The sequence below is a fragment of the Kiloniella spongiae genome (genome assembly GCF_001026905.1).
In the GTDB taxonomy this organism is placed as follows: domain Bacteria; phylum Pseudomonadota; class Alphaproteobacteria; order Kiloniellales; family Kiloniellaceae; genus Kiloniella; species Kiloniella spongiae.
This window is the reverse complement of the sequence record NZ_LAQL01000019.1, coordinates 1-57,671: the sequence shown is the minus strand read 5'-3', so window position 1 is coordinate 57,671 and position 57,671 is coordinate 1. Positions and strand designations below refer to the sequence as shown.

The following is a 57,671-nucleotide window of genomic DNA, read 5'->3' as shown; positions in this document are numbered from 1 at the left end:
GGTGGCTCATCAAGCGGTTCAGCCTCTGCTGTGGCGGGTGGATTGGTTGACTTTGCTTTGGGCTCAGATACCGGGGGATCTATTCGTATACCGGGCAGTTATTGCGGTTTGTTTGGTCTGCGCCCGACCCATGACCGAATAACCAAAGAAGGCGTTCTTCCCCTCGCAGACAGCTTTGATACGGTTGGGTGGTTTGCTCGTGATGCCTGGTTGCTTAATCTGGTCGGTGAAGTGTTGATGGAAGCCAAGGCCGATCAAGGGGCAATGCCTGAAAAGCTTTTGGTGGCTGTTGATGCTTTTGACATGCTGGATGAAAAGTCACGATCAGCTCTCAAACCACATCTGGAACGGCTGGAGCAGCGTCTGGGAAAAGCAGAATATATTTCCTTAAATCCGGATAATTTCCACGCACTCGGTTTTGATGATAAGGCCTCAAAGGGGTTACAGGGTCTCGCAACTCTTTTCCAGATTGCTCAAGGGCGCGAAGTGATTGATACCCACGGTGCATGGTTTGATCGGGTGAAACCGAAAATGGGGCCGGAAATTCAACAACGGATGGATTGGCGGAAAACCATTACGGATGAACAGGTTGACGATGCCCTTGAGAAAAGGTCGCTGTTCAAGGCGCGCATGAAAGCTCTTATCCCAACAAAGACCGTTGTATGTTTGCCCTCAGCCCCGGGAATTGCCCCACGGATTAATGAAGATCTGGATGTGTTAAATGCTCACAGATCGAAAATTTTATCATTAACGTCCGCTGCGGGCCTGGCTGGCAATCCACAAATTACCATGCCTCTGGCGGCTGTCGATGGCTGCCCGCTTGGCCTTTCGTTGATGGGTGCGCACGGGGCAGATTTGGAGCTTCTGGCATTTGCTGAAAGTTTTTGTTCTGTTGAGGATGAACAGCAAAGTCTTTCTCCGTTTTGAGTTCCCAAGGGCTTAATCTACGGATCTGAGATTTACTGAATGAAAGTGGACTGCAATGTGGTTTCACAAAGCGATGGTCATGCAACGAGTTTGTGTGTTAAGCATAAATCCACAAATCTAACTATTGATTCGGCGTTCTGAAAAGCACCGTCAGCGGATAACTTTCAACATTGCATTCAGCTATATAGTTGCATAGATGCTCCTACGATTTGATTGAAATAATTTCTGAGAATTTAGAAATTTCGAGCATCTTTTGAACTTGTCCCGTTGGCCTACAGAGTTCCAGCTTTTTCCCATTATCTTCACTAGCATCATTGATTAGCAAAAGCATACCAAGGCCAGCAGAATCAATTGATTCCAATCCACTCAAATCAATAGAAAAACCAGAGCAGCCACTTTCCTTTATTTCTTTGATAATTTGTTGGATCTTTGAGTTGTCGGGGAACCCGAAGTCACCGTGAAAAGAAATGGATAGAGTATTGCTATTTTGTGTTGTTGAGTAATCCAATGTTTTAAATCCTATCATCCTATAATGTAATATCGAGTGTTATTGCTAAGCCTGATACAAGATTTGATGTAAAACTTTCCAGACAGATTTTAAGAAACTCGCTCTAAGAAGTTTTCAATTTCTGCTTTAAAAATTTTCATCGTTTCGTCCAGTGATTTAGCTTCCCATACCATTTGAACAGATTGTTTTGAACCACGTGCGGCTGACAACGTAAGGGTTCCTACACTATCAAGCACGAGGTTTGCGTCTGTGCTGACAGTGCTTGCCGTCCGCGCAATTTCCTGAGTGACTGAATTTTGCTCATCAATGGCACTGGCAATTACTGATGTCGTCGAGTTGATGTTATTTATAACTGATCCAATGCGTTCAATTGCAGTAACTGACTCGCCTGTAGCTCCTTGAATATTACTAATCATTGAAGATATCTGCTCTGTGGCCTTTGCCGTCTGAGTGGCCAGATTTTTAACTTCAGACGCGACAACAGCAAATCCTTTCCCGGCGTCCCCTGCACGCGCGGCCTCAATTGTTGCATTCAATGCCAAAAGATTTGTTTGTTCCGCAATAGCAGAAATCATCTCGGAAACTTCACTGATCTTCTGGCTTTCCCGTTCTAGTCCACGAACCATATTTGTTGCCTGATCAACTTCTATAACCGCGCTTTCAACAATAGTTGACGATTGTGCTATTTGTTCGGATATTTGAGAGACAGAGGCTGATAGTTCTTCAGCGGCGGCGGCAGTCGAATCAACGTTTGATGATGTACGCTCCGCTGCTAATGCGACTTCAAACGATCTATTTCCCGTTTTTGTTGTTTCGTTACCTGATGCGGATGCGGCATTATCTATACGCATTGCCACGTCCACAACCAGGTTAACCAACTCCTCAACCTGACTTCGGAAATCTTGAATGAACCCGGACACTTCTTCTGCACGCTCTAGCTTAGAAGCTTCCGCATCAGTTTGCTCTTTCATTAAGCGCTTTGATTCGATCATATTATCTTTAAATATTTGCAGTGTAGAGGCGATATCACCAATTTCATTGGTTTGCTCAGTACCTGTTATTTGGAACTGTAAATTGCCACTGCTCAATTCCAGCATAGCATTTTTAATCCCAACGACAGGTTTAACTATCTGTATTTGGAAAATCCAACCCGTTAATCCTGCCATAATTAAGACAAAACCCAGCATAATCAAAACGATAATTCCATAGAGGCTACTAGACGCTTCAGCATCATTAATTCTGTTATTTGTACGCTGTTCAAGAAGTATATAAAAATCGTCAATTGGTTTGACGATATCGGATTTGAAACGGTGATAATCTTCTGAATGCGTCAGCTTGGCTGCAAGTTGAAGGTTGGGAACTCCAGATACGGTGTACTCTCCGGAAGTATCCTTGAATTTTCCTTTGACAGCATTCATGGCTTCAACTTCAAGTTGAACAAGCCCGTCGGAATTTTCTCCAGCTTTTTTCAGCAGCTCAAATTCCTCCTCAGTAAAACCAGCTTCATGCATTAATGTATTCAAGGGTTTTTGAATGCTGGAGTCAGGCCGAGGCTTCTGCTGATTTAAAGTGTATAGATCCCAATAAATACGATAATAATCTTCTGGTCGGTTGATTTTACCGTTTCGGATATCAAGTATTCTGAAATACTGTTCTTCATACTTTGCTTCCCCTGTGACAGAGTAGGTTCGTGCAAGACGAGTCAAGTCGTCGGAACTCTGCCGCATTTCATCAGCAAGAAGGTAAGAAAGATATTTAGATTCATAACTAGAACTAATTTCTTCTTGTGCTTTTTGGTACAAAAGATAGGCCATCAGCAAAGCCAACACAGCAATCACGTTGCCAAAAAGCAACAGTATCGACGTTTTCCGAATATTAAATGACATCTTTTTTCCTTTATTATTCCACGACAGACACGAATTTGATGTAAAGCAACACCGTTATAATGTTTTGATGCCCTATTTTGATTTACTGCTTCATATTCGTATGGTTGATAATAGTACTTTTTATAATCTTAATAGATGTATAATGAATATTTACTTATCAAATTTTATAACTATAGGATCATGAGTTAGAGGCAAAAATTACTCAGCAGATTCCTAGCTTCATATTAACAAATCGGACGTTGTTGAAAAAATGGGTTTAATCCAACACTAGTACAACATCCGAAAAGGGAATGGATATTCTCAAAAAGCCCAATACACATCTATGTGATATTTGCCACTATAAGAAAGACTTATTACGATGCGATGACTTTGTGCAGATCTACTATATTGGGGTGAGAATTTCGGGTGTGCAATTGATGCCCAATGTAGCTGTTACGGTGAAGCAAGGTTCCTCGTGTGGGAAGAGAGCCAACTCGCCAACCTTGCAGTAAGTAGGTTTGATCCATTCTGAACTCCACCTAGATTTACTTGCGGTTGGTTTTAAGGTCGGCCCTGCTACTATGGGAAAGAATATTACAACCCAAGGCCTAGATTTGTTTGGGCTTCCTGTAAGAATGATTTTGCTTTTAGGTATCAGAGCCGTGATCTGGATAACAGGGCTTCGAAAACCCTGCAAGCAGCTCAATGGCTATCAGCAGGCTTTGACCAAGGCTTTAGGGATGTGATGAAAACAATAATCTTGTGCCAAGGCTGGTGTAATGGCGATGGTCCTAGAAGGAGGTATCATTCAAGTCGGGGGCAGAATTATTATTGAACTATCCCCACTGTCGTATAGGCCATTGGAAAAAGTTTGAGGCTTTCCCTGCGTATTTAGTCGTCGTACTGAATAAGGGAGGTGACAGGCAGGCCACCGAGTTTTTCCCGGCCTTTGAGGAAGTTCAATTCGATAATACAGGCAATTCTTCGCACATCGGCACCAGCCTGTTGCATTAAGGCGACTGCGGCTTCCATTGTACCGCCAGTAGCCAGTAGATCATCAAGCATGACCACACGCTGGCCGGGTTTGATGGCATCTTCCTGAATTTCGATGGTATCAGTGCCGTATTCCAGATCATAGGTAAAGGGTATGGTTTTCCCCGGTAGCTTGCCTTTTTTACGGATCATCATAAAGCCCATGCCCAACCGCATCGCCAGAGGAGCTGCGAGAAGGAACCCACGAGATTCAATACCTGCGAGAACATCTGGCTTTTCCTTTTCAATCACAACAGCCAGTCGCTCTATGGTTTCGTGCCAAGCTTCTGCATGCGCCAGAAGGGTAGAGATGTCATAGAAAAGAATACCGGGTTTGGGATAATCAGGAACTTCCCGGATGTGATCTTTCAAGTTGATGCTCATGGTCTCTATGATCCCTTGTTTATCTGGTCTTGTTTTGGGGTTGGCTGGAAGGCTGTTGTCTTTGCCTTATAAATGACACTGACGTTTATGCAGAACTTGCGCTGGACTTGCAATGATTCTGCAACATGAACTTTTACGTAATGTCATAGAGAAACAGCCAATTTGGCAGAGCAAACCGTTAGTGTCGACGTTATGTCGTTTGCCAACGATGAGACGATCACGAAGTGGTGAGGCCTGTTGTAATGCTCTGAGGCTTATGGTGCTATCAAGTAAGCAGTTGTTGAAAACAAATATTTTGTGAGAACAACATTTGCTTCCTACCTGAAGGGGTCAAATTTTTTCAGGTTCTTTTATCAGTTTTCCTAATTTTCAGCTTTGAGGGCAGGAGTAGTCAAATGATCAGACGTCGTTACGGATTAATCGGATTTATTTTGAAATCATTACCTCTTTTAACGATGGTTTTGTTTGGAAGTGTTGTGTCCTTGGCGCAAGCGGATCAGGGATATCCCTATGAAGGGATGGTGGTTATAAAAACAGAAAAATCTTTCAAAGCCCTTGCCGATGATCTGAAGACCTCGATCAAAACGAATAAGATGGGACTTGTGACCCGTGCGAGTGCTTCCGGTGGTGCAGCCAAAGCAGGGATTACCATTCCGGGGAATTTGGTTGTCGGTGTTTATCGTAACGATTTTGCCCGCCGCATGCTGGCTGCATCCGTCCCAGCAGGAATTGAAGCGCCGATCCGATTTTATCTGACAGAAAGTAGCGATGGCACGTCTGTTTTGACCTACCGTAAACCAACAGCTGTTTTTGCGCCTTATAACTCTGATGACCTTGATGTTATGGCAAAAGAACTTGATGGTATTTTTGAAGCTATTGCTAAGGGCGCAGCACAGTAACCTCAATTTTACAATACAGCACTTTGGATTGAATTTTAGGTTTATGTGGTATCAAATTGATACAATTTTCCTTGAGAGGAAGTGCTATAGCATAAGGTCTGTTATTTGGTACGCGTGATAATTTCCATGTCTTTGGTGCTGACGTGATCTTCTGTTATGGCTTTACCCTTTTGGCATGATCGTTTAGAGAAAGTATCTTTGATAAGCTTTTATACCGAGCTGGCTTCAGGTTAACTGGGCAAGTTCCAGAAGGTCATAAATGAAACGTCGGGTTAAAGATACCTCAACTGAAACTGATGACGATGAGTTCGCTCAAGATCGTTTGTTTTGCGATTTTGCGGGGGGGGCAGTCGGGCATCGTTTGAAATTTGGCGGCGGCAGAGGGCAGGCATTGCCCAAAGCCGCCGGGTTTACAAAAGGGCGGACGCCGACAGTCATCGATGCAACCGCGGGCTTTGGCCGGGATGCTTTTCTTCTAGCATCTTTGGGGGCACAAGTTACGTTAATCGAACGCTCAGCCGAGGTACACGCAATGTTGGAAGAGGGACTGGATCGGGCGCGTGTTGCTGATGAGCAGATTGCTGAAATAATCTCTAGAATGACGCTTCTTTTTGGGGATGCGAAAGAACTTCTTTCCGGCCTGTCGGCTGATGTGATTGTGGTGGATCCGATGCACCCGCCGCGAAAAACCAAAGCATTGGTAAAAAAAGAGATGCGCGTTCTGCGAAGTTATGTCGGCGCAGACCCTGATGCTGAAGGTTTGATGAAAGTTGCCTTGGAAATGGCGAAGAAACGCGTTGTTCTGAAGTGGCCAGCTAAGGGCGACCCTTTGCCCAATATCAGAAAACCATCCCATCAATTGATGGGGAAGTCGACCCGTTACGACGTTTTTATGACGGAATAATTGTTACAAATCTCTCCTGAGTATTTTGAAGTAATTTCCTAAAATTATTTTTATCTGTTATTGTTCGATAATGATGGGATGGCTGTTCTTCTTATTATTTTGTTGCCGAAATGTATTTAGCTTTTTGCAGAGGTGCATTAACTGATGTCGGCTTCATGGCTTTTAAAGCGCATATTTCTCTTTCTGTTTTTTGCTGGGGCACAGATCTTTGTCGGGGGATTCATTGGAGCAGGAGGAATTCATCCAGTCCACGCTCAAAATTCAATAAAAACCCAAAAGAAAAAACTGGTGGTTGCCTCGATTGACTGGTGTCCTCAGCTTTGTCCAAAAGTAAAGCAGGAAGGCTATATTATGGACACTGTGAAGGAGATCTTTGCAGATAGCCCTTACGAGTTGGATGTGGTGACCTACCCTTGGTCGCGATCAATTCATATGGCGCGCACAGGTGAAGTACATGCTTTGTTATCCCCTGCACGTGCCGAAGCGCCAGACCTTCTATATCCAAAAGAAGAAGTAGGTGCTCAGAAAATGTGTTTCTTTGCCGCACGAGGATCTACATGGACTTATCAGGGCGAAGCATCCTTAAAAGGACAGAGGATCGGTATTGCACACGATACATCTATCGAAGGTTTAAATGATTATATTGCAGAAAATAGAGAGGGATTTCATTTTCTGACTTATGGCCCCCGTTACCTACCGCTAAGCTTTCGTATGATTGATAAGGGGCGTTTGAACAGCTTCCTTTTTACTTATAATTCAACAATTTATGCGCTTAAAATCGAAGGTTATGCAGATAAAATTACATCAGCAGGCTGTGTGTCGAAGGCAAATGTCTATATGGCTTTTACGCCTGATTTGACTAAAAGAGCCTTTGTCCTGGAGGCAATGGAATATTTTGATCAGAGAATGAAGAGCTTGGTGCAAACTGGTCGTGTGCCAGAGATAATGAAAGCCTATGGATTACCGGATTGGAACGGGGCACTTCCGTCTGTTTTTTAGAAGTTATTATTTATGTGGTTAAAAATATTTTTAACGCGCGAAAGGTCAATATATCTCGTTATTTAGTTATCTTATTGATATTTATTTATTTATTGTGGATTTTGTGTTTTCAACTTGATGAAATATAATTAAAAAATCCGACATGTTTTATTTTTTTATTAAGCATGAATTAACTGGCTATACCCATAATGTTCTCAGGAAATGTCACCAATCCATGCCGGATTTGTGTCCAACGGGTTTGAAAGAAGCTGGAGAACCATGAGTCTTACGCAACAAGATGTAGCAAAATTATTGGCAAATTCTTCACCAGAGGTGAGGGCAGAGACCACAATCAAAGTTGCTTCGCATTTTGAAGCTAAAGAGTTTACCGACGAAGAAAAAGCGGTAGCGGAAGATATTTTCCGTGCTTTAGTCAAGGATGCTGAGATTGTTGTCAGGGAAGCCTTGGCAAATTCATTAAAAGTTGCTGATGATCTTCCGAAAGATGTTGCTTTGGCAATGGCTGCAGATGTTGAATCTGTTTCTCTGCCTGTGTTGAAGTTTTCTGATGTCTTTACGGATGAAGATCTCATAAACCTTCTAAAGTCGGAAAGTGCTGCGAAACAGGAAGCAATTGCGCTGCGTTCTAATGTATCTGAAGCTGTATCCGATGCTGTCATTGATACTGGTAATGAAAATGCCGTCGCGAAATTGGTGGCAAACGAAGGAGCTATTATTACGGAGCAGGGCTATGGCCGTGTGATGACCGAATATAAAGAAAGTGAGATCGTTACTGGCTCTCTTTCCAGGCGTCCTTCTTTACCGGCATCTGTATCTGAACGTTTAATGAATTCGCTGTCAGATCGCTTGCGGCATTATATCGTTAGTAAACATGAACTTGATTATGATCAGGCTTCTAATCTTATTCTACAAGTCCGTGAGCGAGCGACTGTTTCTCTATTAAAAGAGGGGAATAGTCAGGATGAATTGGTGAAGCTTGTAAAACAACTACACAAAGGCGGAAAATTAACGCCCTCACTGGTTTTAAGAGCTTTGTGTTCGGGTGATATGATGTTCTTTGAGACAGCCATGGCTGAACTGGCTGGTATTAAGTTGAATAACGCCCAAGCACTTATCCATGATGAAGGACAACTTGGCTTGAAATCTCTTTATAACAAAGCGGGAATGCTGATGGCTTATTTCCCATTTGTAAAAGAGGCGATCAAGGTGTACCGGGAAATGGATTACAGCGGCGAGGGGAATGATCGTGAAGTTTTTGCCAGCCGATTGCTGGAGCGGGTTTTGACTGTATTCGAAGTTCCTGATGAGGAACTTAGTCCCAATGAAATTGAATATTTGATCAATAAACTTCAAGGCTATTCTGCCTGATTCATTTCGCGATTGATTTTGATTGATGGTAAAGCGGTCTGTTTTCAGGCCGCTTTATTTTTACACTCTTTTCGATAAGTCGTGAGTTATTTGTGGTTTTAAAACCGTCGAACCCCTTGTAAAACCGTCGGGGAAAGAATAGATCGAAAGAACTTATAAAAACGCGCCCCAAGAAGAGAAAATGCCCGGACCTGATTTAACGATTACCCTTGCTATAATGTTTTCGGGCCTAGTGGTGATTTTGCTCGCGGGGTGGTGGGCCAAGCGGCCAAGAGTTCCGGGGACAATACGTTGGGTGTCACCAACGGCGGTTCAGTTCCTGGCTTTAATCATTATTGTTCTGATGGTGCCGCATCTTGTCGGGCTGCTCGGGGGGCAGGATTTTGTCGCTCATATGTCTGCAAATAGATCGATCGGGCGTTGATACGTTCTGGTGCCGTTGATTGAGCCACCCGTGTTCTGGGTCAAAATCGGACGCTTAATTTTTTGGACTTTGGATAAAGAACAGGCCCCGATGGGGGGATTTACCGGGGCCTGCTCATCAAACAAAAGTTAGGGGATGGAGATCAAGCGACCCTAACCTTGCTTAAAAAGGCTTCCACTTCTTTACCTAACTGGTCTGCATTGTCAGTCATTTGAGTAATCATACCCTCAACAGCTTGCGCCGCAGCATTTGCATTTTCGGCGGTGCTACGTACGCGGTCTACAGTATCTGTAACCTGACCTGTACTGTATGATGCTTCTTGCACGTTCTGTGCAATATCCTGTGTTGCTTGATTCTGGCGCTCCACAGCTTCGGATATAGTACCAGAAATCTCGTCGATTTGGGTAATAATATCTTGAATGCCTTTAATCGCCCCGACAGCAGTACCTGTGGCGGACTGCATGGATGTGATTTGTTCGGAAATTTCCTCGGTTGCTTTTGCTGTTTGTGTGGCAAGGGATTTAACTTCGGACGCCACAACAGCAAAGCCTTTACCTGCTTCACCTGCACGGGCAGCCTCAATCGTTGCGTTAAGGGCTAGCAAGTTGGTCTGTTCAGCAATGTCGGAAATCAAGCCAACGACGTCACCAATTTTACGGGCCGCTTCTGAAAGGCCTTCGACCTCTTCGTTTGTTTTCTTGATCTGGGTAACAGCCTCGGTCGCAACAGAAGAAGACTCGCGTACTCGCGTGTCAATTTCTTCGATAGAGTTGGTTAGCAACTGCGATGCGTTCGTGACAGCGTTCACACTTTTTGATGCCACATGACAGACTTCAACAATGGCGCTCGCTTCGCTGCTGGTTTCGCCGGCAATGGCGGCCATTTCCTGTGCCCCAGCGCAAGATTGAACCGCACCATTTGCCACTTGTTGTGTCAAGGCACCAACAGATTGTTCAAAGTTACTGGCAAGTTCGGAAAGCATCGCCTGTTTTTCTTCATTGGCCAGACGTTGTTGCTCTTCTTGCTCTCCTTGCATTCGTTGGCGCTCAATTGCGTTGGCATGGAAGACTTCCATGGCTGCGGCCATGTCTTTTATTTCATCATTGAACTTTGGCTGAGGAACTTCCGCATCGGTTTTGCCGTGGGCGAGATCCATCATTGCCTGTGTCATTCTGCTCAAGGGCGAAGTAATACTCCGGGTGACGGCGATGGAAATGATGATTGTGATGATCAATACGGTAAGCATAATACCGATGAGAAGTTGGGTACGCTCTAGCAACGCTGCATCAAAATCATCCATATAAACGCCGGTACCAATAATCCAGCCCCAGTTTTTGTATTTTTGGACGTAAGAAAGCTTTTCAACAGGGTTTTCTGATCCAGGTTTGGGCCATAGATAGTCAACATAGCCGCCGCCAGTAGCAGAGGAGTTTACGACTTTGACAAAAGCTGGGAAGATCAGCTTACCATTTTTATCTTCCAGTTTGCTGAGGTCTTTACCTTCCAATGCTGGTTTTATCGGGTGCATGATCATGACAGAGTTACTGTCGTTAACCCAAAGATAATCACCACCTTCGCCATAACGAATACCATTAATAGCGGTAAGTGCTGCTTTCTGTGCCTCTTCTTCGGACATCTCACCGTCTTGGGCACGTTTATAATACCCGTCAGACAAACTGATTGCGGATTCAATAATGTGCTTCAACTCGGTTTGCTTTTGTTTGAACAGGTCACTTCTTAAGCTGCTAAGTGAAACACCGCCAACGATGAGTAGGCCCAATGACGCAAAGATAATCAACGCGATCAATCTGTGCCCAATACGGAATCCTGCATTCTTACTTATTTTCATTTGTCTTCCCGGTTCATATGACGTCAGGAATACAAGAGTATGATGAAAAGATTAAAAATATCTTTTCCAATAGATTTGATATTTTTTACTAAGCTGTATCAGTAGTTTAGATAGTTTGATTGAAGATTCGACTAACCCATAAAAATCAGCCCCGTCCCGATAACAACGATAATCGCGCCGATCCACGCCCCTATGGCCGGACGTTCTTTGGTTCTAAACCACATCATTGGAAGCATGATAACAGGTGTTGTTGCAGATAGGGTTGCGACAATACCGACGTCGCCTTTTGCGAGGGCATAGAGAATCAGTGTCATACCCACGAACATACCGAGAAAGCCTGAGATGACGATATGGGCGATGATCTGGCTATCAAGCTTTGTCTTTAACTTGAAGGCTTGAACCGGCGCAGAGCACAAAATAACGAGACCAAGGGCTGTGATTCCCACACGCATTGCGGAAACGGCAAAGGGATCTGCGCCTGATGCCATTACCGGTTTAGCAATAAGGGAGCCTACAGATTGCCCTAAAGCGGCAATCAACCCAATGCCAACGCCCACAATCAACGGTCCTTTTATGGCTTCCCATTTATGGAGTTGATCACGGCGTTTGCCATAAACAATGGCTAGAATAACCCCCGAAATCACCAGAATAGTTCCTAGCAGTGCTGTTGGCGGTAGAGCTTCATCCAGAAATATCCACCCCAGAAGCGTACTCATGGGAGCATTTGTGGAAAAGAGGATGGCTGTGCGACGGGGGCCCAACCTATTCATTGTTGCAAAAAGAGCCGTGTCTCCAAGCAGGATACCAATAAAGCCTGAAAGCATTATTTCAGCAATTTGATCTTTCTGAATTGTTTCCCAACCGCCAAAAATCGTGACGTAGCTGCCAAGCATGGCAAAGACGATGATCATACGAACACGGTTAAATCCTATGGTTCCAAGGCGCTCTACCGGCATGACCGAAACGATGCTGCCAACGGCCCAGCAGGTTGCAGCAGAAAGCGCCGCAATTTCAACGAGAAACATAGGAAGATCCTGTTACTGAGAAAGTTTTATTATTTTGCTTTTGATTGTAGTCTTCTTGCGACTTTAGTCGGATTGTTAAATCTGGCAAGCCGATAAAAACTATATTTAAAGATTAGTTTTCCTAATCTGGATCATAACTGCTCTATCCGTATAGAGAATTATGCGAATACTACATAGTGCAATACAAGGATGATGTCTGTGAAGGGTATCTGTGAAGATTGCCTTTAATCCGATTGGTTATATGTTGTCTTTCCTGTGCTTTGTTCAGTGTTTTCCTTGGTGCTTTTAGTTTCTTTTTTAGGATCCCAGATCCACCATAGACTGATAATGGCCCACAATCCCGGGATAGGAGCAAGCAAGGTCAACCATTCATCATCAAAGAGGTTTCTGATCAGGGCAAAAATAACGGCAAAGGCAATGACAACCATGATGGTTTTTGTCGTTTTTGATGGTGGGGCAAGGACGCGCTTTTGTTTTATTTTTTGATCTATTTCTTGATCAGAAGATAGTGCAGCATGCGGGTCCAATGTTGCTTTTGCCCAATCGGGTTCGGCTTTGGTTGCCATATCCCCGTTTTTCCAAACGCCGTCGGATGTTTCTTCATCGACTATTTCAGCATCAATGATATGGCTGTTTTGAGAGTTAGGAGCAACCTGATCTTTGTCAGTCTTTTTGTTTCCCAGAGCCTTTGAGAGAATACTATCGAGCCAGTCGCCGAGAATGGTCGCGAGTAGGGCTGTAATACGAACGGCAATCCACACAGCAATTGCAATGGCAAGCATGATGCCGCCAAGTTTTATAATTTCAAAGCCAGCCGGAACCTTCTGATTTTTCAACATGACAATGCCGATGAAAACCAACGGTACGAGTATGGCAAGTAAGATGCTGAGGCGATTGACCGCCTTTGTGGTTTTGAACTTATTCATGCCCTGTAAATACCGAACTCCCCCTTGGTCCAATTCCTTTTGGTCCAAATACCTTTGGCAGCAGCATAAATCATCCTGATTGACAGAGTGTTAACAGATGTTAACCACTCTGTTTAAACTCACTGTCTCTTTGTGTATGTGTGATTTGACTGTCAGGATGATTAACTATTATCACTAAAGGCCAGTCTGAAACCAAATCCGGCAAAGGCTGCGGCTGTTGTTCTGCGGAACCAGCGCATAAAGCGTTCACTTTTTAGGGCGAAGTTACCGATGAAGGCTGCAAAGATCCCGTAACCAATAAAGACAATGAAGGTCATTGCCATAAATGTGAGTCCCAAGGTGAGGGTATCCATCATCCATGTGTTTGATTTTGCGTCAACAAACTGTGGCAAAAATGCGAGAAAGAAGATGGAAAGTTTCGGGTTCAAAACGTTGATCAAAGCACCTGTTGAGACAATTTTTTTTACACTAATGGGGAGGCGATCTTTTTGTTCCAGAGACACTGGACCATTATCTTTGAATGTTTGATACGCAAGATAAAGTAAGTAGGCAACGCCTGCGAATTTTACGACCTGAAATAAAAGGGCACTGGTGTGGAGGATCGCTGCAAGACCAAAAGCGGCAGCAATAAGCGCAGGAACAATGCCGAGCGTACAACCAAAAGCCGCTGCAATACTGGCTGTGCGACCAGCTGCCAAGCCTGTAGCGATTGTGTATAAAACGCCTGTGCCAGGAATTAAAATAATTACGAGAGAGGTCAATAAAAATTCAACGGTCATAAATTTCAACCTTTGGCTAATTTAAACAAACATTCAAAAAACGGTTTGTTAATGATCGGGTATAGCTTTGCAAAGACCTCGATCTTTCGTGAGGAATGCTCAGGGTATAGGCTATGTTTTTGTGTGGCAATAGGAAGCATAATCATAATGACTATGTATTCGGAATGAAAGAAACTTGAGTTGGCGGTAGATGGTCGTTGATATACCGTGCCTAGCTGCCCCTTTAGTTAAAGTTGGGGCAGGATTGAAGTTTTAAATTCTCTATTTTTAAAATTTTCTTTTTTTAAAACTCTCTGGCGATGGAGAATTGTACAGCACCAATGAGTGCTGATTTTTCCGGGCTATCTGGGAAGATATCCAGTTCAGTTATGGCTTTTTCTACATATTCACGGGCTTTTGCCATACTATCTTCGAGCGCGTTGTATTTGTTCATCAAGGCAATTGCGGTGTCTAAATCGTCATCGTTCTGGTCAAGATCCTCAATTACACGCTTCCAGAAAACCTTTTCTTCGCTATCAGCTTTTTCGTAAGCGAGAATGATAGGTAGGGTCATTTTTCCTTCGCGGAAATCATCGCCGACAGTTTTTCCTAAGGCAGCCTGTTTGGCAGAGTAATCAAGAATGTCATCGACAAGCTGAAAGGCGATACCCAGATACTGGCCATAGTTTTCAAGGGCTTGCTCTTCGTTTTCCGGGCGTTCCGCAACTACAGCACCAAGCTGACATGACGCTGCAAAGAGAACGGCAGTCTTACCACTGATAACTTCCAGATAGGCATCGCGATCTGTTTCAAGATCGTTTGTTGTCATTAACTGTTGAACTTCACCTTCGGCAATAATGGCCGAGGCATCTGACAAAATGCGGATCACTTCCAGAGAACTGTCGCGTGACATAAGCTGAAAAGCACGGCTGAAAAGAAAGTCACCGACCAGAACACTCGGTTTGTTACCAAAGATGGCGTTTGCAGTATCCCGTCCGCGGCGCAAGTCACTTTCGTCAACGACATCATCGTGCAAAAGCGTTGCTGTATGTATAAACTCAATACAAGCGGCAAGGCCAAAATGACGATCACCTTGGTAGCCACACAATCGTGCAGAAGCGAGCGTTAATAGCGGGCGCAATCTTTTGCCGCCCGCGGCAATCAAGTGTCCGGCAAGTTGTGGAATTAGAACAACATTGGACTGCATATGTTTCATGATCAGGGCATTCACAGCCTGCAAATCGTCAGACACGAGGTCCATAAGAACGTCCATGCCATTCTTGGGCCCATTTGGGGACCCAAGGTCAGAGGTGACGTCAGGATCTTTTTGATCAGATTTTACATCCGCAGCAATGGCCACGTTCTTCCCCTACTAATTACCAAGGTCCACGATAGCTAAGAGGGGGGTCTATTCTTGATCGTTCTTTCCCGATCATTATTCCCTGACAGCTGTTCCGAGACCGTTATTCCCGATAGGTCGTTCTTATAGGAAGGCGTTGGGGGAGTAAACCGGATAACGGTATTTTTATAAGAGTGTGACCATAAGAAACAGGGAATAGGTAAAAATTCATGCTGTAGGGCTTTTTCAGTGCTGCACGGGTTCTGTTCAATACGAGCAATCAAATGAATCCCTTTGACGTGATTACCCGTATCTGTCCGATTACATTTTTGTTTGGTTACGGGGATCTGACTCTCCATGCTCAGATCTGAAAATGCCTCAGGTTGCTTTTTGATTGATCAATTGAGCGAGATAAGAGTTCTTTTTAAGAAGAAAATCGATCAATCTGTTTTGATAGTCACCTGAGACAGCCTGAATGACTGAGGGACGTTCGGACAGCTTTGCTCTGTATTTCTGGACGCGGACTGTGCTCTGGAAAAAGCTATCGGAAATAAAAAGTTCAAAAGTATCGAAATAACGGAAGATTGGGCCATAAACGGCATCAATGAATTGGAAGTCATCCGAGGCAAAATAATCAGTTTCTCCTAGCTGAGTTTCCAACTGTTCAAACTTACTGGCAATAACGGCGCGTTTTTCCTGAAAGCTTTGGTGGTCTGGCGCGCTGTAAAAGCCTGCGATAGCTGCAAGGATGGTTGAACCGAATTCAATCCAGGATCGATGGCGGGCTTTCTCGAAGGCATTTTTTGGGTGAAGCGATCCTGTGGTTACTTCGTCCAGATATTCACCTATGACGGCAGATTCAAATAGAACGCCCTGCTCTGTTTGCAACAGGGGAACCTTGCCAAGGGGAGAGATTTCTTTGAACCAGTCAGGTTTGTTCGCGAGATCAATGTATGTCCGGTTATGCGGAATTTGTTTTTCGTCCAGTATGATTATTGCTCTTTGCACGTAGGGACATAGGGCAAAGCTCACCAGCTCTATTTTGCCGTTTGCAACTAAGTTCTTGTTACTTGATGTTGTACCATTGGGACGACTTGGCTGTGGTTCTGAGTATGCGGTCTTTGTTTCTGTTCTGTTTGGTGAAAGATCGGTTGTCATCGGTTTGTCCTGTCAATAGCTCGGTACTAATGCAAAGTATCTTGTTAAGTGCCTGTGCAAGGTAATTGTCCTTCTGATTGTTATGATTTAGTCTGTACGTATGTGGGTATCAATTGTCGTAAAATGAAAATAATCTTTGCATGAATGAACAGGGTGAATATTGGCGAGACTTAAGAACTGTGCTGGCCGTTGCCAGGTCTGGTTCCTTGTCTGGTGCTGCGCGGCAGTTGGGCACAAGCCACGCGACTGTCTTTCGACATATAAATCACATCGAAGAAAAACTCGAAGTTAAACTATTTGAACGTAACCGGGATGGTTATGGTCTAACGACGGCGGGTGAGGCAGTAACCAAGCTGGCTGAAAAGTTTGATCAGGACCTGGTGGTGTTGGAACGTCAACTTCTTGGGGAGGAACTTCAGCCTCGTGGTGTGGTTCGGATTACTACAACCGATACACTTCTGATTAACTTTCTGTCTCCGATCTTTGCCGATCTGCAAAAAGCCTATCCCGATATAGAGCTGGAAATAGGTTGTTCTAACGAACTGGTTAATTTGAACAAGCGCGAAGCGGAGATTGCGATCCGCCCAAGTAAAATAAGCCCGGATAATATGGTCGGCAGAAAGATGGCTGATATTCGTGTTGGCATATATGGCAGAGTGCAAGACCATCAATATCTATTGAAAAGCAATCATGAAATTGAAATTTTGGCTGAGCTAAAGAACCTGAATTGGATTGGCCCAGACGAAAGCCTTGCCCATTTACGTTTCTACAAATGGTTTCAGGATAATGGTCTCTATGCACAGGTGAAAACCAGATATAATAGCTTGCTCGCGGTTGCCGATGCGGTGCGTAATGGTGGTGGTGTTGCTATCTTGCCCTGTTTTATGGCGGCAATTGATCCGACATTGTTGGCCCTGAAGGCGCCGCTGGAAGGATTTGATAATGAACTCTGGCTTTTAACGCATCCTGATTTACGCAAGGTTGGGCGCATTCGGGTTTGTATGGATTTTTTAAGCACGGCAATTGGCAAAAAGAGAAACCTTCTCGAAGGTAAGCCAGAAATCGATGCTTAAAGTTAAATTGCTTCATCAGTTTAAGCTGGATTGTTGGCTATGTAAGTTGAGGGCTTTATAATTCGGTAGATTTTCCCGGTAGATTTTCTAAGCGCATTGCATGCGAGCCATGCTTTTTGAAGCACTTTCCCATAATACTTTTGGGGTGTGCGATCTTTCCTTGCCGCTTCCTTGTCGGGGCGATAGTTTTCTGCGTTGAATATGCGTACCAATTTTTCCTGATTTATGTGTTCTGGTAAAACGTGTTCTGGATTTATACGGGCTGACTAGCGTGATCGAAATTTATCGGACCAATGATATTGTCAAACTTTCCTGGCTTCAGGCTTTGTTATCTGATGCGGGAATAGAGTGCGTGGTGCTCGATCAACATGCTTCTATTATAGAAGGATCTATTGGGGCAATCCAACGCAGAGTAATGGTTCTGGAAGAAGATGCATTGCGGGCGCGAAGAGTTCTAAGCGATGCAGGTGAAATAGAGGAAAGTATCTGATGCCGGATCTTCCCAAGAATATTTCCCAGAATCTTCTTGAGAATTTTGCTCTGACAGAAGATGAGTTTATCGGTGGTAAGGTAACGGTCTTTCAGCCTGCCAAGGGATATCGCGCGGGCATTGATGCGGTGCTTCTGGCGGCGACTGTCGCAGTAATGTCTGGTGAGAAAATACTGGATCTGGGAAGTGGTGTTGGAACGGCAGGACTTTGTCTGATGGGCCGTGAACCGCAAGCAAAAGTAACGGGGCTGGAATTACAAGCCGTTTTGTTTCAAATCGCAGAAAAAAACAGACAAGTGAATCGTCTGAAAGACCGATGGTCTTTAGTAAATGGCGACCTTTTGAAATTACCTGATGATTTGCCTTTGGGATCTTTCGATCAGGTTATGTGCAATCCACCCTTTATGCCCAAAGGAACATCACATGGGTCCCCGGATCCGATAAAGCTGCTTGCCAACCACGAAGGCGAAGCCACTTTGCGGGACTGGATGCTGGCAGCTTTGAAATTGGTCAAACATAAGGGCGCTGTTACCATTATTCATCGCGCAGACCGTTTGGATGAAATTCTGTCTGTATTTCGAGAGAAAAAAGCCGGTGCAATAGAAGTTTGCCCACTGTGGCCTTATGAGGGACAACCTGCCAAGCGGGTTATTGTGCGTGCTCGACGGGGAATATCCAAGCCTATGATCATCACTGCGGGGCATAAACTTCATAAAACCGACGGGTCCTATACCGATATTATCGATGGGGCTTTAAGACGGGGACAAGCGCTCCCACTTTAGGAGGAGAAAAGATTTTTTGCTTTTGGATCACCAAGTGGAACTGTTCATGGTTGTGGGATTTCTTTTCAACAGTTACAAGTTTTTGGAACAATTTTAATAAGGCACATTATGAAGCTTAAAAAGCTGTTAGCTAAACTTCCTATCGAATGTTTTCGCAACCCACCTGCAAAGGTTGCTGTGGTCGCGCTTAATGGCGTGATTGGAGCGGCAGGTCCAATGCGATCAGGTCTTACACTTGCGTCAGTTGAAGATCAATTGACCGAAGCTTTTAAGATGGATGATATCAAGGCTGTGGCCTTGTCGATTAATTCGCCAGGTGGATCCCCCGTACAATCTGATTTGATCGGTCGTTTAATCCGGGATCTTGCAGATAAACATGAAGTTAAGGTTTATGCTTTCTGTGAAGATGTTGCTGCTTCTGGTGGATACTGGTTGGCCTGTGCAGCTGATGAAATTTATGCGATGGAATCTTCCGTGATTGGATCCATCGGGGTGATTTCCTCTGGCTTTGGTTTTCCTGAGTTGATCAAAAAACATGGTATCGAACGACGGGTTCGCACTTCTGGTGATCTGAAATCCACACTTGATCCCTTTGAGAAAGAAAATCCGAAAGACGTGAAGCGTCTCAAAGGTATTCTGACTCAAATCCATGAGAACTTTATGGATTGGGTTCGTGGACGCAGAACCGGTAAGCTCAAAGCTGATGAAAAAGAGATTTTTTCCGGCGAGTTCTGGACGGGCGTTACAGCGAAAGAATACGGTTTGATTGATGGCTTGGGATCAATGCACCAGATCATGCGTTTTGAATATGGTGAGAAGGTTAAACTCATCAAAGTCGAAGGCAAACGCAGCTGGCTCAAAGCAAAATTGGGTCTGGGCGGTGGCGATGCTCTTTTAAAAGGTGCCGGACTTGCTGGTTTGGGGGGCGTGAATGCCGCTGATATTGCTGGTGGTATGATGGCTGCTGTCGAAGAGCGTGCTCACTGGGACCGTTACGGCCTTTAAGTTTTAATAGCCTCTGGGATTTTGGCTTGGTTAACGAGAATGGAATCCGGGATAATTTGATCTTGGATTCCCCATGAAGAAAAAGCCGCGATGCGCGGTATGGTTAGGATAGTATGTTCGGAATACCCTCTATAGGTAAGTTGCTGATACTCGGATTGGTTATTGCCGGGGTTTATCTGTTTTTCAAAGCAGCAGGACGACGTGAGCAGTCTCGTCGTAATGGCGGTAAGAAAAACATGGGGCAAAACACCGGACGTACGCCAAGCCAAAGCCAAGAAAATCAAGATGATAACGGATCGCTGGACATGGTTCAGTGTCCGGCTTGCAAGGCCTATATCCCTGCCAAAAGCAAATGCTCTTGCGGTGGTAACGGCTAGAAGCGACAAAAAATATCTCGACTCCGGCATTGTGGCTGTTGATTCCAAATGCTGGTCATTATAAGTTCATTCAAATTTCGCACTGCAGCAAAATGACAAATAACGATATGTCCCAGTCTGACGCAAAAAAGTCCGACGTAACTAATTCTGACGATGTTAAGGTCGGCGTAAATTCCGTTGATCTTAAAAGCCCGGCTCAAGCTTCTGTGAAAGCCAAGGCGAAAACCAAGGTCATAGTTGACCCTGAAAAGTGTGTGCAACGCCTCATTCTCAAACTTCAGGATTATTGGGCCCGCCAGGGGTGCGTTATTCTTCAGCCCTATGATTTGGAAGTCGGGGCAGGGACGTTCCATCCGGCAACAACACTTCGGTCTTTGGGCCCGGATACTTGGCGCGCAGCCTATGTGCAACCCTGTCGTCGTCCGGCTGATGGTCGTTATGGGGATAACCCAAACCGTCTGCAGCACTATTACCAGTTTCAGGTCATCATGAAGCCTTCTCCTGCCAACTCGCAGGAGCTTTATCTGGGGTCGCTGGATGCCATTGGCATTGATTCAACAAAACACGACCTTCGTTTTGTCGAAGATGACTGGGAAAGCCCGACATTGGGGGCCTGGGGACTTGGTTGGGAAGTTTGGTGTGATGGCATGGAAGTCAGCCAGTTTACCTATTTTCAACAGGTTGGTGGCATTGAATGTAATCCGGTTCCTTTGGAACTGACATACGGTCTTGAACGCCTCTTTATGTATGTACAGGGTGTAGAGAACGTCTATGACCTGGATTGGGACGGGGTTCCGGCCGAAGAAGGCGGGAAAACCTATGGTGATGTTTTCCATCAGAACGAAGTAGAATTCTCTACCTTCAATTTTGAAATTGCTTCAACAGACGAATTGTTCCGCCATTTTGAAGATGCCGAAGCTGAATGTGCACGGATCTTGAAGTTCGGTGAAGCCAATGCCGAGAAAAACGGTAAGGCGAAAGGCAATCTCTTGCCTCTGCCTGCCTATGATCAATGTATGAAAGCCAGTCACCTCTTTAACTTGCTTGATGCTCGCGGTGTAATCTCCGTGACGGAACGCCAAGCCTATATTGGCCGTGTACGTGAGTTGGCAAAAGCATGTTGCGAAGCCTGGAATAAAACCCAGCAGGAAGAGGCGTAAAGGTATGTCCGAATTTCTACTTGAACTTCACTCGGAAGAAATCCCGGCGCGTATGCAGGCTAAGGCTGCGGCCGATCTTAAGAAAATTGTCAGTGATCAACTAAAGGCAGCAGGCCTTGTTTATGTTGATGCGCGCTCATTTGTGACTCCACGCCGTTTGGCGCTGGTTATCGACGGTTTGCCTGAAAAACAACCTGATGTAAGTGAAGAGAAAAAAGGCCCAAAAGTCGGCGCGAATGAAAAGGCACTCGAAGGCTTTATGAAGGCCAATAGCCTTGTATCTATTGATCAAGCTGAAGTAAGAAATACGCCCAAGGGTGATTTCTACTTTGTGGTTAATGAAATCAAGGGACGGAATACCACCGAAGTTCTTGCCGAGATTGTTGTGGAAACAATCAAGAGTTTTCCTTGGCCCAAGTCCATGAAATGGTCAAAAAACTCTTTCCGTTGGGTGCGCCCACTGCATTCTATTTTGGCTATCTTCAAAGGCGAAACCCTCAAGGGTTCCTTTGATTTTGGCAACCAGACACTGAACTTTGGTAACAAAACTCGGGGTCACCGCTTTTTGGCGCCGGATTGGTTCGAGGTTAAAAATCTGGATGATTACCTTCACAAGCTTCGCCTTGCCAAGGTTCTTGTGGATGAAAGCGAACGTCGTGATCTGATCGAAACGCAAGCTAAAGAGTTGTGTGTTGCCGAAGGCTTGACCCTAAAAGATGATCAGGGACTTCTGAATGAAGTGACTGGTCTGGTGGAATGGCCTGTTCTGTTGATGGGCCAAATTGCCGACCGCTTTATGTCTGTGCCACATGAAGTGCTATCCACATCTATGAAAGAGCATCAGAAGTATTTTTCTGTTCTTGATGGTGATGGGAAGCTTGCGAACCACTTTGTTTTTGCAGCCAACACCGAAACCGTTGATGGTGGTCAAACGATCATTTCCGGTAATGAGCGCGTTCTGGCATCCCGCCTTTCCGATGCAGAGTTTTTCTGGGATCAGGATAAAAAAGACAAGCTGGAAAGTCGTGTTGATGCGTTGGAAACAATTGTCTTCCAAGCCAAGCTTGGTACGGTTGCCAATAAAATGGGTCGTGTTTCCGTTCTTGCCAGTGATTTGGCCGAGCAAACAGGGTGTAATCCTGTTTATGCACGTCGCGCCGCAGAATTGGCCAAGGCTGATTTAACCACTGGTATGGTTTATGAATTCCCTGAACTACAGGGCATCATGGGCCGTTATTATGCTCTGCATGACGGGGAGAGTCCCCTTGTTGCCGAAGCGATTGCAGACCACTATTCTCCACTTGGACCGTCCGATCGTTGTCCTTCTGCACCAATTTCAGTGGCGGTTGCCCTTGCTGATAAAATTGATACGTTGGTTGGCTTCTTCGGCATTGATGAGTTGCCGACGGGGTCGAAAGATCCTTTTGCCCTGCGTCGTGCTGCACTTAGCATTATTCGTCTGATTACAGAAAACAGCTTGCAGATTAGTTTGCGCCAAGCATTCGCAGCAAGCTTCTCGGCCTACACAGGCCAATTGACGGAATCTGAAGATAAAACCATTGACGGTTTGATGACTTTTATTGCCGATCGTCTAAAGGTCGCATTGAAAGATAAAGGTGTTCGTCACGATCTGATCACAGCCGTTTTCGCCCTTGGGGATGAAGACGATTTGGTTCGTTTACTCGCCCGTGTTGATGCTCTTGCCGGATTGCTGAAAACCGATGACGGGGCCAACTTGTTGGCAGCTTACCGTCGGGCAGCGAACATTGTTCGGATCGAAGAGAAAAAAGATAAAACGGTATTCGATGCGACAGTCGATACCGTGTTGCTGCAACAGCCTGAAGAACAGGCGTTGCAGGAAGCTCTGCAAGGAGCTTCCCAGGAAGCCACAAAGGCACTGGAACGTGAAGATTTCACCGAGGCGATGGCGGCACTTGCCGGACTTCGTCCTCCGATGGACGCGTTTTTTGATAAGGTAACGGTGAACGATGATGATCCGGCTTTACGAAAAAACCGTCTGTGCTTGTTATCTCGGATTGGTGTGATCCTGGGGCAGGTTGCAGACTTCTCACGAATAGAAGGATAGATGAGAAAATGACCAAATGGGTCTACAGTTTCGGTAATGGCAAGGCTGACGGCAAAGCCGACATGAAGGAACTACTCGGCGGCAAGGGGGCTAACCTTGCCGAGATGTCATCGCTGGGGCTTCCGGTCCCGCCCGGTTTTACCATCTCCACCGAAGTCTGTACGGCCTATTATGATAATGATCGAAACTATCCGGATGATCTTGCTGGTCAGGTTGATGAAGCCCTTGGCCAAATAGAAGATATTGTCGGTGTTAAGTTTGGAGACAACGCGAACCCTCTGCTTGTCTCCGTTCGTTCCGGCGCACGCGCTTCCATGCCGGGCATGATGGACACGGTCCTCAACCTTGGCCTTAACGATATTACTGTCGAAGGTCTTGCCAAGGTATCAGGTGACGAGCGTTTCGCCTATGACAGCTATCGTCGCTTTATCCAGATGTACAGTGATGTTGTTCTCGAAGTTGATCACCACTTCTTCGAAGAAATCCTGGAATTGCACAAAGAAGATAACGGACTAATTCTGGATACAGAACTTTCAGCCGAAGACTGGAAGGGAATTATTGTCCAATACAAGAAGATTGTTGAAGAAGAATACGGTCAGCCTTTCCCGCAGGACCCGAAAGAACAGCTTTGGGGTGCGGTATCTGCAGTATTCGGTTCATGGATGAACGCTCGTGCAACAACCTATCGTAAACTGAACGACATCCCCGCAGCGTGGGGAACGGCGGTCAATGTACAGGCTATGGTCTTTGGTAACATGGGCGATGACTGTTCTACCGGGGTTGCCTTTACTCGTAATCCTTCGACAGGTGAAAATGCTTTCTATGGTGAGTACCTGATCAATGCCCAAGGCGAAGATGTGGTTGCGGGGATCCGTACACCGCAAAACCTGACGATCAAAGGCAAAGAAGAACAGAACTCTGACCTTCCATCCATGGAAGAAACAATGCCAGAGGTGTTCAAGCAGCTTGATGAAACGCGTCATATTCTGGAAAAGCATTATCGCGATATGCAGGACATTGAATTCACCGTTCAGTCCAACAAGCTCTTTATGCTACAAACCCGTGCAGGTAAGCGTACAACGGCTGCTGCTCTTCAGATTGCGGTTGATATGGTTGCCGAAGGTCTGATCACAAAAGAAGAAGCAGTTGGTCGTGTTGAACCTGCTGCGCTTGATCAGTTGTTGCACCCGACACTTGACCCCGATGCTGATCGTAATGTGATTGGCCATGGCTTACCGGCTTCACCTGGTGCGGCCTCCGGCCAAATTGTATTCTCTGCTGATGAAGCCGAAAAAATGGCACAATCCGGTAAGGGCGTTATCCTTTGTCGGACAGAAACATCACCGGAAGATATTCACGGTATGCACGCTGCCAAAGGTATTCTGACCTCTCGTGGCGGGATGACGTCTCACGCGGCTGTGGTGGCGCGTGGTATGGGCCGTCCGTGTGTGTCCGGTGCGGGCGATCTGCGCATGGATTACAAAAACGAAACCATGATTGTTCGGGGTGAAGAACTGAGGGCCGGTGATATCATCACCATTGACGGTAGTAATGGTGAAGTTATGTTGGGGGAAATTCCAACAATTCAACCGGAAATGTCTGGTAATTTCTCGACCCTTATGGAATGGGCAGACAAGATCCGGACGATGAAGGTACGCACCAACGCCGAGACACCGAATGATTGCCGCACTGCGCGCAGTTTTGGCGCGGAAGGTATTGGGCTTTGCCGTACTGAACACATGTTCTTTGATGCGGACCGTATTGTTGCTGTGCGTGAAATGATCCTGTCTGATGATGAAACAGGGCGTCGTAAAGCACTGGATAAAATCTTGCCGATGCAGCGTGAAGATTTTGTCGAGATCTTCAAAATTATGGCGGGATTACCGGTAACAATTCGTTTGCTTGATCCGCCTCTGCATGAATTTCTGCCTCACGGGACGGAAGAGATGCAGGACGTTGCGGATGCTGCTGGCGTGCCGATTGAAAAGCTGCATGCGCGTGCTGCAAAGATGTCGGAAACAAACCCGATGCTTGGGCACCGTGGCTGTCGTTTAGGTATTTCCTATCCTGAGATTTATGAAATGCAGGCTAGGGCAATTTTTGAAGCTGCAGCACAGGTTTCAAAATCCGAAGGTCAGACTGTTGAACCAGAAGTGATGATCCCGCTGGTTGGCATGAAGAAAGAGCTTGAGATCCTCAAGGCGCTTGTTGATCGTGTTGCCAAAGAAGTTATGGCTGCCGAAGGTGTCGAGATGAAATATCTTGTTGGTACGATGATTGAGCTTCCACGTGCGGCACTACGTGCTGCGGATATTGCGGAAGAAGCTGAGTTCTTCTCATTCGGAACCAATGATTTGACGCAAACAACCTTTGGTTTGTCTCGTGATGATGCGGGGAATTTCCTTGGTGCTTACGAGCGTAACGGCATCATTGAACAAGATCCGTTCATCTCTCTGGATCAGGAAGGTGTCGGTGAGCTGGTTGAGATCGCTGCAGAACGTGGACGGAAAACGCGTAGTGATATCAAACTTGGTATTTGTGGTGAACACGGCGGAGATCCGGCGTCCATCAATTTCTGCCAGAAGGTTGGATTGAACTACGTTTCCTGTTCTCCATTCCGCGTGCCAATCGCTCGCCTTGCCGCAGCACAAGCCGCGATTAAAAAGTAACACTGCTCTATAAGAAGCAGTTATATAAAAGGGTGGCTTCGGTCACCTTTTTTGTTTGGACTGTCCCGTTCTTAAAAAAACGTCACCGTATTTCAGGGCGGGTCATATCTTTGTTCCATTACCTCCACAAACGCCATGCAGACCTTGTTCCCGTACATTGAGTTCCTTCGTAAAAACGGTGAACTGGATAAGCTTTATCTTGATGCATTTAAAGCCGTTCTCAGGACGGCAGGGAAAAAGCAATAAGAAATTAGACGGTTCTATTTCTGGAAACGATAACTACTCCTATGGCAGCGATGGCCATTCCACCCCAGGCAAACAGGGGCATTTCTTCGCCCAGGAGCAACCACCCGAATAGTGCGGCAAGTGGCGGAACAAGGAACATTAGTGATGATACCCGGGATACTTCGCCAGCGCGTATCATGGCGAGCAACAAGCTCATGGCCAGGATTGAGTTGCCAATTGCCAGATAACCGAGGGCGGCAAAGAATTCGACAGTCCAGTTGACCTGCATAGTCTCAAAGGTCAAGGCAATGGGGGCGACGACTGCAAATCCTGCTGCATACTGGACCATGTTGGCAACAATTGGGTGGTAACCGCCACCAAAGCGTTTTTCATAGAGCACACCACTGGTAATTCCCAGTAATCCAAGCACGCTGAAACTAACGCCGATCAGGGTCGGAGGCTCTATATCCGATCTGGCCACGATCACAATTAAAACCCCTGTGAGGCCAAGTAGTAGGCCAAGCCAGCGAAGCCAACTGACTTTTTCCCGAGCAAGCCTGGGGGCCAGTATTGCGACAAGTATCGGCTGTAAAGACATGAAAATAGCCAAAACACCAGCAGATACGCCAGATCTGAACGCCCACCAGCAAAAGCCAAAATAGACCGCCTGTACCAGAACGCCGACAACAATCAGATGAAGCCAATCAGCGGCCCGTTGGGGCAGGGAAGGCTTGAAAAAAAAATAGAACGGCACCAGCAAAATCACGACAAATGAAAAGCGCATGGAAAGCAGCGTCATTGGCTCAGCATATTGAAGTCCTACTTTGGCAACGCCATATCCCCCAGCCCACAGAAATGTGAAGGCAACAGGCGCGAGTATTAACCACAGAGGTTTTTTGCTTATCGTCATGATGGGGTGATCCATAAAAGGAGAGTGCCCTTCACATTATCAAGCAAAAATACAGATGGATATAGCCAAAGTGAATTTATTGGTAGGCCATGATTTAAATTAGGTAATTTGCTTTTAAAATATGCAATTTTTGTTTTGTAAACTAGTATAACAATTATGATTTTTATCGTGAATGACTGATCAGCGGAGAGGTCATGACGCTGACAAGCTATAGGAATTATGTATTCTTTTATTTTCAATTAGTAGCTTTGAAAAAAAACAAACCTTATTCGTGTTGGTGATGTTGTCAAAATTCGAAAAGGGATTAACCTTCATGTTTTGAAGATTGTTTATACATTTGGGAAGGGGAGGATCGTCGTGACAATCAATGGATCTGATCGCGCCTTTGCAAACTGCAAATACACAGGTGGTCAGTTAACATGCAAATAATTCGTGATTCAGATACCGTGGAATGGGTTGAACAGTTTCCTGGCCTTTCCCAGCTTGATGTCCAGACGAAAGAACTTTTGTTAAAGCGTAGTAGTGTTTTGTCTGTAAAGGAAAATAGCGTTATTTTTGGTCCAGGAAAATCACCAGAAAATATGCTCTTTCTGCTAGATGGGTCTGTGCGCGTACAACAAATATCTGATACAGGAAGAGAAATCGTGCTCTACCGCATTCATGCCGGGGAAAGTTGTGTCCTGACGACGGCATGTCTTCTTGCTTATGACGATTATTCTGCAGAGGGAATTGCTGAAACTAATATAAGGGCAGCTGCGATACCCCGACAGTTATTTGATGAACTTGTTGCTCAGTCTCATGGGTTTCGAAATTTTGTTTTTGCCGCATTTTCCAAACGCATTACGGATCTTTTTCTGATGGTTGATGAGGTTGCTTTTCAACGTATTGATGTCCGGCTCGCTCAGAAACTTATCGAGCTGTCTGAAGGCAAAGATAGTATTAACACCACGCATCAAAAGCTGTCTATTGAGCTTGGTACTGCCCGTGAAGTTATATCGCGTCAGTTGCAGGAATTTCAACGACGGGGCTGGGTAGAACAGGCTCGAGGTACAGTTATGATCCTCATGCGTAATGAATTGATAATTCTTGCAGACAAAAACGAATAGAAAATTTTCAAACTTTTGGTGACTTAGTCACTGATGTGTTTCCTCTAAAGCTTTATTTTGAATATAGCTTTGAAGGAGAATAAATAATGACAAGAAATATTGGCTCGCTTGATCAGGCAATTCGTCTGATCTTTGCTCTGATTTTGATTACAAGTCCTTTTGTCAGTGGCCTTTCCTATTTTGATACGACTTGGATGACATATACGTCTGTTTCGCTTGGGGTTGTGATGCTTTTGGTATCTCTTATTCGAATATGCCCCCTTTATTCGATATTGGGTATTCGAACCTGTAAGTCGTGCTGAGCAATATACTTCGTCATTTTTGTTATCTGTTGGGTAATGTCCATGTTCAATGTAAATGGTGTGTTGACTGCTTAATTTGATATGTTGAGGCAGGGCGCACTGTCTGATCATAGTACAAAACTGATGTTACAAGCTTTATCGAAACTTGCCGGCCTGTTTTGAAGGGCTGTTGTTTGGCCCGTTGATCTGAAATCAAGGTCGTAATTCATTTAATTTTATCACAGAACAATTGACGCTTCCTGAAAAGAGGAAACTTTCATGCCATATCCCGTAGAAATGCGAACGGTCCCTGATGTATCGGCTCATTTTGATGAGGCGACAAATACAATCAGCTATATCATCAAAGATCCATCTAGTGACTGCTGTGCAATTGTGGACAGTGTGTTGGATATTAATTATGCCGCAGGTCGTATTTCTTATGATCATGCAAACGTTCTGATTAACGAAGTGAAAGAGCGTGGTCTGACGCTGGACTGGATTATTGAGACCCATGTACATGCTGACCATCTTAGTGCGGCCCCATATATTCAAGCAGAGCTCGGGGGTAAGGTTGGTGTTGGCGACAAGATAATGCTTGTTCAAGAGACCTTTGGTAAAATTTTCAATGAAGGCACAGAGTTTCAACGTGATGGTTCACAGTTTGATGCTTTGTTTAAAGATGGTGATCGCTACAAGGTAGGACAGATGGAATGCTTTGCAATTTACACCCCCGGCCATACTCCGGCCTGTATGGCCCATGTCATGGGGAACGCGACTTTTACAGGTGATACTTTGTTTATGCCGGACAGTGGCTCAGCCCGTGCTGATTTTCCTGGTGGAGATGCTGGGAAGCTTTATGACAGTATTCAAAAAGTGCTGAGTTTACCTGACGAAATGCGCCTTTTTATGTGTCATGACTACGGACCAAATGATCGAGAAATTCAATGGGAAACCACTGTCGCAGAGCAGAAACAAAAAAATATCCATGTTGGCCTCGGAAAGACACGGGAAGAATTTATTAAATTTCGTACTGCACGGGATGCTCAACTAGATGTGCCAAAACTTATACTGCCTTCTTTACAAGTAAATATGCGGGCAGGTGAACTTCCCTCAGATCCTGATGGCAATCTGATGCTTAAAGTACCGGTGAATGCCTTGTGATTAGCTAAGGCGAGAGATCTGCTAGAAAATCAATACTCAGAATTATTGAGATCAATAGATATTCGTTCTTGTTAATGTTTGACGATTGTCTGAGGCTAAACTTCATTGGAAAGAGGAATAGATGATATGGATGTAAAAAGCATTTCGGACAAGTTGTCTGTGAGCCCGCAGATTGTATTAGAAGACGTGGAACAGCTTGCTGAATTAGGATTTCGTTCAATTATCTGTAATCGCCCGGATGGAGAAGGTGCAGATCAACCAACGTTTAATGAAATTGCGTCTGAAGCAGAGAAGTACGGGTTGGAAATACGTTATCTTCCCGTGACTGCGGGTAAGGTGTCGAATGAGGATACTATTGGCTTTAGTATCGCTATGCGTGAATTGCCAAAACCTGTCATGGCATATTGTCGAAGCGGGACACGATCTGCGACACTCTGGTCGCTAAGTCAGGCTGATAAAATGTCTGTGCCTGATATTTTATCCGCAGCTAAAACAGCTGGATATGATATGGGGGGCGTTGTCCGACGGCTTACAAATGGTGGCAAGACACCAATAGATCATGCTGATGCTAGTTTTGAAGTGGTTATTGTTGGGGCGGGTGCCGCGGGTGTCGCTGTTGCTGCAAGCTTGAAAGCACGGCAGCCAGAGCTTGAAATTGCCATCATAGATCCTGCTGATATTCATTATTACCAACCGGGGTGGACTATGGTTGGCGGGGGCATTTTCGATGCGCACGAAACTGCGAAAACCATGGGATCTCTAATCCCAAAAGGTGTCCAATGGATTAAGGCTGCTGTTGCCGCTTTTGAGCCCAAAGACGATGTTATTATTTTGGATGGTTGTCGCGTCGTCAAATATAAACGTTTGATTGTTTGTCCGGGCATCAAGCTTGATTGGAACAAAATTGACGGACTTGTCGAAACACTTGGAAAAAATGGTGTTACATCAAACTATCGTTACGATCTTGCGCCCTATACCTGGGAGCTTGTACAGAAAATGTCGGAAGGCAGGGTGATTTTTACGCAACCTCCGATGCCAATAAAATGCGCAGGTGCTCCACAAAAGGCAATGTATCTGTCCGCCGACGCATGGTTGCGCCGCAACGTCCTGAACAATATCGATATTCATTTTAATAACGCTGGCGGCGTATTGTTTGGAGTTAAGGATTATGTACCAGCACTTGAACGTTATGTGCAGAAATACGATGCGACGTTAAACTTTTTTTATAATCTTGTCGCCGTTGATGGTACCGCACAAAAAGCATGGTTTGATGTTTCAAAGCCGGATACGCCAGTCAGGCGAGTCGAGGTAGACTTCGACATGATACATGTTTGCCCGCCACAGACAGCACCTGATTTTATTCGTGTTTCACCACTCGCTGACGCGAAGGGATGGGTTGATGTTGATCAGACCACTTTGCGCCACAAAACCTTTGAGAATATCTGGTCTCTTGGGGATGTTATGAATGCACCAAATGCCAAAACAGCAGCCGCGGCGCGCATTCAAGCACCAATTGTTGCCGAAAATGTGGTAGCAGACATGAATGGTAAAGCGCCAGTTGCTCAATATAACGGTTACGGTTCATGCCCACTTACTGTTGAACGCGGGAAAGTTATCCTTGCCGAGTTTGGGTACGGCGGTGTTCTGTTGCCCAGTTTTCCAAAGATGCTTTTAGATGGCACACAACCAACCCGTATGGCGTGGCTTTTGAAAGAAAAGATGTTACCGCCTGTTTATTGGAAGGGGATGTTACGTGGTAGAGAATGGTTGGCGAAACCACAAAAGCTAATTGTTGAATAAAAAATATCTGCGGTTCCAGAGTCTCATCTGAAATAAATAGAACCTGTGGAGTTGTATTTGAGCTCTCTGGTCATTTTCCCTTGTTTATAAAGTCGATAAAGATAATCAGTTGTGAAAAATAGATTTTCTAAATATTTGCCAGTTTTATTTTGGTACAAAAGTTATAATAAACAATCGTTTTCGAATGATATGATTGCGGCATTGATTGTGACAATCATGCTTATTCCTCAGTCTCTTGCTTATGCGTTACTTGCTGGTTTACCGCCTGAAGCAGGGCTTTATGCATCAATAGTTCCTATCATACTCTATTCAATTTTTGGTACGAGTAATGCCTTGGCCGTGGGGCCTGTTGCTGTTGTTTCGCTTATGACGGCAGCTGCTTTGGGTAATATTGTTCAACAAGGTTCTGTAGGATATGCCACTGCAGCTTTGTCATTGGCTGGGCTTTCTGGGGTGATTTTGTTGATGATGGGATTCTTTCGCCTCGGATTTCTGGCGAACTTTTTGTCTCATCCGGTTATTGCGGGGTTCATTACCGCATCTGGTATTATTATTGCGGTTAGCCAGTTAAAACACATTTTTGGTATTGATGCATACGGGCATAATCTTTGGGATTTAATTGTGTCTCTTGTTTGGAATTTTCCTCAAACAAATATATTTACACTTGTGATCGGGATGACAGCTGTTCTTTTTCTGTTTTGGGTTAGAAAGAACTTAAAAACCCTTTTAGGAAGAGTTGGTGTTAATCCTTGGGTTTCAGATCTTGTTACGAAGGTCGGACCTGTCACCGTTGTTGTTGTCAGTACGGTTTCAGTATGGGGTTTCGATCTTTCTGATCAAGGTGTTAAAATAGTAGGGGATGTACCTCAAAGTTTGCCTCCTTTTACATTACCTGATTTTTCTGTGTCGCTGCTTCAGGAGCTTTTTATTCCGGCATTGCTTATTTCCGTTATTGGCTTTGTTGAATCTATTTCTGTAGCGCAGACGCTGGCTGCTAAAAAACGGCAACGGATTGACCCTGATCAGGAGTTAATTGGCTTGGGGGCAGCTAATATTGGGGCGGCAATGACAGGTGGTTTCCCTGTGACAGGTGGTTTTTCTCGTTCTGTTGTGAATTTTGATGCTGGTGCAGAAACCCCCGCGGCGGGTGCATTTACTGCAATTGGTCTTGCAATTGCTGCTCTTGCCTTGACACCCTTGATCTATTATCTGCCCAAGGCAATATTGGCTGCGACAATTATTGTTGCAGTGCTTGGGCTTGTTGATTTCAGTATACTCAAGCGTAGTTGGAACTATTCAAAAGTTGACTTTATTGCTGTTGCCGCAACGATCCTGTTAACTCTGATATTTGGTGTTGAACTAGGAGTTACTATCGGTGTTGGGATTTCAGTTGCCTTGTTTCTATACAAGACATCACGACCACACATCGCTGAAGTTGGCCTTATCGCGGGGACCGAGCATTTTCGAAATGTAAAACGACATAAGGTATATACTGATCCTTTAGTTTTAACCCTGCGTGTTGATGAGAGCCTTTATTTCGCTAACGCCCGGTTTTTAGAAAATGTTATATATGATCGTGTTGCTCTCGATTGCCCCGTTAAACACGTTATTCTTCAATGTTCAGCTATTAATGAGATTGATTTTAGTGCTTTGGAATCTTTGGAATCAATAAATGAGCACCTGAATGATTTGGAAATTAAGCTCCACCTTTCTGAAGTTAAAGGCCCTGTCATGGACAGGTTGCGACAGGCAAGCCTACTCGATGAATTGACGGGGCAGGTTTTTCTTTCTCAATATGATGGCTTCAAAAAATTAACCTCAATATCCGGTTCTACAAGATAAAATTTTGTATTCGGATGCTCTTGGCGATTATTTAAACCTCCCCAAAACGCCATTAGATAGCAGGTAAAGTTAGATTGGATATAGTTAGGGCGAATATCCCTGATATGAACAGTTTAACTGAATTTATTGCGAATCAGTTGCATTCTCATTTATTTTGAGTATCCTGCCTTCATTCTATGTTTGAGTCGATACGTTGGCCGATGCTTGGGGATGAAAAATAAGTCTTATTTTTCCCCGCTAACTGAATGCGGAATTTGACCCCGTTGGAGGAAATCAAATGAAAATCACAAAATTAAAAGCTGCAGCAACTGGTTTTGCAGCAACTTTGGCGATGACTGTTGGTCTTACTGTCGTGTCAAATGTCGCTTTGGCAGACAAAGTAACAATTACAGATATTGCCGGGCGCACTGTTAAAGTGGAAAAAAATCCCGAGAAAATTGTTCTTGGCGAAGGGCGTATGATCTATTCCATCGCCGTTCTTGACAGAGAGAACCCCTTCAAGCGCGTTGTTGGCTGGAAAGATGATCTGATCAACTATGATCCTGATGCTTACCGTAAATATATGGCGCGCTTTCCGGAAGTGGCAAAGATTGAAAACTTGGGTAGCCCTTATGCTGCGGAATATAGCTTGGAAACAGTAATTTCACTGGATACGGACGTTGTATTTCTTAACCTTGGTAATCTGTTGAAAGCTGAGGAAAGTGGCCTTCTGGATAAACTCGACAAAGCTGGTATCCCCGTTGTTTTCCTGGATTTCCGTCAACGTCCAACTCAACATACCGTTCCCAGTTTACAAATTCTTGGGCGTATCTTTGATGAGCGCGATAACGCAGACGAGTTTGTTGATTACTATCAGAAAAACATGATGACTGTATTTTCACGCATCGCAGAAATCAAAGACGAAGACAAACCTGTTGTCTTTATCGAAAATGCCGCGGGATATAACCCAGACAAGTGTTGCACCACTTACGGCAGCGCTAACCTAGGGCGTCTTGTTGACCTGGCTGGGGGATTGAACTGGGGAACGAAAAAATTCCCTGGACTAAAGGGGAAAGTGAACCCGGAAGTGATCTTTACAGATGACCCGGACATCATCATGGGAACGGGCGCAAACTGGTCCGAAGCTCAACCTGACACTATGGCTGTGTTGTTTGGTTATGAAGCAAGTGAAGACCTGGTTAATGAGAGGCTGGTTGCATTGGCAGGCCGCAAAGGATGGAGCGAACTGAAAGCCGTTAAGTCTGGACGTTTCCATTCTATCTATCATCAATTCTATAACAGTCCCTATCATTTCGTGGCGTTACAAACCTTCGCTAAATGGTTCTATCCAGAGAAATTTGCCGACCTCGATCCGGAAGCGACCTTTGTCGAGTTACACGACAAGTTTCTCCCGATTGACTATAGCGGTGTGTTCTGGGGCTCCTTACCCGCAACACAGTAACCCTTGAAATGAAGCCCGCGAGATTTGTGACATACCTTGATTGCTTTTGGGAATTGCTTTTGGGGCACATATCTTGCGGGCTTTTTATCTTTAGGCTTGGCATGCCAGATGCTGTTTCTTCACTCGGCTCGTCTATTCGTGCGATTTTCAAAATATTTCATTCAGAAAGATCAATAATGTCCTTTAGTCCTGATAAGCTAGGGAATGCAGATGAGATAGGTGCTACCACGGAAACTTATAAAAATGCTGCTATTCAGGCGGGATATCGTCGTCAATTAAGGCGTCGTTATTTAACCTTGTTGGGCGTTGCTGTTTTGTTGTGTGTCTCTTTTGTTTTTGATGTCTCTAATGGTCCTGGGAATTTTCCACTTTCTATTGTTATTGAGACGCTCTTGGATCCTCAGGCACATGGTATAAAACTAGAGGTTATTATCTGGGATTATCGTCTGCCGATTGCGATCACAGCTGTGTTGGTTGGGGCTATTCTGGCGCTTGCGGGCGCGCAGATGCAAACGGTGTTGAACAATCCTTTGGCCGAGCCCTTTACACTAGGGGTGTCGTCTGCAGCGTCTTTTGGTGCTGCCCTTGCGATTGTCGTTGGTTGGAGCATTGTCCCAAATCTGGGGCCTTTACTTGTTACTTTTAACGCTTTTATTTTTGCTTTGCTGACCTGCATTTTTATTCTGGTGGCAACCCGTATTAAAGGGGTTGGTACCGAGACAATGATTCTATTCGGGATCGCTATTTTTTTTGCTTTTAACGCGGCGCTCGCCATGATGCAGTATATGGCATCCGAAGATGAACTTGCCCGCATTGTTTTTTGGATGATGGGATCTTTATCTCGTGCAAGCTGGGAAAAAATATCACTGGGCGCAATCCTGTTAAGTCTGGCACTTCCTTATAGTTTCTACCGAACTTGGCAGTTAACGGCCTTACGGATGGGGGATGATACCGCAATCAGTTTGGGGATTGATGTTGCCCGACTGCGGGTTGAGATGCTGATTGTTATTTCGTTGCTTGCTGCTACGGCGGTTGCTTTTGTGGGCACAGTTGGTTTTGTCGGTTTGGTTGGTCCGCATATCGCCCGGTTGATTGTCGGGGAAGATCAACGTTTCTTCATACCGCTTTCTGCCTTGGTTGGTGCGCTTACGCTCTCGCTTACATCTATTATCAGTAAAATGATTACCCCCGGGATCATTTATCCGATCGGTATTATTACCGCCTTGATCGGGGTTCCTGTTTTCATTTCGCTTATTCTCAGTACCCGAAAGGAGCGGTTATCATGACACTTGAGATTTCTGGCCTTTGTTCTGATTATGGAAGTAAGAAGATACTGAAAGACGTTTCTATTGCACCAGTAGCGGGAGGAGAATTTGTTGGACTTATAGGTCCGAATGCGTCTGGTAAGTCAACTTTGTTCAAGTCGATTGCCGGGGCTGTTAAGGCAACGGATGGGGTAATTTCCCTTGATGGACGGGATCTCAGGCGTGCCAGTAGGGGGCAACGTTCCAAGGTCGTGGCCTATATGCCGCAATCTTATGGCTGTAATGCGGTTTTAACGGTTTTTGAATGTGTGTTATTGGCCTTGAAGCAGATGACGGGCTGGCGGGTTAAGCAAGATGATTTGCAACGCGTATCAAATGTTTTACATGCCTTGGGATTATCACATCTTGCGGATCGCGGTATCTCAAAGTTAAGTGGTGGTCAGGCGCAAATGGTCTCTGTCGCTCAAACGCTGGTCAGGGAACCTAGATTGGTGTTGCTGGATGAGCCAACGTCTGCACTGGATTTGCACCATCAGCTCTCAATTCTGTCAACGATCCGTGCTTTTATGCGCAATAGAAACATGATTGTCATTGCTGCGCTGCATGATCTGAATCTTGCTGCTCAGTTTTGCGATCGCCTGGTGCTAATTAAAGAAGGCGAAGTTCTTGCCGATGGAAAACCCGAAAAGGTGCTGGCACTCAAGGAGATTGACGAGACTTACAGGGTCATGACCAATTTGGAAAAAACCAGCAGAGATACGCTTTATGTGGATGCACGTTTGTCTGCTTAAACAAAAATTACTTTGGTTGTTTAAGCCAGGCTAAACCTGCTTCTTTCGTCTTGAAAGCCTGGAAAGTGTGTTCTAGCGCCAATGCCTGCATGGCTTTGATCAATAGATTGAATGTGATGTGACGAGAGATAAAGGCAGTGCGTATGCGTGGCGTTATTTCAGCTTTTAACTTCCCGGTTGCCGTCTGGTCCTGGAATACGGCACTTGCCCTCGTTTGCGGAAACACAGTTATCTGGAAGCCATCGGAAAAAACACCTTTAACCGCTTTGGCCTGTCAAAAAATATTCGAACGGGCTGTGGCGCGCTTTGGGAATGATGCGCCGACAGATCTGCATCATGTAATTGTTGGTGGTCGCGATGTTGGGGATGCCTTGGTCAGCAGTGAAGATGTTCCAATTGTTTCAGCAACGGGAAGCACAGCAATGGGACGTCAGGTCGGGCCAAAAGTCGCTGAGCGTTTTGGTCGCTCTATTCTGGAACTGGGGGGCAATAATGCGATGATTGTCTCGCCAAGCGCAGATCTGGATATGGCTGTGCGTGCTATTTTGTTCTCTGCGGTGGGGACAGCCGGCCAACGTTGCACAACGCTGCGCCGTTTGGTTGTGCACAAGGATATCTATAATCAACTGATGCCGCGAGTGATCTCTGCCTATCAATCAGTCAAGGTTGGTGATCCTTTGGCTCAGGGAACGCTTGTTGGGCCGCTTGTGGATCAGGGATCGTTTGATAATATGCAAAGTGCCCTGGCAGCAGCTAAAAATTCAGGTGGCACTGTACATGGCGGAGAACGTCAATTGGAAAATACTTTCCCTAATGGGTTCTATGTTCGTCCGGCTGTCGTTGAAATGCCAGAACAGAATGATGTGGTGAAAACGGAAACTTTCGCCCCTATCCTTTATGCAATGAAATACGATGACTTTGAAACGGCCATAGAAATACAGAACGATGTACCGCAAGGGCTGTCGTCTTGTATCTTCACCACGGATGTGCGCGAGGCAGAGCAGTTCCTTTCTGATGTTGGATCAGACTGTGGCATTGCCAATGTTAATATTGGACCAAGTGGTGCGGAAATCGGTGGGGCTTTCGGTGGTGAAAAGGAAACGGGCGGCGGTCGCGAAAGTGGCTCTGATGCTTGGAAATCTTATATGCGTCGTCAGACAAACACGGTGAATTACTCCCGTGAGCTACCACTCGCACAGGGTATTACGTTTGATATTGATTAAGAATAAGATTGTCTTGAGCGGAGTAATTGGATGCTAGTGCCAGCCTCATAATTAATGGACTGTGAGGCTGGTAATTACAAATAGCTTTGTTCAAGCAAATTTTATGCTTCATGATTTATGCGCGAAGTAATGTTCCTATAGACAGGCGGTGGTCTTTCAATATCATTTCTTAAAACTCTTCCTCGAACGATTGTGTAGTCTGTTATAGAGGGGGTATAGTAAGAGAAATACAATCATCCATAACTGCTCACTAATTTGCTGAAATTAGTGAGGGATCAATAAAACAAGCATTTCCGCAAAAACGATTATATGTCAGCACCGTGAAAGAATGGCTCGAGAACAACTTTGGAGCCGTTGTTTACCCTCATGGTGTCGAGATTAAATATAGCGGGATAACTGACTTTAACCTGACAGATGATTAATGTTTGTCATAACTAATAGAGGCTTTACATTTGAAGACGAGAAGCTGCTGATTTTTCCTGTAAGAGATACATCCTTCTATGATTAGGACTGTTCTCAGATAAATGCTTCAAGTTTTGGATTTAAAGGTATTCATTTTTTGAGGGTATTACCTACTCTTTTACCTTCAACCCATAGATAAAACGTTCGACGGTGCTTTCCACAATTCCATCAATCTCTTCAGGGGAAGGTGGTGGTGCTCCTGTGACCAGACAGTTTAGGTATCGGGCGCCGAAGAGCATGGAATAGAAGCTTTGCCCTGCTTCAATTGGATCTGCGACGTCAATTTCGCCTTCTGCCATTTTTTCTTCCAGATAGGCCGCAAGAATTTCTCTGGAAATTTTGGGGCCTTGATTCATAAACTCAATGCCATGAGTGGGATCTGCTTCTGCTTGGGAAATCAGAACGCGAAAAAGCGACACGCTACCATGATAGTGCAGCATATGGAGAAATTTTGTGCCTAACTTTACCAGACATTCTTTGAGCGGAAGGTTGTGGTCGGGTTTTATATCAAGTTCTTCGCGTTTGAGATCGCAGAAGTTGGTAATCACGTGGGCAAATAGTTCTTCTTTTGATCCGAAGTGACTATAGACAGTTCGTTTTGACACGCCGGCGAGGGATGCGATTTTGTCCATACTCGCGGCTTCGAAGCCCTGTGTTATAAATATTTCACTGGCGGCGTTTCGAATATCGTTTCTTTTCTGTTCCGAACGGCTTAACTTTTGACCAAGTGAGGCAAACAGACATTTATCCCGATCCCAAACCGATGGTTTTTGAACCGAGTCTTGATCAACATTTAGTTCTTTTTTAGAGGCTCTACGCCCCAGTGCGCCTAGGATACAATTATCTTTTGTCAAATTCGACTCCAAATAAACTACACCGTGTAGTTTACATTGAATCATAAATAAGTAAACTACACCGACTAGTTTACTTCAGTAGTGGCCATGTTTCAAGTATGGTAATACCGAACAAAGGCTGATTTCCATAGAAAAATCAGTCTTTGATGCAGGTAACGTAAAACTTTTACTCTAAGTTCGTTGCGTTCCAGAGGTCATATTTCGGTATATATAAATAATCATGGCTGTGCTGAAGCAAACGATATCTATTCGGAGCTTAGCAAATGAGCAATTTCATGGACCGCCTGTCAGTCAGTTATGCAAAAGGCATAATTCGCTGGCGCTGGCTCGTCCTCCTGGTCACAATTTTAGCGACACTAGGTGTCGCATCGGGCGGACGTTTTCTTTCCTTTACAAGTGATTACCGCGTCTTTTTTGGCGATGATAACCCGCAATTGAATGCATTCGAAAGTTTGCAGGATATCTATACCAAAACAGATAATATTCTTTTTGTTCTTAAGCCGAATAATGGCAAAATCTTTACCCCGCAGTGGTTGGAAGTTGTACAGGATCTTACCGAAGAGTCTTGGCAAATCCCCTATTCCATTCGTGTAGATTCCATCACCAACTTCCAGCACACAGAAGCCGTTGAAGATGACTTGACTGTTGCTGATCTGGTTGAAGAAACGGGTGGTTTAAGTCAGGCCGGACTGGATCGTATAGAACAAATTGCGTTGAGCGAGCCGGCATTGGCAAAGCGCATTATTTCCGAGGACAGCACAACAACCGGGGTACAGATTACCCTTCAGCTGCCACCGGATGATGCTATTGCTCTTGATGAAGCTGTTAAGTTTGCAGAAAACATGGCTGCAACCATAGAGGCGACTAATCCGGAACTTGAAGTGGCTATTACAGGCCTGGCACCATTGAGTAATGCCTTCCCGGCGGCGTCGATGGCAGATATGAGCACACTGACACCTTTGATGTTCCTTGTGATCATTATCTTCCTGATTGCTTTTTTGCGCTCCTTTACAGGTACCTTGGGCACATTGTTGGTGACCATTTTCTCGACAATGGTTGCGATGGGTGCTGCGGGCTATGCCGGTATCAAAATGACACCACCATCAGCCATGGCGCCAACGATTATTCTGACAATCGCCATTGCTGACTGTGTGCATATTCTGGTGACAATGTTCCATGAAATGCGTCACGGTAAAGCAAAACGGGATGCTATTGTTGAAAGCTTGCGCGTTAATATGCAGCCAGTATTTCTGACATCCTTAACAACTGTCATTGGTTTCCTCAGCCTCAATTTCTCTGAAGCGCCACCGTTCCATGATCTTGGTAATATTGCGGCTATTGGTGTTATTGCGGCCTGGATTATCTCGATTGCTTTTCTACCTGCCTTTATTGCTGTGATGCCCGTTCGGGTTAAACCTGTGGAAACAGGAAAATCATCTATGATGGAGCGTTTGGGTGAATTTGTAATTGGTCACAGAACAAAGCTTTTACTGGGCATGGGTCTAATCGTTGTTGGAACATCTTCTTTCATCTCAAGAATTGAGCTAGATGATCGTTTCATTGAGTACTTTGATACCACTGTTCCTTTCCGTGTTGATAGTGACTTTACCCGGGATAATTTGACCGGAGTTTATCAGGTTGAATTTTCAATCAATGCCGAAGAATCAGGCGGCGTTTCCAGCCCGGTTTATCTGGCGCATTTGGAAGATTTCGCGAATTGGTTGCGTGCCAAGCCAGAGGTCGTTCATGTGAATTCTATCACCGACATCCTCAAGCGTTTGAACAAATCCATGCATGGGGATGATGATAGCTGGTATAAATTACCTGATGAACGTGATCTCGCGGCGCAGTATCTGTTGTTGTATGAAATGTCTCTGCCTTATGGTCTTGATCTCAACAGCCAGATCAATATCGACAAATCTGCATCTCGTATGACGGTAACACTGGATAATGTTTCTTCGAATGATATGCGTGATATCGCTTTGGAATCATCACAGTGGTTACAGGATAATGCCCCGGGTTACATGGGAGCAGATGGTTCCGGTGCCGCTGTAATGTTTGCACACCTTGCTGATCGTAACATCAAATCTATGTTGAGTGGCACAGCCCTGGCTTTTGTCTTGATTTCTCTTTCCTTAGTGTTTGCGTTACGTAGCCTGAAGCTGGGTCTGATCAGTTTGATTCCGAATATGGTACCTGCGATTATGGCCTTTGGTGTATGGGGGCTGTTTGTTGGTCAGGTTGGTTTGGCTGTTTCCGTAATTGCGGCGACATCACTTGGGTTGATTGTCGATGCGACGGTTCACTTCCTGAGTAAGTATAATCGTGCCCGTACAGAACGTGGTGAATCCTCTGCCGATGCTGTTCGTTATGGTTTCAGAACAGTGGGGAGTGCGCTTTGGATTACAACAGCTGTATTGGTCGCCGGTTTTGCTATCCTGTCTCTGTCAACCTTTGCGGTGAATGCAGATATGGGCTTGTTGACGGCTATAACAATTGCGATTGCGCTGTTCATTGATTTCCTTCTGTTACCGCCATTGTTGATGCTGTTCGATAGAGAAAAGGCAACAGCAACAAGCACAGCACCAGCTGCGCCAGCCGAATAAAGATGTTGGAGTTTTTAAAAATGAGTAAAAAACTATTATCGACCGTTTTCTCTCTTTCTCTTGTGGCATTCACTTCCGGTACGGTGCTGTCTAGCGCCGCACTGGCTGATGAAGCCGCGGATATTGCAAAGGGAACTGAAATTGCCGAGGAATGGGACCGCCGTGATTGGGGGTTTGGTGATACTGAGTCCTATATGGAAATGCAGTTAGAAAACCGCCATGGTGATAAATCTATTCGTGAAATGCGTCAGAAAACGCTGGAAGTTCCAGGTCATGACGTTGGCGATAAAAGTTTGACAATTTTTGATAAGCCTAGGGATGTCAAAGGGACTGCTTTCTTGAGCTTTGCCAAAATTTTTGACCCTGATGATCAATGGATGTATTTGCCGGCTGTGAAGCGCGTAAAGCGCATTTCGTCCAAGAATAAATCCGGGCCATTTTTAGGGTCAGAATTTGCGTATGAAGATCTATCTGCGCAAGAACTGAAAAAATACACATACAAATGGCTGCGGGACGAGCCTTGTGGTGAATTACAGTGTGCTGTTGTTGAGCAGACCCCGACCTATGAAAATTCTGGCTACACCAAGATGATTACTTGGTATGACCTCTCAGAATATCGTCAGCAAAAAATTGATTATTATGATCGTAAGGGCAAGCTACTGAAAACGTTAGTTTCTTCGGATTTTAAACAGCATCTGGATAAGTACTGGCGCCCGTACAACATGTACATGGAAAATCATCAGACGGGTAAAAAGACACGTCTTGTCTTTTCCAAGATCGAATTCCAGAAGGGCTTGAAAGATAGCGAGCTTACCAAGAATACGCTCAAACGCGTGAGATAAGAGAGTGAGTAGATGAGATCGCGTTTCATCCTTTTTAAAAAAGTGAAGCTGATCAAGTTGGCTGCCCTGGTTATTGTAACCGGGGCCGTCGCATTGGGGGCGTCTATTATTTCTGCTGTATCAGCCAGTCAGGCGCACGCTCAGGAACAGGCAGGTGAAGAAGAAAGTGACATCTATTGGGAATACTCAGGATCTGCGAGCTTGGATCTGAGGGTTTTTCCTGATTCCGCTTTACATAGCGGACAGCGAGACCAGCATTTAAATCCATCCATTGTTTTTGAACCAGAGTTTTTGGTGGAGTGGAATGATGGTGATGATCGTATTGATTTTAAGCCCTTCCTTCGACTGGATGCTCAAGACGACGAACGCCGCCATGGTGATATTCGTGAGTTGAAGTACCAGCACATTGGTGATAGTTGGGATTTGAAAGTAGGGGCGGACAAGGTTTTTTGGGGTGTTACAGAATCTCGACATCTGGTTGATATCATCAATCAAACCGATGGTGTCGAAGATGTCGATGGCGAAGACAAACTCGGTCAACCAATGGTCAATTTGGGTATCCAGAATAGCTGGGGTGATATTAATCTCTTTGCTATGCCCTATTTCAGAGAACGCACATTTCCGGGGCGGAAAGGGCGCTTGAGATCTGCACTACCTGTAGATACGGATAATGCAGAGTATGAGTCCGATCTGGAAGAGTTCCATCCTGATTTTGCTCTACGGTATTCAACTGTTCTTGGCGATTGGGATCTAGGGCTCGCTCATTTTTATGGTACAAGTCGAGAGCCTCGGTTTGTGGTCAAGCCGGATGGTAACGGCCAACCAAGATTGATTCCCTTTTACGACATTATCAATCAGAGTTCTATTGATGTTCAGGCCACGTTTGATGAATGGCTCTGGAAAGGGGAAGGTATTTATCGTCGTGGGCAGGGGGATGATTTTATCGCCTTTTCCGGGGGTGTTGAATATACCTTCTTTGGGATAATCGGTGATGCTGGTGATCTGGGTTTACTGGCAGAATATCATTATGATGGCCGCGATCAGGACGAAGCACCGGGTGCTGTGCTGGATGATGATATCTTTGTTGGGGCACGTATAACCCTGAACGATGTCGAGGATACTGATTTTCTCGCGGGCGTTATTGTTGACCGCTTAAGCCATGCCCGAAGTTTTTCTATCGAGGCAGATCGACGCCTGAATGATAGATGGACGATTGAAGCCGAGTTACGGATCACAGATGGTTTGACCGAAAAAGAACTACAGTATGATGTTCGTCGGGATGATCATCTTCAGGTTCGTCTCAGTTACTATTTCTAGTTCGCAATAGGAATTCTGCGCTTTCGGGTTTTCTATTCCCCGATAGGTTCCATCCGGAAGCAAAGAAGGAAGGGCCGCATTTTGCGGCCCTTTTTGCTGGATACTATTTTTACTCAACTTATTCTTTATTGGGTCATATTTTCGTTGAAGATGCTTTATTCCCTGTGGATACTCGCCGGAGAATAAACAGGGAGTACATGTTAGCTACTCAGGTTGCGAAAAGCTCTTTTTCAATGTTTTTGAAGCCTTTGAATTCCAGCGCATTACCTGACGGATCGGTAAAGAACATGGTTCCTTGTTCTCCGGCTTCTCCCTCGAAGCGAATGTAGGGTTCAATAATAAAGTCATCGATAATATCACGCATGCGTTTTGCGAGTGTTTGCCAGTCGGCCATCTGCAGGACAACACCACAATGGGGAACAGGTACTCCATGTCCGTCAACGGCATTTTTGATTTGCCCGACGCTACCGTCTTTTCCCAATGTTTCATCCAGATGCACCACGAACTGGTGGCCGAACATGTTGTAATCAATCCACTTGTCGCTGCTACGGCCTTCGGAGAACCCCATTTTTGTGCCATAGAATTCTCTGGCTTCATTAATATCCCGAACCGGAACAGCAATATGAAAAGGTGTTAGCATCTTGATGGCTCTCTCTTGGTTTTATTCATAGGAACATTGTTTTTGGATGTTGTTTTTCTTCGTTATTTTCTTGTTCTTTCTCGTGGCAATATCGCAGAAACGTTAGCCTTTACGAAAAACGCCCTGAATGACGGATATTTTGTTTAATGCCAGGTTCTTTTTTAAATTCTTGGCACGCTCGGGGAAATCCTTACCAATAAAAAGTGCAGGATTAAGGTCTTTTGATAACTTGTTTTGATCATTTCCTGTTGCGCTATAGTTATGAAACCACAGATGAGTTTCTGCGGTTACGTCTGTCCAGATTTCCCGGTGAAATCCAAGGTCTTTCAGTATATCCCGAATAGCTTCACCAGCGACCAGGTGGTTGTGTTCGGTACTACTTGCCCAAGGGACTGGCAAGTGTATTTGACACTCGTCATCTGATTTTAGACTGTCGTTGGAAAATATATCATGAAACAGGAAAGTGCCACCGGGCTTGAGAACGCGTTTTATTTCAGAATAAAAAGCTTTTTTATCCGCGATATTCATTGATGTGTGCTGGGTCCAGACGGTATCAAAATGATTGTCGTCATAGGGCATGTCACAGGCATTTCCGTGAGTGATGTGAATCCGTTTATCCAAACCGCAAAGGCGGTTTAGTAAAATGGCTGTTTCACAAAAATCTTTTGTCAGATCAATGCCATGAACCTTGCAGACAAATCTTTCGGCGATAAAACGTGCCGGGCCGCCAATGCCACAGCCAATATCCAACAGCTCGGATTCAGGATGTGCGGAAAGATATTCGCTTAGTTCTTGTGTAGAAGCACGTCCTCTGGAATGGAGGTGATCAAAAACAGAAAAATCCTGTGCGCTGAAAGGAGGTTTTTGAGATGTTCTTTTATCATCTTGAGTGTTTGTGCTGTCGCTCAGGTGTGCGATATTGACCTTAAGCAGGCTTGCGACTTTCTCAACAAGATTGTTTTCGTCACCATATTTAAGCTCTTGTTCTTCTTTCATCCCCAGCCTTTCTTTATTCTTTGTTCTTTTGGCATCCCATGTTTTTAGCATCCGATACCTTTTTCTTGTTTAAGGAGTGGTTGTTTGGTGCGGATGCATTTTTATTATTTATGGAATCTATAATGAAATGAATAAAAGCGGTAGTTATTTAATGCTGATTTAGATTGCTTTTGCTAGCATTACGTATTGCAGAGTTGAATAAAGGGCACATTGGATATCATGACAGAGTGTGTGGCGCCGGATCTGGCATCGCTTCGGCAAGGTGGCAAGTTGGCTTTTTCGCGTGCGCTTTCCGGACTAGAACAGTCTTATGAGAAAATGCTGCCTCTTTTAAGTGAGTGCTATGCGCAACCCTGTGCGCAGGTCATTGGAATTACGGGCCCCCCGGGGGTTGGAAAATCGACTTTATTATCTGAAATGATTTCCCTCTATCGTACACAGGGAAGAACTGTCGGTGTTATTGCAATTGACCCTTCCTCAAAACAGTCTGGGGGAGCTTTTTTAGGGGATCGGGTTCGTTTTTCTACCGATCCGGAAGATCAGGGTATTTTTGTACGGTCGATGGCTGCGCGGCAAAGATTGGGGGGGCTGGCTGATCATGCAACTGCGGCAATGGTCCTGATGCGTGCCGTATTTGATATCGTCTTGATTGAGACTGTGGGGGTCGGGCAGTCAGAGACCGATATATCCAGTGTTGCGGATAGTATCGTGTTCTGTGTTCAACCGGGATCAGGCGATTCCTTACAGTTTATGAAGGCCGGTATTGCTGAAATCCCCGATATAGCGGTGGTGACTAAGGCGGATTTGGGGAAAACGGCAGAAAGAGCAAAAGCAGATTTACGCGGAGCTTTATCCTTGGCTTCCTCGCGCATGGATGAGTGGGATGTTAAAATTTTATCTCTTTCGGTTACGAATCAGGATGGCATTCAAGATTTTATATCTACCCTTGACCAGCACTATCAATGGATACAGGAAAAAGGAGAGCTTTCTGTAAGGCGCCAAAGGCAAGCTCAGCACTGGTTATTTGAAGGTTTGAGAGATAACTTTGGGCATAAAGGCGTCGATTTTATCCGTAAAACAAAACTTTTGCCGGGCGATTTAAATTTATGTTCTCCATTCGATCTGTTGGGGCAAATGAATAATAAACTTGGTTTTGTGATAACGGGATGATTGATACTGGATCAGGGCCTGTTCATATCTGTCTGGTATCAGATACCAATTTGCCAAACTTAAATCCGGCGTTGGCAAACATTTCGGAAAGTCGGTTTTTCCCACCAAAACGTGTGTTACTTCTTTGTGGGACGGGGCATCTGGAACAGGCACGTTACCTCAAAGACACGCTTGTTGATCATAGACTTGTCGTTGATATTCATACGATTGATGACGGCCTTGACCCCATTGAGATTTCTTCCCTTATTGGGCAAATTTCTGCTGTGTTCGAAACTCTCTCTCCTGAAGAAAAACAATTGGCTGTACTTAACGCGTCTGGTGGAGGGAAAGCGCTTAGTCTTGCTGCCGTATCCGTTTTTATACGTAATAATCTGCCAGCATTTTTGGTGGATACAAGTAACGATCGTATTGTGTGGTTAAATGGCGAGGAAAGATTGACCCTAGATATTCCTGATAACGCATCGCTTGAAGATGTTTTATCCGGAAATGGATTTAAAATTATTCCGCCACACCCGGTTCGTCATGATCTCAATGAAAAACAAATATTACTTGGCGAGAAAATGGCCGAAAATGTTAAGAAGTTTTCAGAGGTCATTGGGGCTTTTAATGGATATATGAGCAGGGCAAAGGAAACCGAAGGTTATTATCAAGCTGGTCCTGTTTCACATAAGCTATATAAAAATCATAATTTTATGAAACTGGTGGACTGTTTTTGCGAAACAGGTTTGCTTGAATGGAAAAAGCATCACTTAGTGTTCAGGGGACAGGATGCAGCCAGGTTTTTGAGGGGAGGATGGTTTGAGCTTTATGGTTATGCTGTTATCAATCAAATCAAACATGACTGGGCCGAACAGGGCTATCCCGTGCAGATTGGTGACGTTGCCAGTGGTGTCAATATTGAATCACCAACGGGATCGCGAAACGAGATTGATATAGCGTTTCTTTGTAATAATCGTCTCTATCTTATCGAGTGCAAAACTGGATATTTTAGCCCCAGCTCTCATCCTTCTGGTCCGTCGAGTACGATGCTTTATAAACTAGATTGGTTGAAAGATTTAGGTGCACCAGCGAGTAAAACGGCTATTTTCAGTTATCGGGCGTTGCCAGATCACGATCGCGAACGCGCGCAACAGATGCATATAGAGGTGGTTGCCGGTTGGCCGGATATCGCAAAATTAAGAGTTTTTCTCGAAAACTGGATCGAAGTGCCGCAAACAAACTAGTTCTAGGGATAACTTTATGATCTAACTGGCAGACGCATTTTTATCTTGATCTACCTTTTTACCTAAAGGCTAAATCCCATGTCCGTTTATTTCATTTTGGCAATCGCAATTGTGAGCGAAGTCATTGCCACGCTTTCCCTAAAAGCAGCGGATGGTTTTACCAAACCTTTACCGACCTCAGTTTCTGTTGTCGGCTATTTGATTGCAGTTTATCTGTTGTCGATCGTGACCAGACAACTGTCTATCGGCGTAACCTATGCCGTATGGTCAGGTGCTGGTATCGTCCTGACCGCTGGGCTTGGCATTGTAATCTATGGTGAGAAGATGGATCTCGCTGGTGTTGTCGGGATTGCAATGATCATAGGTGGTGTCTTGATCCTTAACCTAATTTCGAATGCTTCCGGGCATTAATGCATTGGTTATTTTTTATCAGTAAGCGATAACAGAATTCTTCTGAATGACTTTTATCTGATAATTTACGCGTTGTTTTTTGTTTGCTAAAACCAAGTTTTTTGTACAATTGGTGTGCTTTGGTAAAGCGAGTGTCGGTCCAAAGAAACAGCTCTGCAATATGTCGATTAGTCGCTTCTTTAATTATTTTATTCACTCGATATTGTGCAAGGCCATATCCCCGATATTCTGGTGCGACATAGAGTTTTTTTAGTTCCATCAAAGGGGTTTTTGACAAACTAGAGTCTGGTTTTATGTAGCCGCAAACTGCGATTAATTGTGTTGGTTCGTTTGTGGTGTTGATTCCTAATAGTTCGCCATTGTGGTTCTCAAAATACGACGCAGATTCTAAAAGTTCAGTTTCTTCATGGATATCAAAGACAACACCTTGATCGATGTATTCTTCATAACATGATCTTACCAATTCAATGAGTGATGAAGTATCATTATTGGTTACTGGATTTTGCTTGAACTGTTGATCAAGCTTTATCATGAGGTGATTTCTATCCAATCTGGAAGTTCGGGGGTTACATTTGCGTCACCGCAGAGTAATTGATCTGAACCAAGGGCATCAATTTTTAATGTCGCCAAGCCTTGATTACCATAAAGGGATCTCAAGATACCAACATTTTTGCCGACGTTGGTGATGTCTGTACCGACCACTGGTAACGAGCCTGTTAATTTCACCGGTACCAGACGCTTCTTTATGAGGGCGCGATATTTGGTGCGGGCAGTAAGTTCCTGCCCGATGTAACAACCCTTATCCCAATCAATCGCGCCGAGTTCATTGAAGCCATTTTCCAGCAAGATTGACTTTTCGACTTCCAGGTCGCGACTACCGTCGGGAATGCCAAGGGCGACCCTTGCTTGATCGTAATTCTCAAGGGTGCTCTCTTTAAGGGCGTATTCTTCTATGAACGTGGTAAGGTTCTCAGTCGGAATAATGGCTCTTGCACCAAGAGCATGATGACGGGGATCAATATAAATACAGCCGCCAAAAAATTCTTTACTGGCGCCTTTATTTGCCGGAATTCCAAGCCTTATGCATAGATCATCGCCTTGTAATGCAAGGACTGTATATTCATCACCAGTTTGTTCAAGTGTTGCTTTTGAGCGCATTTTATAAAGCTTAAGGCGACGTAAAAGATCTGCAGCTCGTTCTTTTTCACAATCGAGAAAGAGACCTCCGTCGGGGGATGATGTTACAAAAAAATCGTGAAGAAATTTACCTTGTGGTGTCAATAATGCAGACCAGACAGATTTTGTGGGCGTTACCTGACTGACATCCTGCGTTATCACGGCCTGCAAAAAGGGAATGAGCTCGTCGCCATCCAGCTTTAAGACAGTTCGATGTTCAAGTTTTATTGCAATAATATCACTCATTTTTTTTTCAATCTCTATGAACAAATCTTTGTATACTGAATATTTGGGGCGGTTACCGGAATTACCATCCGATCTGAAGTATATCGTGTGATATATAAGCTGTTAGAAGTGTTGATGAAAGAGTAAGCTTACTATAAATCATCTAAAACTTATTTGGGTCCATTGCTGGAATAGCTGCATTGAGAATACTCTTTATTACCTCTAACAGAATTGGTGATGCCGTTTTATCAAATGGTGTCTTACAATCAATGTTAGATCAATACCCCGGTGCAAAAGTTACTGTTGCTACGGGTAGTATCGTGGCTTCTCTCTATGAGGCCGTGCCCGGTCTGGAAGAAATTATTCCTGTTTCTAAATTAAGATATCATGCCCATTGGCTAAAGCTGTGGGGGCGATGTGTCAAAAAACGCTGGGATGTTGTTGTCGATATGCGTGGCACGGGCATTAGTTATTTTCTGTCGGCAAAACGTCGGCTGGTCCATTCATCTAAAGATGGGCAGGTTCACCGCGTTGTTGAGTTGTCCGAAGTTCTTGATAGTGTGGAGCCGCCTTCTCCGGTTATTTGGACTGGCGATAGTCATGAGAAAAAGGCTGCGGAACTAATCCCGACTGGCACTGAAGTTCTTGCAATCGGTCCTGCTGCAAACTGGAGCGGTAAGCAGTGGCCAGTAGAGAAGTTTTGTCAATTAATACAAGCTTTGATTAGACCGGGAGGTATCTTACCGGATGCGCGTCTTGTTGTACTTGCTGCGCCACACGAAAGAGAACAGATTGCGTCTGTATTAACGTCCTTGCCGAAAAATCGGGTAATTGATCTTATTGGTCATGATCTGGTTACTGCTGCGGCTTGCCTGAAACGTAGTGATCTTTTCGTTGGCAATGATTCAGGATTGATGCATCTTTCTGCTGCTGCCGGGGTGAAAACTCTGGGGTTGTTTGGGCCTAGTCCCGAATGGCGTTATCATCCTTGGGGGGGCGATTGTGCTTGCGTTCGAACCCCGGAAAGTTATCGGGAAATCATCAACCATCCAAATTATAATTATAGGCATGGTGCAGAGAGTTACATGAAATCTCTTACGGTTGATACTGTTGTTACTGCTGCAGAGAAACTCTATAACCGGGGACAAAATAATGGCCCTGCTTTATAACGAGTTTTCGCCAGTGTATGGGAAATATATATGTTGAAAGAAGATAATACGCCCAAAACTGATATTCAATTATCGGCATTGCTTGTTATTCATAATGAAGAAGCGCGTATTCGTGATTGTCTTGAACGTGTTAAATTCTGTGACGAGATTGTTGTTGTTCTTGATCGTTGTACTGACGGATCAAAAGGTATTGTATTGGAATATACGGATCGTATCGTAGAGGGTGGTTGGCCGATAGAAGGGGATCGACGAAATACAGGCAATGATATGTGTCGCGGGCAATGGGTTTTGGAAATTGACGCTGACGAACATATATCCCCTGAATTGGCCGAGGAAATCAGATCAACGATCCAGCGGGATGATGCGGATTATTATTTAATCCCGGTTGATAATTATATCGGCGGTAATCTTGTCCGATACGGATGGGGGGCGCAGTTTGGAAAAGCTTCTGCTTCTTGTTTATGCAGAAAGGGTGTGAAGCGATGGGGGAATGATCGCGTGCACCCTAAGTTGCATTGGAAAGATGGGGCGCGTAGAGGCGTCAAATTGGAAAACAGGTTACTCCATTACGTGGATAACAATATTTCTGATATGATCCGCCGTTTTGATTCCTACACCACCGCCAGAGCAAAGGATTTGATTGATAGTGGTGAAATCGGAACCATGCCGCATAATGCACGTCGTATATTAAGTCGTTTTTGGCGCTGTTTTATAAGCCGGAAGGGGTATCGTGAAGGCGGCTATGGTTTTCTTATTGCAACCTTTGCCGCGCTTTATCCAATGGTTTCCCATATCAAGGCTCGATATGAGGTAGAACAGTTGTCGTCGCAATAATCAGTGTATCGGCAGCTTTTTGAGCTTTGGTAATGACGTTAACGCATCTTTGATGCCGGCAAGACTGCGGCAACTTTTTCAAGTTCAAGATCCTGTAAATCGTCAACCTGTATGATCTCTACATCTGGGCCAATAGGGGAAATTTTATTAGGGTCTGAAGCATTTGAGAAAAGGACAATAACAGGACAGCCCGCCGCAGAAATCAAATGCATTGGCCCGGTATCATTCCCAACAGAGAATTGAGCTTTTCTTGCGATAACCGCGATTTGTTCCAGACTTGTTTTTCCGCAGAGGTTAACCGCTGCTGAACATGTCGTTTTGATTTGATCACATTCTGTACGTTCTGCTTTGGTACCAATAATAACCGGCGTAATCCCCAAGTGGGTCATATGATCCGCGAGTTCTGAATACCGTTCGACGGGCCAGCGTTTTTCAGGACGGTGTGGTGCGCCACCAGGCACGAGTAAGGCATATGATCTTGGCAAGGCAAGATCTTCGACATCTGCTTTGATAAAGGATAAATCGGGAAGGCGGATATTTGTAATTCCAGCGACGGCAAGTTGTGCTTTTTCTCTGACAGAGATATGAAAAATACCCTCGGTTGGCTTTTCGTAATAATGTGAACATCCGCGAACATTTCCAACCCATTCGGGCTTTGTTGCTGGAAACAGCTTGTAATAAAAACCTGTTCGTTCATTGCGCTGTAAATCGTAAACGCGATCGAATTTGTGTGAACGCAATGTTTTACGTAGTTTTAAAATCGATGGTATTTCATAAATTTTCGGTTTGCTGTCTGTAAGCACAGAATTAAAACATCCGCTGGTTTTAGCGAGTGCCACGTAGGGCTTTGTCGTTAATAAAGTGATGTCGGCGTTTGGATGATGTGCCCGAATGGCCTGGAACGATCGTATGGAAAGAATGAAATCACCAAAGGCTGACAGTTTAATGACCAAAACACGTTTAGGATTCCCTGATGTTGGCAAGGTTTCTGTGACATCGGTCTCGTTATCAAAAGCAACGAGATCAGGGTCTTCTGTTGTTATGTCAGGGCGTTCAACTGTCATGCTTCTACCATGTACGTTTGTTTATTCGAACACACTGTTAATTTAGCTAGGTTAATTTGGTTGGTACAGTTATCTGTGGAAGCGTATGGCTTCGCCAAATTTTTAAAACAGCCAAAATTCTAAAACAGCAATAATAGCACACTTTTAGGATAAGTAGTGTTGCTAAGGGTGTAATCTGAAAATAGTGTTATGAAAACCTTATAGTGTCGTAGTTTAGCGGAAATTTTTTTGGGAATCATATTTTTGTGTGTTGGTCTCAATTTAGTCACAAAAATTCTTTCTTTATACGATGGCAAGTTATTTCCTATTAATTGCTGGGTTGCAGTTTGTTTTTGTGAAGATTTCCGGTAAAGAGAGAACTTTAATTACCTGATGTTCATTTCGACATGTCTATTTGTGCACATGTCTATGAATGGTCTGGTGGCCCATGAATCGTTCCGGCACCCGTACGAGGTGGTGGATCGTGTCGTTGTGTTAACCGAGGAGAACCAACAAGGTGAAGGTTTTATTGGTATTGGGAGCAGGAGGGGAAGGCGGCGCCGAAACCTTCTATACGCATATAACACTCGCTCTTCACCGTGCTGGTATCGAAACCCAGGCTGCTCTTCGGCAAAATGATAATCGTGTTAATTTATTCAAATCTGCGGGGATTGAAGCGCTGGTTCTTCCCTTTGGTAAGCTTTTTGATTTTAAAACCAGAAAAGGGCTAAAGCAGAAAATCAAAGAATTCAGGCCTGATGTGGTCATGACCTTTATGAATAGAGCTACATCCCTGTGCCCTAAAGGTGATTTTTTGCACATCGCCCGTTTAGGTGGTTATTACAAGCTCAAGAATTATAAACACTGTGATCATCTAATAGGCAATACCAAGGATATCGTGGACTATTTGACGTCCGTTGGCTGGCCAGCCGAGAAATCACACCATGTTCCGAATTTTGCCTCTGTAGATGTTGGTGCTGCTCCAGTTTCCAGAGCGGATCTGAATACACCAGAGGATGCGACTGTTCTACTGTCTTTGGGAAGGCTGCATGAAAACAAGGCTTTTGATGTACTGTTGCGCGCCGTTCAAATAGAAAGTCGTCCTTACATATGGATTGCTGGTGAGGGACCTCTACGTGAAGAGCTTGAGGTCTTGGCAAAAGATCTTGGTGTGTTTGATCGGGTTCGGTTTTTGGGCTGGCGCAATGATCGTGGTGCTTTATTGGCTGCGGCGAATATTTGCGTTTTCCCCTCGCGGTTTGAACCTTTTGGGTCTGTTATGATTGAGGCCTGGGCAACAAAAACGCCGTTGGTGACGACACGAACCGCCGGGCCGGAAGAAATGGCCACTGACAATTATGATGCACTTATGGTACCTGTTGATGACTATAAGGGGATGGCAACTGCTATCACTCGAATGATGGATGAGGAAGGTTTGGCCGAGCGCCTGACGGCTGCTGGCTTTGAGACCTATAAAAAAGACTATACCGAAGAGGCATGTGTGCAAAATTACATCGGCCTCTTTGGTAAATTATTAGCGCAAGAAAAAAGGATTGCTTCATGAGCGAGAGCTACGACCTGATCATTAAAGGCGGTGATGTTGTTACGCCGAACGGTACAGAGAAAATTGATGTCGGTGTGAAGGCGGGACGCATTGTTGCTCTTGGCAATCTAGAAGGCGCGACGTCTAGGGAAGAATATGACGCGACAGGGCAACATGTATTGCCCGGTGCCATTGATACCCAGGTCCATTTTCGCGAGCCAGGGTTAGAGCACAAAGAAGATCTGGCCTGTGGCACGGCTGCTGCGGCATTGGGTGGTATTGTTGCCATCTTTGAGATGCCGAATACAAACCCCAATACTCTCGGTCCTGTTGAGCTTGCCGATAAACTGGCCCGCTGTGAAAACAGGGCTTGGACCGACCATGCTTTCTTTATTGGTGCCGCCGAAGAGAATGTGGATGAACTTGGCGAGCTGGAAAAGCTTCCGGGTTGTGCCGGGATCAAGATTTTCATGGGTTCTTCTACCGGAAGCCTTCTGGTCGAAGAAGAAGGACTGCTGGTTGAGGTCCTGAAAAACGGAACACGCCGCTGTCCGGTACATGCCGAAGATGAAAATCGGTTGAGAGAGCGCTTTGCGTTGGTACGTGATGGTGCTGAACCGACGATGCATCCGGTCTGGAGAGATCCGGAGGCGGCTGTTCTGGCGACAACCCGGATTTGTCGTCTTGCCCGTCAGACTGGTCGTCGTGTGCATGTGCTACATGTAACCAGTAAAGATGAAATGCCGATCCTTGCGGCAAACAAAGATTTGGTGACGGTTGAAACCACACCACAGCATCTGACACTTAGCGCACCTGGGTGTTATGAAGAGCTTGGTACCTTTGCCCAGATGAACCCGCCAATTCGGGATGAAGAGCATCGCCTGGGTCTGTGGGAAGGTATTCGTACCGGCATTGTTGACGTGTTGGGATCAGATCACGCGCCACATACACTGGAAGAAAAGCAAAAGCCTTACCCGGCATCGCCATCGGGCATGCCAGGAGTACAGACGCTGATGCCTTTGATGCTGGATCATGTGAACAAGGGGAACCTGTCGCTTGAACGTTTGGTTGATCTGACGGCTTCGGGACCGGCACGTATCTATAACATTGCAGGTAAAGGCCGTATCGCCTGTGGGTTTGATGCGGATTTCACAATTGTTGATATGAACAAGGAAGAAACCATCAGCAAAGATTGGCTGGCTTATAAATGTGGCTGGTCTCCTTTTGAAGGTGTGACGGTTAAAGGCTGGCCGATGGCCACGATTATCCGTGGGTCGGTTGTTATGAAAGACGGCGAGCTGATTGGTGATCCTCAGGGGAAACCTGTTCGCTTTACAGACACTGAACCGGCTAAAAATTCCTGATCAAACTGTTGAATATGAATATTAAAACAAAGGCTTGGAATTGATTTTTCAAGCCTTTGTTTGATCTTGCCCCAATAACTTTCTTTGACTAACTTTTAAATTCTAATCTATTAGTATCTGAAATTGAGACTGCATCCATGACAAATCAGAATTATATTCTCGAGCATATTCTGACGGGAAAGTCCGTACCCTTTGGCCCTAAGGGACAACCAAGTGCAATCGCAAAGAAACCAGTCTCAGGCTCTTTGAAAGTGACAAAGCTGGGGGTTGCCGGTGACGAACAAGCCGACCCGAGACATCACGGTGGTCCGGAAAAGGCACTGCATCATTATCCACGGGATCATTACAGTGTGTGGACAAATGAGTTTCCGGAAATTGATACGGTCTCTTTAAACGTTGGCGGGTTTGGGGAAAATATCTCGACAACAGGCTTACAGGAAAAAGATATCTGCATCGGGGATGTTTTCCGTTTTGGATCTGCGACTGTTCAAGTCGCCCAAGGGCGTCAACCCTGTTGGAAACTTAATGTCCGTTTCGGTTTTCCAAAAATGGCGGCTGCGGTTCAGAAATCTGGTCGTACAGGCTGGTATTATCGTGTTTTGGAAGAAGGTTTTGTCAAGCAAGGGGATGAGCTAACCCTGATTGATCAACCTAATCCCGATTGGAGTTTGGCGCGCATTCAAAATGTTCTCTATGTCGATACCCTCAACCAAGAAAACTTGCAGGCGCTGGTATCCTTGAAAGAATTGGCGAGTAACTGGCAAGATTTGGCACAGAAGCGTCTGTCGCGTCTAGAGGTAGAAGACTGGAACCCGCGTTTGCAAACGCCAGTTTGAAAGCGACTTTGTTTTGTTCGTCTAAAAGCCTTGTTTACAAACTTTCTAGGGCGCGTTCGACAAAGTCCAGTCGGTCCTGTCCGTAAAAGTTCTCACCATCAACAAAGTAGGTTGGGGCGCCAATCACACCGCGCATGATGGCTTCTCTGCAATTGCGCTCTAGTTCGGCCTGAATGACGGGTGATATAGCTTCTTCTATGAGGCTCGTAACATTGTCAAAACCTGCACTTTCACAAAGTTCTGTCACAACCTTCTCATCAGCGATATTACGATCATCCCGCCAAAGTGCTTCCACGACCTTGAGACTGAGTAAGTCCAGATCACCGATTTCTCCGCGCTCTTTTGCCCGTTGGGCTGCGATGACAATACCAGAGGGCAGTTCGACCGGGCCATCATGATGGATTGGCTCTCGTTGTAACGAAATGCCCAGATATTCTGCCCAACGTAGCGCATCATTCATTGCGTAATTGCGTAACATCGTCGGGCGATCATCAAAAGGTTGGCCACCAATTGCGGGCATGGTGACTGACAATATGATGGGACGGTGAACAATTCTACGATCATATTTTTTTGCCAGGGCGTTTAAACGAGCGGCACCCAGATAGGTAAAGTTAGATCGTGTTGAATAATAATAATCAATAGTTCTCATGTGTGTTCAGTCCAGTGGTTATGTTCAAGCCCAGTATCTATATGGTTTGTATCGCGTGCCGTGTTGTCATTTTGCTATTTGAGGGTGCTTTGTTCTTTAAGGATAGTGATCTTGGTTTGTTCGATAGACAAGGATTTTAAGTGTTTCTTTTCTATGAGACGTCAATGCGAGGCGATTTTTGTAAGTACCTAAAATTAAAAATAAATAAATTATATAATCAATATAAAAATCATACATATTGCTGTAGTTTTTTCTGATA

At 44.9% G+C, this 57,671-nt stretch carries 52 protein-coding genes and 1 pseudogene (1 of these 53 running past the window's edge); 35 read left to right on the top strand and 18 right to left on the bottom strand.

Going from position 1 to position 57,671, the window contains the following annotated elements; genetic code table 11:
• Positions 1-927, top strand: partial view of an amidase gene (locus tag WH96_RS19305; protein ID WP_047765868.1) — the 3' portion only. 318 nt of this gene lie to the left of the window's left edge; only the last 927 of its 1,245 coding nucleotides appear in the window; the start codon falls outside the window, past its left edge; its stop codon occupies positions 925-927.
• 202 nt (positions 928-1,129) lie between these two features.
• On the opposite strand, the gene WH96_RS19300 is transcribed toward WH96_RS19305, so the two are convergent.
• The 3 genes from WH96_RS19300 to WH96_RS22025 all read right to left on the bottom strand — a co-directional run bounded on the left by WH96_RS19300 (position 1,130) and on the right by WH96_RS22025 (position 3,827).
• Positions 1,130-1,435: an STAS domain-containing protein gene (locus WH96_RS19300; RefSeq protein ID WP_162200178.1), complete on the bottom strand. Its 306-nt coding sequence runs from the start codon at positions 1,433-1,435 to the stop codon at positions 1,130-1,132.
• Positions 1,436-1,524: 89 nt separating this feature from the next.
• Positions 1,525-3,321 (bottom strand): methyl-accepting chemotaxis protein, encoded by a 1,797-nt coding sequence (locus tag WH96_RS19295; RefSeq protein ID WP_053006151.1) that lies wholly within the window; start codon positions 3,319-3,321, stop codon positions 1,525-1,527.
• Positions 3,322-3,674: 353 nt separating this feature from the next.
• Positions 3,675-3,827: a hypothetical protein gene (locus WH96_RS22025; RefSeq protein ID WP_156176866.1), complete on the bottom strand. Its 153-nt coding sequence runs from the start codon at positions 3,825-3,827 to the stop codon at positions 3,675-3,677.
• 54 nt (positions 3,828-3,881) lie between these two features.
• Between WH96_RS22025 and WH96_RS22780 the strand changes: the two genes are divergently transcribed.
• Positions 3,882-4,046 (top strand): hypothetical protein, encoded by a 165-nt coding sequence (locus tag WH96_RS22780; protein WP_407060106.1) that lies wholly within the window; start codon positions 3,882-3,884, stop codon positions 4,044-4,046.
• Positions 4,047-4,191: 145 nt separating this feature from the next.
• Here WH96_RS22780 and WH96_RS19285 read toward each other — a convergent pair whose 3' ends face one another.
• Entirely contained in the window at positions 4,192-4,710 is a 519-nt protein-coding gene (locus WH96_RS19285; RefSeq protein WP_047765908.1) for an adenine phosphoribosyltransferase, read from the bottom strand.
• 401 nt (positions 4,711-5,111) lie between these two features.
• On the opposite strand from WH96_RS19285, the gene WH96_RS19280 reads away from it, so the two are divergent.
• From WH96_RS19280 to WH96_RS19260, 5 genes are all read left to right on the top strand, one after another.
• Positions 5,112-5,615, top strand: coding sequence for a DUF302 domain-containing protein (locus tag WH96_RS19280; RefSeq protein WP_053006149.1), 504 nt, complete (start codon positions 5,112-5,114; stop codon positions 5,613-5,615).
• Between the two features lie 259 nt (positions 5,616-5,874).
• Entirely contained in the window at positions 5,875-6,519 is a 645-nt protein-coding gene (locus WH96_RS19275; protein ID WP_047765866.1) for a class I SAM-dependent methyltransferase, read from the top strand.
• A 144-nt stretch (positions 6,520-6,663) separates the two neighbouring features.
• On the top strand, positions 6,664-7,518 hold the full coding sequence (locus tag WH96_RS19270) for a substrate-binding periplasmic protein (protein ID WP_047765865.1): 855 nt from the start codon (positions 6,664-6,666) through the stop codon (positions 7,516-7,518).
• A gap of 258 nt (positions 7,519-7,776) precedes the next feature.
• On the top strand, positions 7,777-8,886 hold the full coding sequence (locus tag WH96_RS19265) for a DUF2336 domain-containing protein (RefSeq protein WP_047765906.1): 1,110 nt from the start codon (positions 7,777-7,779) through the stop codon (positions 8,884-8,886).
• A 181-nt stretch (positions 8,887-9,067) separates the two neighbouring features.
• Entirely contained in the window at positions 9,068-9,310 is a 243-nt protein-coding gene (locus WH96_RS19260; protein WP_047765864.1) for a hypothetical protein, read from the top strand.
• A 142-nt stretch (positions 9,311-9,452) separates the two neighbouring features.
• On the opposite strand, the gene WH96_RS19255 is transcribed toward WH96_RS19260, so the two are convergent.
• The 6 genes from WH96_RS19255 to WH96_RS19230 all read right to left on the bottom strand — a co-directional run bounded on the left by WH96_RS19255 (position 9,453) and on the right by WH96_RS19230 (position 16,365).
• A complete protein-coding gene (locus tag WH96_RS19255) occupies positions 9,453-11,159 on the bottom strand; it encodes a methyl-accepting chemotaxis protein (RefSeq protein ID WP_047765863.1) in 1,707 nt (568 codons plus the stop codon).
• Between the two features lie 131 nt (positions 11,160-11,290).
• Positions 11,291-12,184 (bottom strand): DMT family transporter, encoded by an 894-nt coding sequence (locus WH96_RS19250; protein ID WP_047765862.1) that lies wholly within the window; start codon positions 12,182-12,184, stop codon positions 11,291-11,293.
• 224 nt (positions 12,185-12,408) lie between these two features.
• On the bottom strand, positions 12,409-13,110 hold the full coding sequence (locus WH96_RS19245) for a hypothetical protein (RefSeq protein ID WP_047765861.1): 702 nt from the start codon (positions 13,108-13,110) through the stop codon (positions 12,409-12,411).
• A gap of 161 nt (positions 13,111-13,271) precedes the next feature.
• On the bottom strand, positions 13,272-13,889 hold the full coding sequence (locus tag WH96_RS19240; RefSeq protein ID WP_047765860.1) for a LysE family translocator: 618 nt from the start codon (positions 13,887-13,889) through the stop codon (positions 13,272-13,274).
• A 283-nt stretch (positions 13,890-14,172) separates the two neighbouring features.
• The gene (locus WH96_RS19235; RefSeq protein WP_047765905.1) at positions 14,173-15,141 is read right to left on the bottom strand and encodes a polyprenyl synthetase family protein; all 969 of its coding nucleotides are present in this window, start codon (positions 15,139-15,141) and stop codon (positions 14,173-14,175) included.
• A 444-nt stretch (positions 15,142-15,585) separates the two neighbouring features.
• Positions 15,586-16,365, bottom strand: coding sequence for a glutathione S-transferase family protein (locus WH96_RS19230; RefSeq protein WP_082130594.1), 780 nt, complete (start codon positions 16,363-16,365; stop codon positions 15,586-15,588).
• A gap of 140 nt (positions 16,366-16,505) precedes the next feature.
• Between WH96_RS19230 and WH96_RS19225 the strand changes: the two genes are divergently transcribed.
• The 8 genes from WH96_RS19225 to ppdK all read left to right on the top strand — a co-directional run bounded on the left by WH96_RS19225 (position 16,506) and on the right by ppdK (position 26,007).
• On the top strand, positions 16,506-17,438 hold the full coding sequence (locus WH96_RS19225) for a LysR family transcriptional regulator (RefSeq protein ID WP_047765859.1): 933 nt from the start codon (positions 16,506-16,508) through the stop codon (positions 17,436-17,438).
• 271 nt (positions 17,439-17,709) lie between these two features.
• Positions 17,710-17,928 carry a putative signal transducing protein gene (locus tag WH96_RS19220; protein ID WP_047765858.1) on the top strand — a complete coding sequence of 73 codons (219 nt, stop codon included), beginning with the start codon at positions 17,710-17,712 and terminating at the stop codon, positions 17,926-17,928.
• The gene (locus tag WH96_RS19215; protein ID WP_047765857.1) at positions 17,928-18,710 is read left to right on the top strand and encodes a tRNA1(Val) (adenine(37)-N6)-methyltransferase; all 783 of its coding nucleotides are present in this window, start codon (positions 17,928-17,930) and stop codon (positions 18,708-18,710) included. The genes WH96_RS19220 and WH96_RS19215 overlap by 1 nt, the downstream gene beginning before the upstream one ends.
• 108 nt (positions 18,711-18,818) lie before the next feature.
• Complete coding sequence (locus WH96_RS19210) at positions 18,819-19,715, top strand: S49 family peptidase (protein WP_053006147.1); 897 nt, start codon at positions 18,819-18,821, stop codon at positions 19,713-19,715.
• A 113-nt stretch (positions 19,716-19,828) separates the two neighbouring features.
• On the top strand, positions 19,829-20,092 hold the full coding sequence (locus WH96_RS19205) for a hypothetical protein (protein WP_047765855.1): 264 nt from the start codon (positions 19,829-19,831) through the stop codon (positions 20,090-20,092).
• 107 nt (positions 20,093-20,199) lie between these two features.
• Positions 20,200-21,252 carry a glycine--tRNA ligase subunit alpha gene (locus tag WH96_RS19200; RefSeq protein WP_218045098.1) on the top strand — a complete coding sequence of 351 codons (1,053 nt, stop codon included), beginning with the start codon at positions 20,200-20,202 and terminating at the stop codon, positions 21,250-21,252.
• Between the two features lie 4 nt (positions 21,253-21,256).
• On the top strand, positions 21,257-23,338 hold the full coding sequence (gene glyS, locus WH96_RS19195; RefSeq protein ID WP_047765854.1) for a glycine--tRNA ligase subunit beta: 2,082 nt from the start codon (positions 21,257-21,259) through the stop codon (positions 23,336-23,338).
• An 8-nt stretch (positions 23,339-23,346) separates the two neighbouring features.
• A complete protein-coding gene (ppdK, locus tag WH96_RS19190; RefSeq protein WP_047765853.1) occupies positions 23,347-26,007 on the top strand; it encodes a pyruvate, phosphate dikinase in 2,661 nt (886 codons plus the stop codon).
• Positions 26,008-26,257: 250 nt separating this feature from the next.
• Here the strand turns inward: ppdK and WH96_RS19185 are convergent, their stop codons facing one another.
• Positions 26,258-27,142 (bottom strand): DMT family transporter, encoded by an 885-nt coding sequence (locus tag WH96_RS19185; RefSeq protein WP_047765902.1) that lies wholly within the window; start codon positions 27,140-27,142, stop codon positions 26,258-26,260.
• Between the two features lie 419 nt (positions 27,143-27,561).
• On the opposite strand from WH96_RS19185, the gene WH96_RS19180 reads away from it, so the two are divergent.
• The 9 genes and pseudogenes from WH96_RS19180 to WH96_RS19140 form a co-directional block, all read left to right on the top strand.
• Positions 27,562-28,248 carry a Crp/Fnr family transcriptional regulator gene (locus tag WH96_RS19180; protein WP_047765852.1) on the top strand — a complete coding sequence of 229 codons (687 nt, stop codon included), beginning with the start codon at positions 27,562-27,564 and terminating at the stop codon, positions 28,246-28,248.
• Between the two features lie 86 nt (positions 28,249-28,334).
• Complete coding sequence (locus WH96_RS19175; protein ID WP_047765851.1) at positions 28,335-28,550, top strand: YgaP family membrane protein; 216 nt, start codon at positions 28,335-28,337, stop codon at positions 28,548-28,550.
• A 258-nt stretch (positions 28,551-28,808) separates the two neighbouring features.
• Positions 28,809-29,690, top strand: coding sequence for an MBL fold metallo-hydrolase (locus WH96_RS19170; RefSeq protein ID WP_082130593.1), 882 nt, complete (start codon positions 28,809-28,811; stop codon positions 29,688-29,690).
• Positions 29,691-29,816: 126 nt separating this feature from the next.
• Positions 29,817-31,490, top strand: coding sequence for a bifunctional protein tyrosine phosphatase family protein/NAD(P)/FAD-dependent oxidoreductase (locus tag WH96_RS19165; protein ID WP_047765850.1), 1,674 nt, complete (start codon positions 29,817-29,819; stop codon positions 31,488-31,490).
• Between the two features lie 111 nt (positions 31,491-31,601).
• Positions 31,602-33,332 (top strand): SulP family inorganic anion transporter, encoded by a 1,731-nt coding sequence (locus WH96_RS19160; protein WP_047765849.1) that lies wholly within the window; start codon positions 31,602-31,604, stop codon positions 33,330-33,332.
• A gap of 277 nt (positions 33,333-33,609) precedes the next feature.
• Positions 33,610-34,773 (top strand): ABC transporter substrate-binding protein, encoded by a 1,164-nt coding sequence (locus WH96_RS19155; protein WP_082130592.1) that lies wholly within the window; start codon positions 33,610-33,612, stop codon positions 34,771-34,773.
• Between the two features lie 176 nt (positions 34,774-34,949).
• Positions 34,950-36,059 (top strand): FecCD family ABC transporter permease, encoded by a 1,110-nt coding sequence (locus WH96_RS19150; protein ID WP_082130603.1) that lies wholly within the window; start codon positions 34,950-34,952, stop codon positions 36,057-36,059.
• Positions 36,056-36,829: an ABC transporter ATP-binding protein gene (locus tag WH96_RS19145; protein WP_047765848.1), complete on the top strand. Its 774-nt coding sequence runs from the start codon at positions 36,056-36,058 to the stop codon at positions 36,827-36,829. Before WH96_RS19150 ends, WH96_RS19145 begins: the two co-directional genes overlap by 4 nt.
• 149 nt (positions 36,830-36,978) lie before the next feature.
• Positions 36,979-38,052, top strand: a pseudogene (locus tag WH96_RS19140) (aldehyde dehydrogenase family protein); the annotation flags it as partial.
• 572 nt (positions 38,053-38,624) lie between these two features.
• Here the strand turns inward: WH96_RS19140 and WH96_RS19135 are convergent.
• The gene (locus WH96_RS19135) at positions 38,625-39,368 is read right to left on the bottom strand and encodes a TetR/AcrR family transcriptional regulator (protein ID WP_047765847.1); all 744 of its coding nucleotides are present in this window, start codon (positions 39,366-39,368) and stop codon (positions 38,625-38,627) included.
• Positions 39,369-39,631: 263 nt separating this feature from the next.
• Here WH96_RS19135 and WH96_RS19130 point away from each other — a divergent pair, with 263 nt between their 5' ends.
• The 3 genes from WH96_RS19130 to WH96_RS19120 are packed head-to-tail and all read left to right on the top strand — an operon-like array spanning position 39,632 to position 44,133.
• Positions 39,632-41,974 (top strand): efflux RND transporter permease subunit, encoded by a 2,343-nt coding sequence (locus WH96_RS19130; RefSeq protein WP_053006146.1) that lies wholly within the window; start codon positions 39,632-39,634, stop codon positions 41,972-41,974.
• Between the two features lie 20 nt (positions 41,975-41,994).
• A complete protein-coding gene (locus WH96_RS19125) occupies positions 41,995-42,816 on the top strand; it encodes an outer membrane lipoprotein-sorting protein (RefSeq protein WP_082130602.1) in 822 nt (273 codons plus the stop codon).
• Between the two features lie 12 nt (positions 42,817-42,828).
• A complete protein-coding gene (locus WH96_RS19120) occupies positions 42,829-44,133 on the top strand; it encodes a hypothetical protein (RefSeq protein WP_053006145.1) in 1,305 nt (434 codons plus the stop codon).
• Positions 44,134-44,341: 208 nt separating this feature from the next.
• Here the strand turns inward: WH96_RS19120 and WH96_RS19115 are convergent, their stop codons facing one another.
• Both WH96_RS19115 and WH96_RS19110 read right to left on the bottom strand, forming a co-directional pair.
• A complete protein-coding gene (locus tag WH96_RS19115; RefSeq protein ID WP_204248255.1) occupies positions 44,342-44,773 on the bottom strand; it encodes a VOC family protein in 432 nt (143 codons plus the stop codon).
• 102 nt (positions 44,774-44,875) lie between these two features.
• Positions 44,876-45,820, bottom strand: coding sequence for a class I SAM-dependent methyltransferase (locus WH96_RS19110; protein WP_047765844.1), 945 nt, complete (start codon positions 45,818-45,820; stop codon positions 44,876-44,878).
• Between the two features lie 168 nt (positions 45,821-45,988).
• Between WH96_RS19110 and WH96_RS19105 the strand changes: the two genes are divergently transcribed.
• The 3 genes from WH96_RS19105 to WH96_RS19095 all read left to right on the top strand — a co-directional run bounded on the left by WH96_RS19105 (position 45,989) and on the right by WH96_RS19095 (position 48,573).
• A complete protein-coding gene (locus tag WH96_RS19105) occupies positions 45,989-46,939 on the top strand; it encodes an ArgK/MeaB family GTPase (protein WP_047765843.1) in 951 nt (316 codons plus the stop codon).
• Positions 46,936-48,162, top strand: a complete 1,227-nt coding sequence (locus WH96_RS19100; RefSeq protein WP_047765842.1) for a Card1-like endonuclease domain-containing protein — start codon at positions 46,936-46,938, stop codon at positions 48,160-48,162. The genes WH96_RS19105 and WH96_RS19100 overlap by 4 nt, the downstream gene beginning before the upstream one ends.
• Before the next feature lie 78 nt (positions 48,163-48,240).
• Complete coding sequence (locus WH96_RS19095) at positions 48,241-48,573, top strand: DMT family transporter (RefSeq protein ID WP_047765841.1); 333 nt, start codon at positions 48,241-48,243, stop codon at positions 48,571-48,573.
• Here WH96_RS19095 and WH96_RS21605 read toward each other — a convergent pair.
• Together WH96_RS21605 and ygfZ are read right to left on the bottom strand one after the other, a co-directional pair.
• The gene (locus WH96_RS21605) at positions 48,542-49,105 is read right to left on the bottom strand and encodes a GNAT family N-acetyltransferase (RefSeq protein WP_053006144.1); all 564 of its coding nucleotides are present in this window, start codon (positions 49,103-49,105) and stop codon (positions 48,542-48,544) included. The genes WH96_RS19095 and WH96_RS21605 overlap by 32 nt on opposite strands.
• On the bottom strand, positions 49,102-49,995 hold the full coding sequence (gene ygfZ / locus WH96_RS19085; RefSeq protein WP_047765840.1) for a CAF17-like 4Fe-4S cluster assembly/insertion protein YgfZ: 894 nt from the start codon (positions 49,993-49,995) through the stop codon (positions 49,102-49,104). The genes WH96_RS21605 and ygfZ overlap by 4 nt, the downstream gene beginning before the upstream one ends.
• A gap of 179 nt (positions 49,996-50,174) precedes the next feature.
• Between ygfZ and WH96_RS19080 the strand changes: the two genes are divergently transcribed.
• Both WH96_RS19080 and WH96_RS19075 read left to right on the top strand, forming a co-directional pair.
• On the top strand, positions 50,175-51,143 hold the full coding sequence (locus WH96_RS19080; RefSeq protein ID WP_047765839.1) for a glycosyltransferase family 9 protein: 969 nt from the start codon (positions 50,175-50,177) through the stop codon (positions 51,141-51,143).
• Between the two features lie 30 nt (positions 51,144-51,173).
• Positions 51,174-51,977, top strand: a complete 804-nt coding sequence (locus WH96_RS19075; RefSeq protein ID WP_047765838.1) for a glycosyltransferase family 2 protein — start codon at positions 51,174-51,176, stop codon at positions 51,975-51,977.
• 38 nt (positions 51,978-52,015) lie between these two features.
• Here the strand turns inward: WH96_RS19075 and WH96_RS19070 are convergent, their stop codons facing one another.
• Positions 52,016-53,041 (bottom strand): glycosyltransferase family 9 protein, encoded by a 1,026-nt coding sequence (locus WH96_RS19070; RefSeq protein ID WP_053006143.1) that lies wholly within the window; start codon positions 53,039-53,041, stop codon positions 52,016-52,018.
• 496 nt (positions 53,042-53,537) lie between these two features.
• On the opposite strand from WH96_RS19070, the gene WH96_RS19065 reads away from it, so the two are divergent.
• From WH96_RS19065 to WH96_RS19055, 3 genes are all read left to right on the top strand, one after another.
• Positions 53,538-54,584, top strand: coding sequence for a glycosyltransferase (locus WH96_RS19065; RefSeq protein WP_047765837.1), 1,047 nt, complete (start codon positions 53,538-53,540; stop codon positions 54,582-54,584).
• Positions 54,581-55,927 carry a dihydroorotase gene (locus WH96_RS19060; RefSeq protein WP_047765836.1) on the top strand — a complete coding sequence of 449 codons (1,347 nt, stop codon included), beginning with the start codon at positions 54,581-54,583 and terminating at the stop codon, positions 55,925-55,927. Before WH96_RS19065 ends, WH96_RS19060 begins: the two co-directional genes overlap by 4 nt.
• 137 nt (positions 55,928-56,064) lie before the next feature.
• Positions 56,065-56,763, top strand: a complete 699-nt coding sequence (locus WH96_RS19055; protein ID WP_047765835.1) for an MOSC domain-containing protein — start codon at positions 56,065-56,067, stop codon at positions 56,761-56,763.
• Between the two features lie 34 nt (positions 56,764-56,797).
• Here WH96_RS19055 and WH96_RS19050 read toward each other — a convergent pair whose 3' ends face one another.
• Positions 56,798-57,412, bottom strand: coding sequence for a 2-hydroxychromene-2-carboxylate isomerase (locus tag WH96_RS19050; protein ID WP_047765834.1), 615 nt, complete (start codon positions 57,410-57,412; stop codon positions 56,798-56,800).
• Positions 57,413-57,671 lie beyond the last annotated feature (259 nt).

What these genes read in the sequence shown, in the direction of transcription:
- WH96_RS19295 (WP_053006151.1), bottom strand. Translation starts at nt 3,321, where the DNA reads ATGTCATTTAATATTCGGAAAACGTCGATACTGTTGCTTTTTGGCAAC.
- WH96_RS22025 (WP_156176866.1), bottom strand. Translation starts at nt 3,827, where the DNA reads ATGGATCAAACCTACTTACTGCAAGGTTGGCGAGTTGGCTCTCTTCCC.
- WH96_RS22780 (WP_407060106.1), top strand. Translation starts at nt 3,882, where the DNA reads ATGGGAAAGAATATTACAACCCAAGGCCTAGATTTGTTTGGGCTTCCT.
- WH96_RS19280 (WP_053006149.1), top strand. Translation starts at nt 5,112, where the DNA reads ATGATCAGACGTCGTTACGGATTAATCGGATTTATTTTGAAATCATTA.
- WH96_RS19275 (WP_047765866.1), top strand. Translation starts at nt 5,875, where the DNA reads ATGAAACGTCGGGTTAAAGATACCTCAACTGAAACTGATGACGATGAG.
- WH96_RS19270 (WP_047765865.1), top strand. Translation starts at nt 6,664, where the DNA reads ATGTCGGCTTCATGGCTTTTAAAGCGCATATTTCTCTTTCTGTTTTTT.
- WH96_RS19265 (WP_047765906.1), top strand. Translation starts at nt 7,777, where the DNA reads ATGAGTCTTACGCAACAAGATGTAGCAAAATTATTGGCAAATTCTTCA.
- WH96_RS19260 (WP_047765864.1), top strand. Translation starts at nt 9,068, where the DNA reads ATGCCCGGACCTGATTTAACGATTACCCTTGCTATAATGTTTTCGGGC.
- WH96_RS19255 (WP_047765863.1), bottom strand. Translation starts at nt 11,159, where the DNA reads ATGAAAATAAGTAAGAATGCAGGATTCCGTATTGGGCACAGATTGATC.
- WH96_RS19250 (WP_047765862.1), bottom strand. Translation starts at nt 12,184, where the DNA reads ATGTTTCTCGTTGAAATTGCGGCGCTTTCTGCTGCAACCTGCTGGGCC.
- WH96_RS19245 (WP_047765861.1), bottom strand. Translation starts at nt 13,110, where the DNA reads ATGAATAAGTTCAAAACCACAAAGGCGGTCAATCGCCTCAGCATCTTA.
- WH96_RS19240 (WP_047765860.1), bottom strand. Translation starts at nt 13,889, where the DNA reads ATGACCGTTGAATTTTTATTGACCTCTCTCGTAATTATTTTAATTCCT.
- WH96_RS19235 (WP_047765905.1), bottom strand. Translation starts at nt 15,141, where the DNA reads ATGGACGTTCTTATGGACCTCGTGTCTGACGATTTGCAGGCTGTGAAT.
- WH96_RS19230 (WP_082130594.1), bottom strand. Translation starts at nt 16,365, where the DNA reads ATGACAACCGATCTTTCACCAAACAGAACAGAAACAAAGACCGCATAC.
- WH96_RS19225 (WP_047765859.1), top strand. Translation starts at nt 16,506, where the DNA reads ATGAATGAACAGGGTGAATATTGGCGAGACTTAAGAACTGTGCTGGCC.
- WH96_RS19215 (WP_047765857.1), top strand. Translation starts at nt 17,928, where the DNA reads ATGCCGGATCTTCCCAAGAATATTTCCCAGAATCTTCTTGAGAATTTT.
- WH96_RS19210 (WP_053006147.1), top strand. Translation starts at nt 18,819, where the DNA reads ATGAAGCTTAAAAAGCTGTTAGCTAAACTTCCTATCGAATGTTTTCGC.
- WH96_RS19205 (WP_047765855.1), top strand. Translation starts at nt 19,829, where the DNA reads ATGTTCGGAATACCCTCTATAGGTAAGTTGCTGATACTCGGATTGGTT.
- WH96_RS19200 (WP_218045098.1), top strand. Translation starts at nt 20,200, where the DNA reads ATGTCCCAGTCTGACGCAAAAAAGTCCGACGTAACTAATTCTGACGAT.
- glyS (WP_047765854.1), top strand. Translation starts at nt 21,257, where the DNA reads ATGTCCGAATTTCTACTTGAACTTCACTCGGAAGAAATCCCGGCGCGT.
- ppdK (WP_047765853.1), top strand. Translation starts at nt 23,347, where the DNA reads ATGACCAAATGGGTCTACAGTTTCGGTAATGGCAAGGCTGACGGCAAA.
- WH96_RS19185 (WP_047765902.1), bottom strand. Translation starts at nt 27,142, where the DNA reads ATGACGATAAGCAAAAAACCTCTGTGGTTAATACTCGCGCCTGTTGCC.
- WH96_RS19180 (WP_047765852.1), top strand. Translation starts at nt 27,562, where the DNA reads ATGCAAATAATTCGTGATTCAGATACCGTGGAATGGGTTGAACAGTTT.
- WH96_RS19175 (WP_047765851.1), top strand. Translation starts at nt 28,335, where the DNA reads ATGACAAGAAATATTGGCTCGCTTGATCAGGCAATTCGTCTGATCTTT.
- WH96_RS19170 (WP_082130593.1), top strand. Translation starts at nt 28,809, where the DNA reads ATGCCATATCCCGTAGAAATGCGAACGGTCCCTGATGTATCGGCTCAT.
- WH96_RS19165 (WP_047765850.1), top strand. Translation starts at nt 29,817, where the DNA reads ATGGATGTAAAAAGCATTTCGGACAAGTTGTCTGTGAGCCCGCAGATT.
- WH96_RS19155 (WP_082130592.1), top strand. Translation starts at nt 33,610, where the DNA reads ATGAAAATCACAAAATTAAAAGCTGCAGCAACTGGTTTTGCAGCAACT.
- WH96_RS19150 (WP_082130603.1), top strand. Translation starts at nt 34,950, where the DNA reads ATGTCCTTTAGTCCTGATAAGCTAGGGAATGCAGATGAGATAGGTGCT.
- WH96_RS19145 (WP_047765848.1), top strand. Translation starts at nt 36,056, where the DNA reads ATGACACTTGAGATTTCTGGCCTTTGTTCTGATTATGGAAGTAAGAAG.
- WH96_RS19130 (WP_053006146.1), top strand. Translation starts at nt 39,632, where the DNA reads ATGAGCAATTTCATGGACCGCCTGTCAGTCAGTTATGCAAAAGGCATA.
- WH96_RS19125 (WP_082130602.1), top strand. Translation starts at nt 41,995, where the DNA reads ATGAGTAAAAAACTATTATCGACCGTTTTCTCTCTTTCTCTTGTGGCA.
- WH96_RS19120 (WP_053006145.1), top strand. Translation starts at nt 42,829, where the DNA reads ATGAGATCGCGTTTCATCCTTTTTAAAAAAGTGAAGCTGATCAAGTTG.
- WH96_RS19115 (WP_204248255.1), bottom strand. Translation starts at nt 44,773, where the DNA reads ATGCTAACACCTTTTCATATTGCTGTTCCGGTTCGGGATATTAATGAA.
- WH96_RS19110 (WP_047765844.1), bottom strand. Translation starts at nt 45,820, where the DNA reads ATGCTAAAAACATGGGATGCCAAAAGAACAAAGAATAAAGAAAGGCTG.
- WH96_RS19105 (WP_047765843.1), top strand. Translation starts at nt 45,989, where the DNA reads ATGACAGAGTGTGTGGCGCCGGATCTGGCATCGCTTCGGCAAGGTGGC.
- WH96_RS19100 (WP_047765842.1), top strand. Translation starts at nt 46,936, where the DNA reads ATGATTGATACTGGATCAGGGCCTGTTCATATCTGTCTGGTATCAGAT.
- WH96_RS19095 (WP_047765841.1), top strand. Translation starts at nt 48,241, where the DNA reads ATGTCCGTTTATTTCATTTTGGCAATCGCAATTGTGAGCGAAGTCATT.
- WH96_RS21605 (WP_053006144.1), bottom strand. Translation starts at nt 49,105, where the DNA reads ATGATAAAGCTTGATCAACAGTTCAAGCAAAATCCAGTAACCAATAAT.
- ygfZ (WP_047765840.1), bottom strand. Translation starts at nt 49,995, where the DNA reads ATGAGTGATATTATTGCAATAAAACTTGAACATCGAACTGTCTTAAAG.
- WH96_RS19075 (WP_047765838.1), top strand. Translation starts at nt 51,174, where the DNA reads ATGTTGAAAGAAGATAATACGCCCAAAACTGATATTCAATTATCGGCA.
- WH96_RS19070 (WP_053006143.1), bottom strand. Translation starts at nt 53,041, where the DNA reads ATGACAGTTGAACGCCCTGACATAACAACAGAAGACCCTGATCTCGTT.
- WH96_RS19060 (WP_047765836.1), top strand. Translation starts at nt 54,581, where the DNA reads ATGAGCGAGAGCTACGACCTGATCATTAAAGGCGGTGATGTTGTTACG.
- WH96_RS19055 (WP_047765835.1), top strand. Translation starts at nt 56,065, where the DNA reads ATGACAAATCAGAATTATATTCTCGAGCATATTCTGACGGGAAAGTCC.
- WH96_RS19050 (WP_047765834.1), bottom strand. Translation starts at nt 57,412, where the DNA reads ATGAGAACTATTGATTATTATTATTCAACACGATCTAACTTTACCTAT.